Genomic DNA, 55,414 nt, shown 5'->3' on the forward strand with positions numbered 1-55,414 from the left:
TCGGTGGCGTGTGCGTGACCGGAGTCGGGCACCATCACGACGTAGAGATCGTCGTGCGGCCCGGGCGGGTAGCCACACCGTTCGCAGGAGACGGCGGTCTCCGGAGTAGTGGGCGGATCGGGGTGGAGATGGCAGGCATCATCAAAGCTCGACACCGGAGGCTGCTCCTAGCCGCAGACGGAGTAAGGTCGCTGCCGCCGGGGTCTGGAGCGGAAGGATCGACCGTGATCACGAATATGCCCGTGGGAACCCGCTGGGGTTCCAGATCATTCCCGCCGGGCTTCCGGTCACTGCTGGCCGATCTTGTTCAAGGCTACATAGCATAGGTGCGCAGCGGCAACACGCGTCCGCGTGCTGGGCCGCGCCACCCGACTCGGGTTCGCTATCCGGGATGGACGGATCCGCAGCGAGATCCTGGACGTGGGCGACACCAGCGACAGGCCGTGATGCTCGTTCACGAGCCGGCTGCGTACGCTCGCTCAGCCTGCCACGCGCTGCAGGCGCGCCGAGACGTGTGGCTGCATCTCCTGGCCGGACATCGCGCGTTCCTCGACGTAGGCGAGGTCGCCGCTGCCGACGATGCCGTAGAGCCGCTTGGCGGCCGAGACGTCCTTCGCGCTGACCGTGCGAACCACCGCGTCGGTCTCCAGCTCCCAGGATGTCTGGTTGCGGGGCGCGCCGTAGAACACCTCGACGATGCCGGTCATGTGGGCCAGTAACAGCTCGATGGAGTCGTCCGGCCGCGGGCGCCACCAGCCGACCTCGCGGGCCGCGGGACGGATCACCGCGCCGTCGGCGTCCAGCAGCCAGGAACGCGCCTCGTGGTAGAGGAACGGCCGCCCGTCGTGCGCGATGGTGATCTGCTGGGCGAACCGCACCGGACCGTCGATGGTCGGGTAGTCCACCTCGCCCTCGCCGCGCCACACGCCGACCAGCGGGAGCAGCGCGAGGCAGGCGTCGTTGAGGTCAGCGCCCTCCCGCAGGTTCGCGGTGTCGCCGGGGACCGGCAACTCGTCGAACTCGGGGATGTTGCGCCCGCGGGTGTACTCGGCGCGGGCCGCCGCCGCTTCGACGGCCTCGTTACCGCTGCCGGGGGTCGGCGGGGTGGTGCTTTCCGTCATCTTCTCAGCGATTGTCCGAGTACAGCCGGTAGACGACGTAGCCGGAGAACCACGTCGTCAACACCATTACGAGCAGCATCAGTGCGGTGAAGAAGATTTCCACGCCGACCAGGATAGCTGGCGCGGCCCGCCGACGACGTGAGGGTGGCCCCCGACGTTGCGGAGGCCACCCTCACGGATGGTGCTGTGGGCCTGCCGGTGTCAGCTCACGGCGACCGGGACCTCGTACAGGCCCGGCTCACCGGTGCGGATCGAGGCCTCGCCGCTGCCGCTGGCGTGCAGCGCGCGGACCGTCCACTCGCCCGACGCCGCGTAGAACCGGAAGTCCCCGTCCGCGGAGGCCTGGACCTCACCGACGAAGTCACCGTCGCCGTTGAGCAGCCGCACGTAGGCCCCGCCGAGCGGGCCGTCGTTTCCTGTGATCTTGCCGGCGAGCACGACCTGCCCCTGGGTGTCGGTGTCCGCTGGGGTGGCCGTCTGGGCCGGCGCGCCGCAACCGTCGCTCATGCTCACTTCTCTCCCAACTCGATCGGCACGCCGACCAGCGAGCCGTACTCGGTCCACGATCCGTCGTAGTTCTTCACATCCTGCAGCCCCATCAGCTCACGCAGCGCGAACCAGGTGTGGCTGGAGCGCTCGCCGATGCGGCAGTAGGCGATGGTGGGCTTGGAGGTGTCGATGCCGGCTTCGGCGTACAGCTCGGCGAGCTCCTCGGCCGTCTTGAACGTGCCGTCCTCGTTGGCGGTCTTGGCCCACGGCACGTTCGCCGCCGAAGGGATGTGCCCGCTGCGCTGCGAGGACTCCTGCGGAAGGTGCGCGGGCGCGTTCAACTTGCCGGTGAACTCGTCGGGCGAGCGGACGTCGATGAGGTTCTTGGTGTTGATCGCGTCGACGACCTCGTCCCGGAACGCCCGGATGGACAGGTCCTGCTCGGAGGCGACGTAGTCCGTCTTCTCCCGCGTGGGGACCTCGGTGGTGAGCTCGCGGCCGTCCAGCTCCCACTTCTTGCGGCCGCCGTCGAGCAGCTTGACCGAGTCGTGGCCGTAGAGCTTGAAGTACCAGTACGCGTAGGCCGCGAACCAGTTGTTGTTCCCCCCGTAGAGGATGACCAGGTCATCATTGCTGATGCCCTTCTCGGACAGCAGCTTCTCGAAACCTGCCTTGTCGACGAAGTCGCGCCGGACAGGGTCCTGCAGCTCGTTCTTCCAGTCGATACGCACCGCGCCAGGGATGTGCCCGCCGTCGTAGGCGGTGGTGTCCTCGTCGACCTCGACGAAGACCACGCCCGGTGTGCTGAGGTTCTCCTCGGCCCACGCGGTGGTGACCAGAACGTCTTCACGGCTCATGTCAGCGGTACTCTCTTTCTCCTTCTCGTGTGCCTACTTGTCGTATCGTGCGCGGTGAGCTCACGCCGCGTTCTCCCCGGACCGCGCCACGAACCGGCGGACGAGCGGGTACATCTCGCAGCCGAGGCAGTAGCCGAACGCGGCATTGAGGAACGCGGCGAGCAGGGCCAGGCCCGTGGCGACGATGCCCAACGCGGTGAGCCCGGTGGCGTAGCCGATGGTGCCCACAACAGCGAACGCGAACCCGACCCCCTGTGCGAACCGCGGTGGCGCGGGGTCCTCCCGGTCGGCCGGCGGCCCGAGGCGGGGTGCGACCACCGCCCGGTACAGCGTCGAGTAGGGAGAGTAGCGCAGCCCGGCGAAAGCGCCTGCGGCGAACACCACGGCTTGCGCGGCCAGTAGCGGCCACCAACCGGTGATCAGGACGACCGCGAGGACCACGGTGGTGATCCCAGCTGCGAATCGCGGACCACGTGGGTCGATGTGTTGGGTGGGTGACATGACCCTCTCCCGGCAGTGGACGGACGGGTGTGCTCGTGCGGCGAACTACACGAGCACCAGACACAGGCTGCTGCGCACGCGACAGAAGTCGATCGCGCGCCGCTGTGTCAGCATTCGTCGCTGTGGGTGCATGGTCACGACACCGAGCCTACCGGCTCCGTCCTGACTCCGGGAGCGGTGTCCACACCGTGGACACCCCGGGCAGGCTGCGTGGGCACCGTCACGTCCTAGGTGGCAGGGGACAGGTGCGGCCGGAGAGCGTGCACCAGCGCGCCGGTGTCCGGGACACCGGTGACACGCAGCACCTCGGTGCCGGTGGAGTCGTAGGCGACCGTCGTCGGGGTGCGCAGCACGCCGAGGGCGGACCCGACGCCGGGCTGCTCGGTGATGTCGATCGCGGCGTGGTGCAGGTCCGGCGAGCGCTCGGCCACCGCGGACAGCCGCGCATGTGCCTGACGGCACGGGGCGCACGCGGCCGAGGAAAGCTGGACGAGCGTGATCCTGCTCTCCGGGTCGATGGCTCGCACGACAGGGGCGGGTAGGTCCGCGGCTGCCGACGACCGGGCAGAACCCGGCCGGGTTAACCGGATCGAGCCATCGCGGGCGCGCAGCACGAGGCCGATCGCGATACCGACCGCGAAGATCACCAGCGTGATCACTAGTCCGGTCATCGCCGCGAGGCCTTCCATGCTGACGGGTTACGGGGACGAACGGCTCGGGCACCGCTCCCGTGCCACACACGGTACCCCGTCCGCGAGCCAGGAGCCCGCTGCTGCTGCGCGGCGTCCCGGACGGTTGCTCGTCTCAGGCGCCCTGGCCGAACCGGACGTCGCTGGCCTCCCCCTGGACGACCAGTGCCCCGCGCCGCACGGCGACCCCGGACGGGGTGACGCCGAACGGCAGGTTTCCCGGGTCGATCGTGGTCTCGAACTGCGGCAGGAAGGCGTTTCGCACCTCGTCGGGCACCTCCACGGTGCCGCTGTCCGTGCCGAACTCGAGTCGCCTGGGGCCGACGCGCACGGATTCCCCCGTGAGCTCGATCAGGCCGTAGGCCACGACCTCCACGTTCCGCTCGCCCGCGATATCGGTGGTCGCGGCGAGGCGGACACCGGCGGTGGAGCCGTACGCATCCGAGCCGCTGCCGGCGTCGTCCGCGGTCTCCCCCTCGCCTGTCAGCTCGTCGGTCGCGTCGTCGATACGCAGCTCGGGCAGCTTGAGAGCACGGCCGACATCGTCCTGGGTGATCGTCACCGTGCCTTCGAGCTCGCTGATGACGATCGCGTCGGTGTCGCCGCGCAGCACGTCGGGCAGGGGAGCGTGCACGTCCCGCAGCTCGGCGGCGAGGTCCAGCTCGCGCAGGACGTCCGTGACGGGCACGCCCTCCGCGTCGATGGAGATCCGCTGGTAGGTGCCACCGACCGCCTGGGGCGTGAAGGGGAACCCGTGGATCGTCACGTCCGGGTCCTCGGACAGCTCGAACTGCTCCCTTGCCTCCTGTGCGAGCCGGTCCTCGGCGACGGCCGCGAGAGCGAGATCCGCGCCGACGAGCAGTGCGGCGAGGACGATGACAACGACGACGGCCTTCTTCATCACGAGTCCCCGGAGCTGCTCGGTTGTCTGGTACCGGCGCGCGTGCCGCGCGGTTGTTGCGCCCGCCATTCAATCATCGACCACGTCCGGGCATGCCCGGAGACACGAGTCCTGCGAGGCGCCGCACAGGTATCGCACGGCGTTGTGAGCGTGTGACATGGGCTGCATCGCCGATGTGCCCAGCGAGATCAGCGGTTATGCTCGTCCGGCAACGGCCGTGGTGCCGTGTGCGTAGAACGCCATGAGAACAAGGCGGTGTGTCCATGGGTATGGACCTGTTGGTGTTGACGTCGGAGAAGGAAGCGACGACGCTTCTCCCCTCACTCGAGTTGCTGCCGCATGACGTGCGCGTGCGGCCACCCGAGGTCACGGCGCTGCTGGACGCCGGACGGCGAGATGTCACGCTCGTCGACGCGCGTAGCGACCTCGCCTCGGCGAAGAGCCTGTGCCGGCTGCTCAAGGGCGCGAACGAGGACGCGGCTTCCCCGGTCATGGTGATCACCAACGAGGGTGGCCTGGTGGCCGTCAACGCCGAATGGCGTATCGACGACATCGTGTTGCCCGCCGCGGGGCCCGCCGAGCTCGATGCCAGGCTCCGGCTGGCGAGCACCCGGCAGTCCGCGGGCCCGCAGGCCGAGTCGGAACTGCGCGTCGGTGACCTGGTCATCGACGAGAACACGTACACGGCGCGGCTGCGCAAGCGCACCCTGGAGCTCACCTACAAGGAGTTCGAGCTACTCAAGTACCTCGCGCAGCACGCGGGGCGTGTGTTCACCCGCTCGCAGCTGTTGCAGGAAGTGTGGGGGTACGACTTCTTCGGTGGCACCCGCACCGTCGATGTGCACGTGCGGCGGCTGCGCGCCAAGCTCGGCCCCGAGCACGAGCAGATGATCGGCACCGTGCGCAATGTCGGCTACAAGTTCGACAGCCACCTCAAGTCGGCGGCGAGCAGGCAGCCGGAGCAGGTGGACGATGCCGAGCAGGTGGAGGCACCCGGCCCGGTGCCTGCGACGCGCACCGGATGGTCGCGCGCCGAGTAGGGCGACCGGCTCGTGTGCGGCGTCGGTGAGGGCGCGGACGCTCCGGCACGGACCAGTAGGCTGGCACGATGCCGCATGTCGTGTGGGTCGATGAGCTGAACGCCGAACATCAGCCGGAGGTTCGCGAGCTGCTGCGCGCGGTGCGCGCCAGCGACGGGCGCCCGGATCCCGGACCGGGCGGGGGCCTTCCGGAGGACCTGTCCACGGGGCCGTACGCCCTGGCGTACCGGGATGCCGAGCTGGTCGGATTCGCACAGCTGGACCAGCGGGGTGACGCGTTCGGCCGGGAGGTCGCCGAACTGTTCGTGCACCCCGAACATCGGGGGCGAGGCCACGGTGGCTCGCTGGCCGCCGCGGTGACGGAACGGGCGAGCCGGACGCTGCGCTACTGGTCGCACGGCGATCACCCGGCGGCCGCCCGCATCGCCCGCCGTGCCGGTCTGCGCAGGGTGCGCGAGCTTCTGCGCATGCGTGCCGACCTCACATCGTGCACGCTCGACGAGCCGCGGTTGCCCGCGGATGTACGGGTGCGCACCTTCGTGCCCGGGCAGGATGAGCGCGCGGTGATCGACGTCAACGCGCGCGCGTTCGCCTGGCACCCGGAGCAAGGCGCGCTGACCGTCGGCGAGCTGCGTGAGACCGAGCAGCAGGACTGGTTCGACCCCGAGGGGTTCTTCCTCGCCGAGGAGCCGGAGGGGTCGGCCGGTGGGCTGCTCGGCTTCCACTGGACGAAGGTGCACCCCCCGGACCCGGACGGGCGTGACGTCGAGGTGGGGGAGGTGTACGTGGTCGGCGTGGACCCTCGCGCGCACGGTCGCGGGCTCGGTACGGCGCTGACCCTGGCAGGGCTGCGTTACCTCGACCGGCGAGGGCTGCGTGAGGTGATCCTGTACGTGGAGGGGGACAACCCCGCGGCGATCACCGTGTACAACCGTCTCGGCTTCGGCACCGAGAGCACCGACGTGCAGTACGAGCTCGCACGTTGAGCGACGAGCCGTCACCGGGAGTGCACCGCACCACTCACGGTTGGGGTGTTGTACCGCTCACAATCGAGGTGTGTTCACCGTCCGTTTACCTCGATGGGGTGAGCCGTCTACCCCGGATGCTTAACGTGGGCGGCATCGTGGCCATGAAGGACCATGCACGAACCGCGCCTGTGGATCGGCTGTATGGAATGGCCCCCGGACATACGAGCCCGACATGGCCGCGGTCAACGCGGACGCACTTGGAGGAGTACCTGTGCTGAGCACGCGCAGTATGCGGACAGCCGGCCTGGTCGCGAGCGTCGCCCTGCTCGCAGCGGCCTGCGGCAGTGACGAGAACGTCGGCCAGACCGGCGTGGACGCCCCCGAGATCGACTGCAAGGGCGCGGAGACCCTGGCCGCCAGCGGTTCCAGCGCGCAGGCCAACGCCATGACCCGGTTCATCAACGTCTACCAGGCGGCGTGCGAGAACCACACGGTGAACTACAACTCGAGCGGTTCCGGAGCGGGCGTGAGCGACTTCCTCGCCGCGCAGACGGAGTTCGGTGGCTCGGACTCGCCGCTGGACGCCGAGGCCGGAGAGGTCGCCGACGCCAGGGAGCGCTGCGGCGGCAACGACCCGTGGCACCTGCCAGCGGTCTTCGGTCCTATCGCGATCTCCTACAACCTCGAGGGTGTCCAGGACGGCATCGCGCTGGACGGGCCCACTCTCGGCAAGATCTTCAGCGGGGAGGTCACCAGCTGGGACGACCCGGCGATCGCGGAGCTCAACGAGGGCGTGGAGCTTCCGGACCAGGACATCACGGTCATCTTCCGCAGCGACGAGTCTGGCACGACGGACAACTTCCAGCAGTACTTGCAGACCGCCGCGGGTGACGACTGGGGCCAGGGCGCCGGCAAGACCTTCAACGGCGGCGTCGGCGAGGGCGCCAAGGGCAACGAGGGCACCGCCTCGGCCGTGGCGAGCACCCCGGGAGCGGTCAGCTACAACGAGTGGTCCTTCGCGCAACAGCGGGACCTGCAGATGGCAAGCGTCATCAACTCCGGTGGTGGCGAGCCGGTCGAGCTGACGGTGGAGAGCGCGGGCGCCGCGATCGATGCCGCCGAGTTCGCGGGTGACGGCAACGACCTCAGGCTCGACCTCGACTCGATCTACGGGACGGAGACGGAGGGGGCCTACCCCCTCGTGCTGGCGACCTACGAGATCGTCTGCTCCACCTACCCCGACACCGAGGTGGCCGAGGCGGTCAAGACCTTCTTGAGTGTGGCGGTGACCGATGGCCAGCAGAATCTCGAGGAACACGGCTACATCCCGCTGCCGTCGAAGTTCGAGGAGCGGATGACAACCGCGGTCGAAGCCATCTCCTGACCGCGCTATCATCCGATCGCCACGCATGAGTGACGTCCCGACGACCGGGTCACGTCCCGGCCACCGGAGTGCTCCGGAGGCCGGGACGTGACCGACGAGAATGAGGTCATGACGAACACCTCGGCAGACTCACGGAAGGGCCAAGGGGGCGACCCCGGCGCCGAACCACCGGCGTCGTCGTGGCTCGGGCAGGGAGAGGCGGCCAAGCACCGCAGGGCCGACGCGCTCTTCCGGTGGCTCGCCACCGGATCCGGTATCGCGGTGGTGTCGGCCGTCTCGCTGATCGGGGTGTTCCTCCTCGTGCAGGCCTGGCCCTCGCTGCAGGCCAACAACGCGAACTTCCTGTTCAGCAGCGAGTTCGACACCCGGGACGCGGAGAACCTGCGATTCGGTATCCGCGACCTGCTAGTCGTGACGGTGATGTCGTCGGCATTCGCTCTGGTGATCGCGATGCCGCTGGCACTCGGCATCGCCCTGTTCCTGACCCAGTACGCCCCGCCCGCCGTGCGTCGCCCGTTCGGCTACATCATCGACACCTTGGCCGCCGTGCCGTCGATCGTGTACGGCCTGTGGGGCATCTTCGTGCTCGGGCCGTTCCTGGTCCCGGTGGCGTTGTGGATGAACCGGAACCTCGGCTGGATCCCGATCTTCGCGACCGGCAACGTCTCGATCAAGGGTGGCGGGACGATCTTCACGGCCGGGATCGTGCTCGCGGTGATGATCCTGCCGATCATCACCTCGGTGACCAGGGAAGTGTTCCGGCAGACCCCGGTCAAGCACATCGAGGGCGCTCTCGCCCTCGGGGCGACCAGGTGGGAGATGATCAGGACGACCGTGCTCCCGTTCGGCCGCAGCGGCTACATCGCAGGCTCCATGCTCGGGCTCGGCAGGGCACTCGGCGAGACCGTGGCCGTACTGGTCGTGCTGCGCATCGCCTCGTCGCCGGCTACGTTCAGCATCTTCGACGGCGGGTACACGTTCGCATCGCTCATCGCGTCCGCCGCGCACGAGTTCGTCCACCCCTTGCCGACCGGCGCGTACATCGCAGCCGGGCTCGTGCTGTTCATCCTCACGTTCGTGGTGAACGCGATCGCACGGACAATCGCCAACGGAAAGATGCAGCGGCTGTGACCATGACCACGGATACCCTGCAAAGCGCCGAGCGCGCCTCGCCGTTCCAGCACCTCAGCGGCGTGCGCAAGGCCAAGAACTACCTGGCGAGCGTGCTGGTCACCTGCTCGTTCCTCATCGCGCTGATCCCGCTCGGCTGGCTGCTGGTCACGGTCGTCACCAAGGGCTACCGAGCCCTGGTCTCGGAGCGGTGGTTCACGCACTCGCTCAGCGGCGTGATGCCCGAGCAGTTCGCGGGCGGCATTTACCACGCGCTCTACGGGAGCATCGCCCAGGGCGTGATGTGCGCGATCATCGCGATCCCGCTCGGCGTCTTCACCGGCATCTACCTCGCGGAGTACGGGCGGGGCTGGCTGGCCAGGTCGGTGACGTTCATGGTGGACATCCTCTCGGGTGTGCCGTCCATCGTGGCCGCGCTGTTCATCTTCGCGTTGTGGATCAGCGTCTTCGGCTTCCCGAAGAGCGCCTTCGCGGTCTCGCTGGCACTCGTCCTGCTGATGCTTCCGATCGTGATCCGGTCGACGGAGGAGATGCTCCGGCTCGTTCCCGACCAGCTCAGGGAAGCCAGCTACGCGCTCGGCGTTCCCCAGTGGAAGACGATCGTCAAGGTCGTGCTCCCCACGGCGTACTCCGGGATGGTGACCGGCATGATGCTCGCGATGGCGCGCGTTCTCGGGGAGACGGCGCCTGTCCTGGTGCTGGTCGGGTACAGCCGATCGATCAACTACAACGTGTTCGACGGCAATATGGCCTCGCTGCCACTGACGATCATGAATGAGTTGCTCAACCCGGAGCCCGCAGGCGTCGCCAGGATGTGGGGAGCGGCGCTGACATTGATCCTGCTCGTGATGATTTTCAACCTGATGGCGGCCGTGCTCTCACGGTTCTCCGCCGTGAAGTCCAGTTGAGGCGGTAACAGACGATGGCGAAGCGAATCGACGTCAAGGACGTCAACATCTACTACGGCAAGTTCCGTGCCGTGGACGATGTGACGCTGCACGTGCCACCGAAGCAGGTAACGGCCTTCATCGGTCCGTCGGGGTGTGGCAAGTCCACTATGCTGCGCACGCTCAACCGGATGCACGAGGTCGTACCGGGGGCCCGCGTGGAGGGCCAGGTACTGCTGGACGGCGAGAACATCTACGCCTCGTCGGTCGACCCGGTGCAGGTGCGTCGGACCGTCGGCATGGTCTTCCAGAGCCCGAACCCGTTCCCCACGATGTCGATCAGAGACAACGTGGTCGCCGGGCTGAAGCTCGCGGGAACGCGGAACAAGAAGCAGCTCGACGAGATCGCGGAGCAGGCGCTGCGGGGCGCGAACCTGTGGAACGAGGTCAAGGACCGGCTGAGCAAGCCTGGTGGGGGGCTGTCGGGTGGGCAGCAGCAGCGCCTGTGCATCGCGCGTGCGATCGCGGTGCAGCCGGACGTGCTGTTGATGGACGAGCCGTGCTCGGCGCTGGACCCGATCTCCACACTGGCGATCGAGGACCTGATCAGCGAGTTGAAGAAGGACTACACGATCGTCATCGTCACGCACAACATGCAGCAGGCAGCCCGGGTCTCGGACGAGACAGGGTTCTTCAACGTGCCCGGCGTCGGCGAGCCCGGCAGGCTCGTCGAGTTCAACGACACCGAGAAGATCTTCTCCAACCCCGACGAGCAAGCCACGGAAGACTACATATCCGGCCGCTTCGGCTGATCCCCGCGCCCAGCGCCGGGTCGGTGCCCTGCTACAGGTCCTCGTCGCTGTTGTAGCCGGGCATCTTGCCGGTGACGACGAAGATCATCCGGTTGGCGACCGATACGGCGTGGTCGGCGTAGCGCTCGTAGAAGCGGCCGAGCAGCGTGGTGTCCACGGCGGCGGCGACCCCGTGCGGCCAGTTCTTGTCCATGATGACGGTGAACAGGTGGCGGTGGATGTTGTCGACCTCGTCGTCGGCGGACTCCAGAGCGCGAGCGGCGTCCACGTCGGTCGTCTTGATGATCTCCTCGGTCTGGCGGGCCAGCCGCACCGCGACCTTGCCCATCTCCGCGAAGTACGGGGTCACCTCGGGGGGCAACACCGGGTCGGGGTGCCGGCGGCGGGCGGTGCGCGCGACGTGCAGCGCCAGGTCCCCCATGCGTTCGAGGCTCTCGGCGGCGTGGATCACCGCGAGTACCTTACGCAGCTCGGTCGCCACCGGAGCCTGCAGGGCAAGCAGCGAGTACGCCTGCTCCTCGCACTGCGCGCGAGTGTCGTCGACGTGCTCGTCGTCACTGATGACCTGTTCAGCGAGCTGCAGGTCGGTCTCCAGCAGTGACTTGGTCGCCAGCTCCATCGCATTCGCGACCATCCCGGACATGCTGGCCAGTTTGTCTGCGAGCCGGTCCAGCTCGACGTGGTAAGCCTCGCGCATGGTGACCATTTTACGGCTCTACCCGGCACACTGCCGTGCCGCCGGGTAAACAACGAGGGAATTTCTCGTCGAGGGCGCGGGAGCGCGTGGTGACGGGCACGGCGCGACGGGCCGGGTGACGGTCCGGCGGCCGCCCTCACCGGTCCCCGTGCACGGCGCCGTGCCGGTCGCCGAGCAGCGCGGGGACGGCGAAACGTTCGATCATGCGGCGTTCCTCGGCCTCGTCCCGGCCCGGGTTGCTGAGCAGCGAGATGATGATACGCAGCAACCAGTTGGCCCTGTCCTGGTTGTCCCGGTCCGTGGGGTCGCCGAAGAAGGCGGCGCACAGGGACTGGATCACCGGGGAGGACCCGGCTAGCTCGCCGGTGACGCCGCTGTCCGGGTGGGTGAACCAGGCTGCCAGCGCCGGCGTGTCGCGCACCTCCCGCAGCGCGCCACGGATCGCCTCGGCCAGGCGAAAGGCGGGGTCGGCGATCGCACCGACCTGCTCGGCGATGCGGTGCGCGAGCCGCCGTGTCTGCCGGTGCATGAAGGCGACGCGCACCTCGTGCTTGCCGTCGAAGTAGCGGTACAGCGTGGCCCGGGAGCAGCCTGCGGCCGTGGCGATGTGGCTCATCTCGGTGGCAGCCACCCCGCGCTCGGCGAAGACCCGCTCGGCGGCGTCCAGGATCCGTTCGGCCGCCAGCTCGGTGCGTTCGGTGCGCAGCCACGGTGTGCTCATGCCGTGCCCCCGAGGTAGCAGGGCAGGCTCTGGTAACGCCGCACGTAGTGGCCGCCGGCGAACACCCCGCGGGTGGCGTCGACCTCGAAGCGGGGGTGCCTGGTGAGCAGCTCCTCCAGCGCGACGCGGGCCTGCAGGCGGGCGGCGGACGCGCCGATGCAATGGTGCGGTCCGACGCTGAACGAGAGGATGTGCCGCGGCCTGCGGGTGATGTCCAGGCTCTCGGCGTCCGGGCCGTACTGGCGCGGGTCCCGGTTGGCCGAGGCATACAGCAGCAGCACCTTGCGGCCCGCGGGGACGGTTGTGCCGTGCAGCTCGACGTCCCGTGTCGTGGTGCGCGCCAGGCCTTGCACCGGGCTGGTCAGCCGCAGCAGCTCGTCGATGGCGTCCGGGATGAGCGCCGGGTCCTCGGCGAGGGTGTCACGCTGTTCCGGATGGTCGGTCAGTAGCTCGGCCCCGGGGCCGAGCAGGCCGGTCGTGGTGTCGTTCCCGCCCGCGACCATGGTGAACGCGAACCCGAGGATGCGGATCAGGCCGTGCTCCTCGTCGTCGCCGAAGACGCGGATCAGGTCGGAGATGGTGTCGTCGGCTGGTTCGGCGCGGCGGCGCCGGACGAGGTGCTGGAAGTAGTCGAACAGCTCGCCGACCGAATCGCGGGCGGTGAGCGGCCCGCCGTGGGCGTTGGCCGCCACGATGTCGTCGGTCCAGCGGTCGAACTTCGCCCGGTCGGCCGGTGGAACCCCGAGGTAGTGCGCGACGACGAAGCTCGGCATCGGCTTGAACAGCTCGGCGACGATGTCCACCTCGTCGCGCCCGGCGAGCCGCTCCAACCGCTCGATGACGAACGAACGCACCGCGGGCTCGATCGACTCCACCCGGCGCGGCGTGAACCCCTTGCTGATCAGCCTACGGAACGCGGTGTGCTCGGGCGGGTCGAGGAACACCATGGGTGTGGCGGCGTCCAGCCCGGCCGCTTCCTGGTCGCCGTAGGTGAAGGTCAGCCCCTGCGCCGAGGAGAACGTGGCGGTGTCCCGCGCGGCGGCGGACACGTCGGCGTAGCGGGACAGCACCCAGAAGTCACCCCGCTCGACGTGATGGACCGGGTCGTGTTCGCGCAGGTACGCGTACATCCCGAACGGGTCCCGCCACGGCTCACCCGATCGCGCCGCGAACCCGTGAAACGTAGCTGCTTCCATGTCTTGAGAGTGAGACATAAATGGTCTCATGTCAAACATCGGACTTCAGGCGCACTGCGCGGGCGCGCGAGCGTGGCGAGGGTGCTGGACCGGCGTGCTCGCCGCGGTTCGCGTCCGGACCCCGAGCTCAGGAGTCGGTACCGGGGAGCGGCTCGTTGCGTATCAGCGCCCCGAAGAGCTCACTGGCTTCGCCTTCGAGGAGGACCTCGTTGCCGCGTGCGTTCGAGAATCCCGTGGTGGGCACGGTGATGAAGTCGATCGATTCGACCCCGGTCGACTTCAGCGAGTGGACGAGCGTGAGCATGTCGTCCATCGCGACGTTGTCCCCGAACGTGGCGTTGGTGAACGCGGTGACGAAACGCTTCATCCTGCGCGGGTCGAGGACGACGTCCCTGGACACCGCCGAGTTCAGCAGCGCGGAGATGAACTGCTGCTGGCGCTGCATGCGCCCGTAGTCGGACGTCGGGTCGCCGTGTACGTGCCTGGCACGGACGAAGTCGAGCGCTCGTGTTCCGGAGAGGACGTGCGTGCCCGGCTCGTCGATGACGACCCCGAGCACATCGTCGATGATGGGCTCCTCCACCGTGACCGGGACCCCGCCCACGGCGTCGACCATACCGGTGAACCCGCGGAAGTCGACGCCGACGAAATGGTTCACCCGCAGTCCGGAGATGCCTTGGATGACCTTGGTGACGCAGCGCGGTCCGCCCATGGAGTACGCTTCCGCGAGCTTGACCTGCTCGGCCTCGTGCACGGTCTCGGCGGAGTACTCCCGCGTCTTGTCGTCCCACTGCTCGCAGCCGTCCAGGTCGATCTCGAGGTCACGGGGGAAGGAGACGAAAACCGCGCGGTCCTCGCCCGCGGGGACGTGCGCGAGCATGATGGTGTCCGCACGCGACCCGGCGATGTCCTCCTCGGTTCCGTGCCCGGCCTCCGCGTCGAGCCCTTCGCGGGTGTCCGAGCCGATGATCAGGTAATTCGAGTCCCCCTGCTGGGCGGCTGCGTCCTGGATCGCCGGGGAGTCGGGGTCGAGGGCGGAGACCTCGTCGAACCGGTCGTCGTAGTAGGCGATACCTCCCCACGCGCCCCCGACGGCGAGCACGACGATCATCGCGAGGATGAACACCGCCGCCCGCGTGGCGAGCAGCGTCCGGTTGCGCGTGCGCCTGCGCTTCTCCTGCAGGCGGGTGAGTACCGGCCGGTCCGGCGTCTCCGTGGCAGCCTCGCCTGCTTCGTCGTCCTCGTGCGGATCCGGGTCGTCACCGCCGCTGTGGCCGGGGTCGGGCTCCACGGCCGTAGCGGCCCGCTGGTCGGCGGCCCGCGCGCGTTCCGGGGGCATGCGGGCAGTGACGGTCGGCAGTACGTCGGTGACCTCGACGACGTCGAGCCCCGGTACCTCGCCGTCCGGCCCGTGCTCGTCGCTGTTCCCGGAATCGGTGTCGACGACCGACCTCACCAGCGCCGGAGCCAGCACGTGGCGTGTCACGCTGCTGGAGTCCTGCGCGGACAGGTGCGCGGGCGACTCCTCGTGCGAGATGTTCAGCGGCCCGAGCAGCGACCCCGCGTGACCGTGCTGCGCGGGCCGTTGCGGTGCCCTGCCGCGTGGTGCGGGCGGCCGGGACGCGGGTCCGCCGCGTTGCCGGGCCTGCGGGCCCTGCGGGGGCGGGGCATGGTGCGGGACGGCGTTTCGCTGGGGAGGCGATCTTCGGGGTGGGGGCGGGGGTGGTTCGGCCGGTGCTTGCGGGCGCCGTGCTGCCGGGGGTGGTTGCGGAGTGGTACGTGGTTCCCATCCCTGGGGCGGTTGCGGGCCCGTGGGTGGTCGGGGCCCGCCGGGAGGTCCCTGCGGGGCCGCGGGCGGCCCGTGCCGGCTGCGCTGTGTATCCCCGGCAGGTGCCTGCGGTGGCCGTGCCTGCGGGGGTGGAGGTTGCGCGGCCTGTGGAGGTTGCGTGGCCTGCGGAGGTTGCGGGGCCTGTGGAGGTTGCGGGGTAGCCGGTGGTGGGAAGTCGGGCCGCTTGCCGGTGAGCCGGTGAATGAGGTCGGCGGCGTTGACGCCGTCGCTGGTGTCCTGCGCGCGGCGACGGCCACCCCCGTCGTCGCGCGCGGGCGGGGGAGGGGAGGGCGGCGTGTTCCCGGCAGGCCGGGGTGGTTGCTGGTTCGGGTGTCGCGCGCCGGGCGGCTGGGGGCCGGTGCCCGACGTTCGCGGGTCGTCTGGCACTCAGCCTCCCTTCGCCGTATGCGTCCACGACGCGGTGCACGTCGTAGTTACGTCGCGCATGGATCGCGGTAAATAGTACTGCTGTTGAACCTTGGTGACGACACTATCGGGTGTATTCGCACACTGCGAGTTACTCAGCGTCCGGTCGGCCCGTTCGTTGGCCGGGCTGGTGGTCGCGGCCTGGCCGGGTCAGCAGGGGGCGCATTCGCCCCGGGAAACCCGCGCCGCGCCGTCAGCGGCAGTCGTCGTCGAGACCCGCGAGCCGGATCGCCCCGTCCTTACGGTAAGCCACCGTGTTACGCCCGGACCGTTTGGCCGCGTACAGCAGGTCGTCGGCGCGACGGAGCTGGCGTTCGGCGTCGTTGGTCTCCGGGCGGACGGTGCCCACGCCGCTGCGAATCGCGTGGTGCACCAGGCCCGCGCTGACGGTCACGTGCAGGCCGTCGGCGAGCGTGGGCCACGGGTGGTCGGCCACGCGTGCGCGCGTGCGCTCCAGAGTGGTCACAGCCTGGCGTGCGCTGATGTTCGGTAGTACGAGTACGAACTCCTCACCTCCGTAGCGGGCGCAGAAACCCCCGTCGGGTAACTCGGCCTGCAGCAGGGACACCACTCGCTGCAGCACCCTGTCCCCGAGCGCGTGCCCGTAGGTGTCGTTGACGTCCTTGAAATGGTCGAGGTCGATCAGTGCGATCGCGACCCCGCGTTCGATGTCGACCTGGTCGGCGAGCAGGTCGACGAGCTGCCTGTGCAGGTAGCGCCGGTTGTAGGTCGCGGTCAGCTCGTCCCGCATGCTCGCGTCGAGCGCTTGCTCATGCGCTTTGCGCAACTCGGCGACCTCACGCTGGTGCTGCTCGGGAAGCCGGAGTGCGCCGCAGTCGTGGTCACGTGCCAGCCGCAACGCGGTCTGCAGGTGCGCGTAGGCCCCCTCCCAGTTCTGCTGCGCCGCGAGCAGGTTGGCGATCGACTCGTGGAGCTCGACGAGATCGACGGGGTAAGCGGGCAGCGAGGGTCGAGCTCCGAATCCCTGTAGGTCGTTGTCGACCGCGTAGTCCACCTGCCGCGGGGGAGTCGCACGGCCGCGCGCGGCGTACTCGCGCCCCGCTTCGGTGGCTGCCTGCACCTCACCCGTCCCGATCGCGCTCAGTCGATGTGGCACCGTACCTGCCTCTCTCACGTGAACGTTCTCGTCCAGCAGGAGGCGCAGCTTGAGGTATTAGGACGCCCAACGACCCAATATCACCCGAAAGGCGGGCAACCTTTCGCAGGTCAGGTGAATATGATTACCGTAAGTGCACAACCATTCGCACATGCATTCGGATGCGCGGCGCCCCTTCACGACCTCGCGTGGGGTCGCCGAGGAGAACCAGCGGGCCCGTCGAGCACGCGCACCCCTGGCTCGAGCCGGGCTCAACCACCCGAGTGCATGACCTCCGCGGCGGTGGGCACGCACCGGTCGTCCGGGTCGTCCAGCCAACCGTGCGGCAGCACCACCCTGGAGGCCGTGCCCTGCCGCCCGCGCGGCCCTTCGGCCTCGGAGGGGAACGGGACGTCGGCGTCCAGCTTGCCGAGCAGGTCGTCCAGCTCGGCGAGCGAGGACACCCTGGCGAGCGACTGGCGCAGCTCACCCCCGACGGGGAAACCGCGGAAGTACCAGGCCATGTGCTTGCGCAGGTCGCGCATGCCCTTGTCCTCACCGTCGTGCTCGGCGAGCAGCTCGGCGTGCCTGCGAAGCACGCGCGCGACCTCACCGAGCGTGGGCCCCTCCGGTACGGGCCTGCCCGCGAACACCGCCTCGAGCTCGCCGAACAGCCACGGCCGGCCGAGGCATCCCCTGCCGACGACCACTCCGTCGCATCCGGTTTCGGACATCATGCGCGGGGCGTCGGAGGCGGCGAAGATGTCGCCGTTGCCGAGTACCGGAACGGTGGTCACCGCTTCCTTCAGCGCCGCGATCGCCGACCAGTCGGCCTGGCCCGAGTAACGCTGGGCCGCGGTGCGGGCGTGCAGTGCCACCGCGGAGGCACCCTCGGCCTCGGCGATCCGCCCCGCGTCCAGGTGCGTGTGGTGGCCGTCGTCGATGCCGATGCGGAACTTCACCGTCACAGGGATGCCCGCGGGTTCGGCGGCGCGCACAGCTGCGGCGACGACGTCTCCGAACAGCTTGCGCTTGAACGGCAGGGCCGCACCGCCGCCCTTGCGGGTGACCTTGGGTACCGGGCAGCCGAAGTTCATGTCGATGTGGTCGGCGAGGTTCTCCTCGGCCACCATGCGGGCCGCGCGGTACATGGTCTCCGGGTCGACCCCGTAGAGCTGCATCGAGCGTGGGTATTCGGCGCGATCGAAGGTGACCAGGTGCATCGTGCCGGGGTGCCGCTCGACGAGTGCCCGGTTGGTGATCATCTCGCAGACGTACAGGCCTGCCCCGTACTCGCGGCACAGCCTGCGGAAGGCGACGTTGGTGATGCCGGCCATCGGGGCGAGCACCACCGGCGGATCGACCTGGTACGGGCCGATCCGCAGGGTCGTTGGGGGAGCCGACGGAGCCACCATGCTCCTATTGTCTCCGGTCTCCGCGCAGGCGGTCGCGGTGGCCCGCGCAGCGGGGTGCCGGCAAGTACGGTCCGGGACATGGCCCTTGGAGTGTGCCTGCTGTTCGACCGCGCGACCGAACGCGCCCTTCGGGGGCTGTGGGACAGGTTGGAGGCACGTGGGATACCGACGCTGCGCTCGCACACACACGGCCTGCACGTGCCGCACATGTCCTACGTCGTGTTGCTGCGCTGGGACCTGGACGCGGTGCGCGCGGCGGTGCACGGTCTCGGTGACGGTGGCCCGTTCGAGGTCACGTTCGACGCGCTCGGCACCTTCCGCCGTGGGCGGGCCTGCCTGGTTCCGGCGGTACCTCCCGACCTGGTGACGCGCCAGCAGGCGGTGGTCGAGGCGGCACGCGCTACGGGGGCCCTGGTGCACATGCACTACGAGCGCGGCCGGTGGTTGCCGCACGCCTCGCTCGCGCCACGTGCGCAGGCCGGCTGGCTGCCCACCGTGGCAACGGCGGTCTACGAGGTTCTCCCGCTCACCGCGCGGGTCGAGCGCGCCGCCCTGATCGACAGCTCGACCGGCCGGGTGTGGCCGCTGAGCACGGTGCCGTGACCGGACCCGGGGCCCGTGCCGATCGAGCCGTGGCCGGTGAGCTTAGCCTTGGTCCGTGCCGGATCACGACGAGGACGAGACCGAGAAGCAGCGCCTCGCGCGCAACGTCAACGAACTGCTCGGCGAGCTGCGCGTCGCCCAGACCGGCGTGCAGATCCTGTTCGGGTTCTTGCTCGCCGTGGCGTTCACCCCGCTGTTCCGCAAGGCCAGTGGCTTCGAGCAGGGGCTGCACCTGGCGGCCGTGCTGCTGGCCGTGCTCGCCACGGCGATGCTGAGCGCCCCGGCGGCCTGGCACCGTGTGCTGTTCCGCTCCGGCCGCCGGCACGAGATCCTGCGGTACGGCAACCGCCTCGTACTGGTCGGCCTGGTATGCATCGCGCTCGCGGTCACAGCGACGATCGCGCTCATGGTCAAAGTGATCTTCGGCCTCGTCCCGATGATCGTGATCGCGACCCTTGTCGCGCTGGTGTTCGCCACAGCCTGGTTCTTCGCCCCGCTGCGGTTGCGTTGACTGCCGGCAGGGGCGAGCCGGTCAGCCGGGGTCTTCCAGCCGGAAGCCGACTTTCATGCAGACCTGGTAGTGCGCGACCTCGCCGTTCTCGATATGGCCTCGAATCTCGGAGACCTCGAACCAGTCGAGACCGCGGAGTGTCTGGCCCGCGCGCCGGACCCCGCCGCGGATCGCGTCGTCGATGCTCTCACCGGAGCTGCCGACGATCTCGGTGACCCGGTAGGTGTGCTCGGGCATGGGCGCCTCCTCGTACGAGTCACGTGGCTGTAGTGCCGCTGTATGCGTACAGCCGGGCTTCGGACGGCCCGGCCAGTCATTGTCGGGGCTGCGTGGCGCTGGCGCATCCGGAGTGCTCACTCCGCGGAATCGGCGGCGTCGAGCCGGGCGACGACCCGTTCGGAGATGGTGCGCAGGGTATCCAGCTCCGCCTCGGTGAGGTGGTCGAACAGCAGCAGGCGGACGGTCTCGGTGTGCTTCGGCGCGGCCCGCTCGATGACGTCCCGGCCGGTGGCGGTGAGCATGACGTAGGCGCCGCGCGCGTCGGCGCGGTCGGTGAGCTGCGCGAGGACGTCGAAGTCGGCGAGAGAGAGCCCGGAGTCGCGCTGCAGCTGCCTGTTCAGCCGCGCGGCCAACTGCCCGTGCATCGCCAGGAAGCTGCGCCAGGTGCGCTGCTCGCTCTTGGAGAGCCATCGGGTACCGGCCATATGCCGGCAGCCTACCGCAGTTGTTGACATGTCATCTACATCCGCTACCATAAAGTTGATAGTTCAACTACATTGCCCGCTCCCCGTGCGGAGTGGCCGGTTGGACGAAGGAATACGACACTGAGGTCGGCACGCGCCCGGCGCCTGCCGGAAGGATCGAGGTGATGCGATCATGGCGATCGCGACCAGCGGGCTGCACCACGTGACAGCGATCGGTGGTGACCCGCAGCGCAACGTGGACTTCTACCTGCGCACGCTCGGGCTGCGCATGGTCAAGACGACGGTCAACTTCGACGATCCCGGCACGTATCACCTGTACTACGGCGACGAGGCGGGACGACCCGGTAGCTTGCTCACCTTCTTCCCCTGGAAGGGCGTGCCCGGCGGCCGCCACGGCGCCGGCCAGGCCACCACGACGTCGTTCTCCGTGCCGGAGGACTCGATCGGCTGGTGGAAGCAGCACCTGGAGGCGGCCGGTGTGGAGACCAGCAGGGTGCGCACCGCGGACAGCGAGGAGGCGCTGACCTTCCACGACCCGGACGGGCTTGCCATCTCCCTGGTAGCACACCCGCAGGGGGACCCGCGTGAGCCGTGGGACACCCCGGCGGTGCCCGCCGAACGCGCGATCCGCGGGCTGCACTCGGTCACCCTCTCGGTACGCGACGAGGAGTCCACCGCGGGAATGTTCACCGACGGGCTGGGGCTGCGGTTCTCGCACCAGGACGGCAACAGGTTCCGCTTCGAAGCGGGCGAGGGTGGTCCGGGAACCATCGTGGACGTTCTCGTCACGCCGGACGCGCCGCAGGGCCTCGTCGCGGGCGGGACGGTGCATCACGTCGCGTGGCGGGTCCCGGACGATGCGACGCAGCGAGCCTGGCGTGCGGAGCTTGCCGGTAAGGGTGTTCAGGTGACCTCGATCCTGGACAGGCAGTACTTCCACTCGATCTACTTCCGCGAACCGGGAGGCACCCTCCTCGAGCTGGCCACCGAGGACATCGGGTTCACAGCCGACGAGCCACTGCTCGAGCTCGGACGCTCCCTCAAGCTGCCGCCGTGGCTGGAGCCGGACCGCGCGCAGATCGAGGCCGCGTTGCCCGCGCTGAACCTGCCGGACGAGAACAACCCGGAGGTGGCCGAGGCCATCGCCGCACGGGAAGGAGCCGCTGAGCGAGGATGACGACACACCAGCTGTCCCTCGAGCACCGGTTCGTCGACGGTGACCCTGCCGGTCCCGTGCTGTTGCTGCTGCACGGGACGGGGGTGGTCCCGATGACCTGCTCCCGGTGGCCGCGGAGTTGAGCCCGGAGTCGGCCGCGCTCGCCCTACTGCGTCCGGACGCGCTCCGCGAGGTCGCGGCGTTCGCGGCGATGCTGCCGCACCCGGAGCCGCCCGCGCACGACCTCACCGGCACTCGCGTGTTCCTGTCGAACGGCACGCGCGACCCGATGGCGCCGGTGGACTCGACCGACCGCCTGGTGACGCTGCTCCGGGAGCGGTCGGCCGAGGTACGCACGCACCGGCACGAGGGTGGTCACGAGCTCACGCCCGAGGGGCTGCGCGAGGCCAAGGAGTGGCTGGCAGGCTGAGGCGCCCTCGCTCCCTCCCGCTACGCGGTGGCGCCGCTCAGCGAGGTGGGCATGCGCATCCGTCGCCGGTGGTCCGCGATCGCCGAACGGTGGAACGGCCTGCGCCCGCCACCCGGCGACGGGGCGTGAGGTGTGCGTGCCGACGGTGCTGACCGGCCGATGCGTACCGGCCCGCTGTGGCGGGTAGCCGGGTCGTGTCCGAGCAGTAGCCGACGAGGGAGCCGAGTATGCGGGCAGTTGTGTACCAGGGTGCCCATGATGTGCAGGTGGAGCAGGTGCCGGACCCGGAGCTCGAACAGCCGACCGATGCGCTGGTCCGGATCACCTCCACGGCGATCTGCGGATCCGATCTGCACATGTACGAGGGGCGTACGGTCGCCGAACCGGGGATCGTGTTCGGTCACGAGAACATGGGCATCGTCGAGGACACCGGATCCGGCGTGACGAGTGTGCGGCGCGGTGACCGGGTGAGCCTGCCGTTCAACGTGGCCTGCGGATTCTGCCGCAACTGTTTCGCGGGGGACACCGCCTTCTGCCTCACCGTCAACCCGCCCGGCGCGGGCGGCGCGTACGGCTACGTAGGCATGGGGCCGTACCGCGGTGGGCAGGCAGAGTACCTGCGGGTGCCGTTCGCGGACTTCAACTGCTTGACACTGCCGCCGGGAGACGAGCACGAGGACGACTTCGCCATGCTCGCCGACATCTTCCCGACCGGGTACCACGCTACGGAGCTGGCCGATGTCTCCCCCGGTGAGACCGTCGCGGTCTACGGGGCGGGGCCGGTCGGCCTGATGGCCGTGTACTCCGCGATCCTGCGCGGTGCCTCCGAGGTTTACGCCGTGGACAAGGTCGGTGACCGGCTGCGGCTGGCCGAGCAGGTCGGTGCCGTCCCTGTCGACTTCTCCACACAGGACGCTCCTGGCGAGATCGTCGAGCGGACCAAGGGTGGTGTCGACAAGGGCGTCGACGCGGTGGGCTACCAGGCGACGGTCTCCGGTGGACAGGAGCAACCCGCGATCGTGCTCAACGACTTGATCGCCACCGTGCGCCCCACGGGTGCGATCGGCGTTGTGGGCCTGTACCTGCCCGAGGACCCGGGTGCGCCGAGTGAGGAAGCCGCGCGGGGCAGGCTGCTGATCGAGATGGGCCGCTTCTTCGAGAAGGGCCTGCGGATGGGAAGTGGCCAGGCCAACGCCAAGGCCTACAACCGGCAGCTGCGTGACCTGATCGTCGCGGGTCGTGCCCGGCCGAGCTTCGTGGCCTCGCGGCGGATGCCGCTCGCCGAGGCCCCGGAGGCCTATGCCCGCTTCGACCGGCGCGAGGAAGGCTACTCGAAGGTCGTGCTCGAGCCTCAACCGTCGAAGTAGCGCTGCACGACCGGTCCGACCAGGGCGACCAGCTCGTCGAGCGGCGTCGAGGCGAGTGGTTCGAGCTCGAGGACGTAGCGCGCCAGCGCGAGCCCGATCATGTGCGAGACGGCGGCCTCGGCGCGCAGCTCGGCATCCGGCCCCTGCACTGATGGAGTGACGCGGGGCACCATCACGCGGGTGCCGAACTGGCGAAGGAGTGCCGCGGCGGACTCGTGTGCCATCGCGGAGCGCAGCAACGCGAGCATCGGCTCCCTGTGGCTCGGCTCCTCCCATATGCCGAAGAACGTGCGCACCAACCGTTCCCCCCGGTGCTCCCGGGAGACCGTGGCCATCGCGGCGGCCACGTCGTCCGGGTCGAACGGCAGCTCCACCGCCGCGACGAACAGCTGCTCCTTGTTGCCGAAGTAGTGGTGCAGCAGGGCCGCGTTGACACCGGCCCTGGTGGCGATGCCTCGCATGGAGGCGATCTCGTAGCCGCGTTCGGCGAACTCGGTGCGAGCGGCCTCGAGGATCTGGCTGCGTGTGTCGGGACTGCCCGGACGCCTGCCCGAGCGCCCCCGCTGGTGTGGCGCGGTCACGGTGCAGCCATCCTAGCCGCGGCCGGATCCGTCATGGCTGCGCGCCCACAGCACCAGCATCCCCGGAGCGACCAGCGTGGCGGCGAGCAGCGCGAACGCGATCGCCGCGCCACCGAGCACGCCGAGGGACCGGATAGGGGGCAGGTTCGACAACGACAGCACGACCAGCGCCCCGAGGGTGGTCAGCGCCGAGCCCGCGAGCGCGCCGCCGGTGTTGCGCAGCGTCCTCGCGATCGCGTCCCCGGCGCTCGCGCAACGCCGGTCTTCGGTGAACCGGTTCACGACGTGCACCCCGTACGGGACACCGATACCGATCGCGATCGCGGTGAGCGTCGCGGTCAGCGCGTTGAAGCTGATGCCGAGCAGCCACATCGTGCCGAGGGTCCACGAAGCGCCTGCCACGGCGGGGGTCATCGCGATCACCCCGAGTACCGGCCTGCGGTACGCCGCCGTGTAGTACGCGACCAGCAGTCCCAGCACCACGGACAGGGTCAGCGCGATGGCCCGGGCCTGGAACCGGCCGAGGTCGTCGTTCATGCCGTTGACGATGATCGGCTCGCTGGTGACGGTGACGCTCGCCCCTGTATCGGAGACGGGGGCGAACGCGTTCTCGATCTCCGCGCGCAGCCGCTCGGCTCCGGAGTCGCCCGCGGTCGTGCGGATGTGCACGAGTCCGGCGCGGTCGTCCGCGGAGAGGAACTGCCCGACCTGTTGCTCGCCGACGGTTCCGCGGAGCCGCTCGTAGACCGCGGCGAGGTCTCCTTCACCGGTGACGTCCGCACCGGTACGCGCCGCGAGCGAGACAACCGACGTCGCTTGCGGCGTGCCGCCCACGGTGCGTACGCCCGGCACGTCCGCCAGGTTGCCGTGCGCCCGTCGGATGGCCGCCGTGAGCTCGCCGTCGGTGAAGTCGCCGTCGACGACCGCGTAGGTCGTCTCGGTGACGCCGGAGCCGAAGAGCTCCTTCTGGTGCGTCAGTGTCGCTTCGATGTCCGAGCCGGTGGGGACGAAGTCGTCCCTGTCGAACTCGGTATCCAGGTCCGTGGCGGCCAGCAGGGATCCGAGCGTCAGTAGGGTGGCCACCGCGAGCCCGAGCGCCGGTGCCCGGCGCGCCAGCGTGACGGGAGCGCCTGCGAGGCGCCCCAGCCCGATCTCCCGCACCCTTCCGGGCTGCCGGGCTCCACCGTGGTCTCGCAGTACACGGGCTGCGGGGACGAGCAGCGTCATGATCGCGAACGCGCACAGCACGCCGACCGCGACGAAGACCCCGAAGTCGGCGATCATGGGCAGCGGGGCGGTCGCTGTGGTCGCGAACCCGGCCGCGGTGGCCACTGTGGCCAGCATGAGTGCGATGCCGACGGTGCGAAGGGCGCCGCCGGCGGCATCGGCGGGGTTCTCACCAGCGGCGCGCTGCTCGCGGTAGCGGGCCGTGAGGTGGACGGAGTAGTCGATGCCCAGGCCGACCAGCAGTACGGGCACGATGATGGCCAGCTGGGTCAGCGGTCCGGTCCAGCCCAGATGCGCGGGACCGAGCACCGCGGCGATCCCGAACGTCCATACCACGGTGCACAGCAGCCCGGCGAACCCGACGGCCACATCGAACACCGACCGGTACATCAGCGCCAGCACGGCCAGCACCACGAGGAGCGCGATCGCGAACAGCATCGGCGCCTCGGACTGCACGGCGTCCAGCATCCCGGAGTCGAACAGCCCGAGGCTGAAGACCGTGACGCGCATGTCACCCAGCGCGGCAGGCTCGGGGTCCTCGAACGCCGCCTGTACGCGCTCGCCCGCCTCGATGCGTTCGGACTTGGCCAGCTCCTGGTCGATACCGAGCACGAGCACCATGGCGCGAGCGCTGCCATCCTCGAGATCGACATCATCGGAGACCAGGGTCGCCAGCCGCGGGTTCGAGGTGATCAGCTCGGCTGTGGACGCGGCGAGCGTGTCGTCGCCGACCGCGGTCGGATCCACCCCCTGCTCCCGTAGCGCGGCACCGAGGGAGCTCACGTGCGGCCCACCGCGATCACCGTCGCGGACATCGGCGCCGAGTGCGTCGGTGGCGATGTCCGTGGCCTGCGCCGCGGCGCCGAATCCGGCTCCGGTGAGGATGTTCGCGCCGGGGCCGGCGTCCAGGATCACCTGCACGGTGGCCGAGGGATCGACGAAGTCCTCCTGGGCCCGGTCCAGGGCTTGTGCGGCTTCCGCGTCGTCCCGCCCCAGCTGCGTGATGTCGACTTCGAACTCGTTGGTCGATGCCAGTACCGCGAAGCCGAGCGTGGCGACGACGAGCGCCGTGAGCACCGAACGGGGGTGGCGCGTGCCTGCGGCCTCGAGCCGGCTGAGAAGTATCCGCATCGGCGCTCGCTCCCGTCGGCTGGTCGGACGGCCGGGTAGCGATGCTAGTGCCGTGCCACACACAAGTCAACGCATGTTTAATTCTTTCCCGGCGGCGAGTGCCTGTGGGGCGGGATACGATCGGATCGTGGTGGTGAGCCGATGAGCAATACCGAGACCGACCCTGTGGAGCTGGCCTGCCGTACGCGGGTAGCCACGCCGGGCAGAGTGGAGGTACTCAGCGCGCGGTCGGTGCCGTTGGGCGGGCAGCGTGCGATGCGCGTGCGCCGTACGTTGCCGCAGCGTGCTCGTTCGCTGGTCGGCCCGTGGTGTTTCGCCGACCAGTTCGGACCCGATGAGATCGCCGAGACGGGCGGTGTCGACGTACCACCGCACCCGCACACCGGGCTGCAGACCGTCACCTGGCTGTTCGCGGGCGAGATCGAGCATCGGGACAGCTCGGGTGTGCACGCGCTGGTGCGTCCCGGCGAGTTGAACCTGATGACCGGTGGCCGAGGTATCTGCCATTCGGAGGTGGCTACGCGGGGCGGCCCCATCCTGCACGGGGTGCAGCTGTGGGTGGCCCTGCCCGACGAGCACCGCGACGCCCCACGGGACTTCCAGCATCATGTCCCCGAGCCGGTCCGGCTCGACGGCGCCACGGTGCGGGTGTTCCTCGGCGAGCTGGCCGGAGTCACCTCACCCGCGCGTGCCTTCTCCCCGCTACTGGGTGCGGAGCTGGTACTGGCCCCGTCGGCCGTGCTGACGCTGGATGTCGACGCCGCGTTCGAACACGGGGTCCTCGCCAGCACGGGTGGTGTCACCGTCGCGGGCACGGAGCTCGATGCCGGAGACCTCGGATATCTCGGCACCGGCACGCGTTCGGTCACGGTCGCCAACCGGTCCACGGAGCCGGCCCGGGCCATCCTGCTCGGCGGGGAGCCGTTCGGTGCGGAGATCGTCATGTGGTGGAACTTCGTAGGCCGCAGTCACGAGGAGATCGTCGGTTTCGCCGGGGAGTGGGAGCAGGAGTCCGAGCGGTTCGGCCGTGTGGAGGGGTACTCGGGCAGTACCCCGCGGCTGCCGGTGCCCCCGCTGCCCGGCACCCGGCTCAAGCCGCGCGGCAATCCGGGTTGAATGACGCTTTCAGTCCGCCTCGTGGGCTGAAAGCGTCATTCAACCACCCGTATGGAGCGAAAGCGTCATTCAGCGCGCCGGTTGTGCCGGGGTGACCGGCGCACCACCTCGAGGGGGAGTACCACCGCGACGGCGACCACGACGTGCATGACGGTGAGCGCGATGGCGGTGCCGGTGCCGGCTTCGGCCGCGAAGATGCCCGCGATCGTCGCCAGCGCGAGTGCCGCACCGATGACCTGAGCGGTCCGGAGTACCCAGGTCCACCAGCTGGCGAGGAGGACAGCAAGCGCCGTCCCGACGGCCAGCGGCACCGTGGAGAAGAGCAGGATCATCCCCGCTGTCACCTCGTCCGAGCCGGACTCGCCCGCGACGAGGAACGTGGCTCCCGCCAGCTGCCCGATGAGGTACAGCGCCAGGTTGACCAGTCCGGACAGTACGACGCCGACGGCGATCGCCTGCCACGGGTTGATCCGGTGAGCGAGGCGGGTGGGTGTGGATTCCGTGCTCTGCTGTGCTGCGTATGTCTGTGTCATGACGCCAAGCGTCCAACTTCGAGTAAGGTAGAAGTCAATACGTTGTGTGTCCCGTCTCAACCGCGTCGGCTCGGTGTCCGCCCGCCGTGCCGGTAGCGGCTCGTGTGGCGGGCTCGGACCGCTGCGTGCCGCGCATCCCGTTCGTCCGCGCGCCGACGCCGGGCATACGCTGGCACCAGCTGTGTGGCCGCGGGAGGCGATGCCGCGTGCCGCTACCCCGACAGGAAAGAGGCGCCATGACGGTCGAGTCCACCGAGTTGGCCAACCGGCTGCTCGACGCGCAGGTGGAGTTCATTCTCGGCGAGCTGACCGGCGACCGCCTGGCGGAGGTCGTTGCCAGAGACGTGGACGACCTGCTCGGTGTCGCGGCGACGACCACGCTCGCCGACCTAGTGGACCGGGAACGGGTGAAGGCCACCGCGAACACGATCCTGGACAAGCCGGCGGGCAGCGCCGTCATCGACCCCATGGTCACCGGCATCGCCGACGCGGTCTACCGGCATGCCGCCAACGACGAGCACCAGCTCGGCGAGGTCGTCGAGCGGGAACACGTGGAAGCGCTGGTGACCAAGGTTCTCGGGATGCGTTCCCTGCACGAGGAGATCCTGCGACGGCTCGGTGACAGTCCGGTGGTGGCCACCGTGGCGTCCTGGTTCGTCACCAAGCTGGTGGCCGATGTGATGCAGCAGAACCGCGAGCTCGCCGAGCGGGTGCCTGGCGTGGCCTCACTGCTGTCGGTCGGCGAGCGCGCGACCAGCAAGGTGCGCGGTGCGACCTCGCGCCACCTCGATCAGTTGCTCGGCGATATGGCGGGCAAGGGGACCCAGCTCGCGCTGCGCCGGGTGAGTGGCGCGATCCGGCACACCGTCGACGAGGCGCCGTTGCACGAGGCGGCGATGGAGGTGTGGGACCTGCACGCCGAGGACACGGTCAGCGGGTTGCGCGACTATCTCAGCCGCGAGGACCTCCTCGAGCTGGCCGGGATCGGCAGCGAGATCTGGGCGATCCTGCGCGACACCGAGTACTTCCGCACCATGATCGCGGCCGGAGTCGACGTCTTCTTCGACACCTACGGTGGTTACACCGTTACCGCGCTCCTCGGCGAGCTCGGCCTGAGCAGGGACGATCTGGTGACCGAGGTGCAGCGTTACGCCCCTGCCGTTGTCGGTGCGCTGAACGCGGACGGGCAGCTGGCCGAGCTGGTCCGGCGCAGGCTGGAGCCGTTCTTCCACTCCGAGGCCGTGCTCGGAATGCTGGCGGGCACGCGTTGAGCGAGCGGTACGGCGGCCGAGGTCGTTCCGGGGGCTCGGGCGTGTGTGGTGGAGCGTGGAACGGAGGAACGCATGAGTATGTCCGCAGCAGGCACCGGCGCGCGCGGTGACGGTACGGCACCAGGCAGTGTCGGCGTGCTCGGTGGCGGCCGCATGGGGGCCGGCATCGCGCAGGTGTTCGCCGCGCGAGGCGCGCGGGTCGCCGTGCTGGAGAGCGGAACCGGCGAGGTGGAGGCGGCCCGAGAGCGGGTGCGAACCGGGCTCGCCCGTGCCGCCGAGCGCGGCATGCTCGACGAAGAGCCGGAGGACGTGCTGGCCAGGGTCCGGTTCGTTACGTCCGTGACCGAGCTGGCCGGGGACAGCGAGCTGGTCGTGGAGGCGGTCCCCGAACGTGCCGACCTGAAGGTGCGGCTGCTCGCCGATGCCGAGCGGTCGGTACCGGCAGGGACGGTTCTTGCCAGCAACACCAGCTCACTGTCCATCGCCGAGCTGTCCACGGCGCTGGAAGATCCCTCGCGCTTTCTCGGGATGCACTTCTTCAACCCGGTACCGGTGTCCGAACTGGTCGAGCTGGTCGTCGCGCCGCACACCTCGGATGCGACACGGGACCGGGCGCGGGCCTGGGTACGCGCGTTGGGCAAGACGGAGGTGGTGATACGCGACTCGCCGGGGTTCGCGACCAGCAGGCTGGGGGTGACGCTCGGGCTCGAGGCTGTCCGCATGCTCGAGGAAGGGGTCGCCGACGCTCAGTCCATCGACACGGCGATGGAGCTGGGGTACCGGCATCCGATGGGGCCGCTGCGTTCCACCGACCTGGTCGGCCTCGATGTCCGGTTGGCGGTGGCCGAGTACCTCAGCGGCACGCTCGGTGACCGGTTCACCCCGCCCCGGCTGTTGCGGGACAAGGTCGACCGTGGCGAGCTGGGGCGCAAGTCCGGGCAGGGTTTCTATCCCTGGTCATGACGAGGGTCGTGCTGGTGGCCGCCCCGCAGGGCCCGGTGCTCGCCGGTGCGTCCGGCCCCTCGTTCCGGCCGCGCGGAGCACATCGGATAGTCGCTGGTGCGCGGGGGTAGCTGCGCACCGGCTTCGGGCGTGGCACGGGACAGCGTACCGCCGGGAGGCGGCTGCACCGCGAGTACGGGACGAGCGCCGTGTGGCCGGTCGAGCGAATCGTCCTTTTCATCGGACCGTTCGAGGTCCATCATGGGTGTATCGGCGTCGTCGCAGGTGGACGATCCGAGATGACGAGGAGGTTCGTGATGGAAGTCGTTGTCCTCATCGGTCGCATACTGTTCGCGATTCTGTTCGTCGGTTCCGGGGTCAATCACCTCATGCAGGTCAACGGTATGACCGGTTACGCTCAGTCCCGAGGAGTGCCGCTGCCGAAGGTGGCTGTGGTGGTCTCCGGCATTGTGATCATCATCGGTGGCCTGTCGGTGCTGCTCGGCATCTGGGCCGACCTGGGTGCCCTGCTGCTGCTCATCCATGTGGTGCTCTCGGCAGCGCTCATGCACACGTTCTGGACGGAGACGGACGAGCAGGCACGTCAGGGCGAGATGACCCATTTCATGAAGAACGTCGGATTGGCGGGTGCGGCGCTGATGCTGTTCGCATTCTTCGCCTACGTCGACGATCTCGGCCTGACCATAACGGGACCGCTGTTCTCCCTCAGCTAGGGATACGCTGAATGACGCTTTCAGTCCACGAGATGGATTGAAAGCGTCATTCAGCGCATGAGGCGGGAGCGGCGTCGCGCGGCGAGGGTCGTGAGTAGGACGACGGCGGCGAGCACGGCGAGCAGCGGTAGCGCGCCGATGGAATCCACAATAGATGCGAACGCCTGCTGCACGGCGGTTACCGAGCCGACGATGGGGTCGCTCACCTCGCCACCGAAGTGGAACAACCGGATCTCGTAGACGCCGTAGTACACGACGTAGCCGCCCGCGAGCACGAGCAAGGCGCCCGCGGTGCGGTGAATGGCACCCAGCGCTCCCCGGACCCGCGCGACCACCTGCGTGCCCGCGACCGCGACGGCGACGGCGAGGACCCCGACCACCAGCGCCATACCCGCCCCGTAGGCGAGGAACGCGAGTATGCCGTCGGCTACCGAGCCGGCACGGAACGTCTGCCCGGTCACCGCGAGGAACGGCCCGACGGTGCAGGACAGTGAGGCGACGGCATACGCGATGCCGTACCCGAGCATCGAGCGAAGCTGCCCGGTGGGCTTTCCCACGGTGGGTTTGGGCAGCAGCAGGGTCAGGTCCCGCCCGGTGAGCAGCCAGACACCGATGGCGACCAGCGCCGCGCCCACGACCACGGTCACGGCAGGGAGGTACCGCTGCACCTGCCCCGCGAGCGGGGAGATGACCAGGCCGAAGCTCCCGAAGACGAGCAGGAAACCGAACGCCATGGCCGAGGTCGCCGCCAGTGCCCGGTAGACCGCCCGCGTCCTGCTGGGCCGCTCGCCGTCACCGAGCACGACCAGCGCGAGGTAGGCGGGCAACATCGCGAAACCGCACGGGTTGAACGCCGCGACCAGCCCGGCCGCCAGCGCGAAGGCGAGGATCCCGCTGTCCATGATCGCGATACTCAGGACCCGGCCAGGTCACTGAGCCGTTGATCAAGCTCGTCCTCGCCGACCGTGCCACGGACCACGTCGACCTCACCGGAAGCGTCGACGAACGCGTACGCGGGCTGGCGTGTCACGCCGAACGCTGTCCACACCTCGCGGTCCGCGTCGTTGATGTGCTCGAACGTACCGAGCTCGTAGTCGGTCACGAAGTCCCGCATGGCCGAGACGTCGTCGTCGGCCGCGACGCCGACGAAGTCGACCTGCTCACCGTGCGTGGCGTGCGCCTCGGCCAGGGCAGGAGCCTCCGACTGGCAGATCGTGCACCACGGTGTCCAGAACCAGAACATCGCCGCCCCGCCTGCGAAGTCCTCGCCGCGGATGTCCTCGCCGCGGATGTCCTCGCCGTTCACCGTCTGCGCGGAGAACCGCAATGGCTCGGCGGGCGCGCCCTCCTGCGGCCCGTCCTGCTGTTGAGTACCGTCCCCGGTTCCGGTATCGGCGCCCGTGCGATCGTCCTCGGTCGAGGTCCCGCAGGAAGCGAGGACGAGCAGCCCCGCGGTGAGGAGCCCCGCCGCGCCTGCGCGATGTCGCACCTGTACCTCCCGTGATCGCGTGTGTGCACAATCCGGTTCCTGGCCCGCGCCGTTCGCCGGTCCGACAGGCCGGGACTCCCCCATTCAACCGCATAGCCGCGAGATCAGCACAGCAGTGTCGGCAGGCTGACACAACGTGGTCGCCGCGCCCCTCGCAGGAGCTTGTGGGGTCCGGTCGGCGCGGGCAGGGATCTGATCAACGGGTTCGCGACGCGTGCTCGCCGCGGGTATCTCGTATCGTGGGGCGGCGGACCGGCGCCGCGCCACGAGCCCGGTCCGGTGGGCGCGGCAGGCGTGCGATGGAAGGGGTGCGGCCATGTCACTCGCCGTGGGGCGCGGACCGTTCGGCGAGCGCCCGGCGGGCGCGTCCAACCTGCCCGGCCTGCCTGCGACAGTCCTGTACCTGGAGGACCGGCCACGGCGGGTCAGGGCCGTGCTGGGTGGGGAGACGGTCGCTGACACCGACAGGGTGAAGCTGTTGCACGAGACCGGGACCCCGGCGGTGTACTACTTCCCGGCAGGCGATGTGCGCACCGAGCTACTGCGACCGTCCGGCACACGCACGGTCAGCGAGGTGAAGGGCACCGCGGTGTACTACTCGGTGGCCGCGGGCGGGAAGGTCGCTGCCGACGCGTGCTGCGCCTACCCGGACCCGCCCCCGGAAGCGCCGCCGCTGTCCGGGTACCTGGCGTTTACCTGGGAAGCGATGGATGCCTGGTTCGAGGAGGACGAGCGGGTCCACCTGGAGCCGCGCGACCCGTACCACCGCGTCGATGTGCTGGCCGGCTCCCGCCGCGTGTGCGTCGAGGTGGCGGGCCGCGTCCTTGCCGACAGCGGGCGCCCGCTGGTCGTCTACGAGACCGGGGCGCGCCCGCGCTACTACCTACCGGCCGACGACGTCGATGCCGGCGTGCTGGTGGCCGGCCCGACCACGAGCCGTTGCCAGTACAAGGGCCTCGCCACCTACTGGACCGTCGAGTCGGCCGAAGGCCGGGTCCATGACCTCGCGTGGACCTATGCCGAGCCGAACGCCGAGGCCGCGCGCCTGGCCGGGCACATCTGTTTCCGCCAGGAACGCGCGGAGGTCACGGTGACCGTGGACGGCCGCACCGCGTGAGTACCCGCAGGGCCCGCACCGCGCTCGATCGGGCTATTGCTCGCAGTAGCGCTTCAGCCCGGTGAGTCCCTCCTCGATCGCGGGCCCGAGGGTCTCGGCGAGCGAGTCGGGCGTGATCTCGGTGCTGTAGAGGACGAGCGCTTCCTCACCGTCCTCCAGGACGTCGACGGTCCCCAGGTGGGACTCGACGGGGAGGCCGCCGGTGATGCGGTACTGGAAGCGCCTGAGCTGCGGGTCGTTGGTGACGATCTCTTCCTCGATCGGCGTGCCGTCGGCCAGCTCGCAGTGACGGCTGTCGCCCGAGGCCGATGAGGTCGCGATCGCGGGAAACCACGCCGATATGTTCCCGGCGTCACTGACGACGTCCCAGACCTCCTGGGCAGGCCGGTCGATCGTGGTCTGTGTGCGCAGCGTTGTCATTCCGTTCCTTCCGTAACGCTCGGGGTCTTCCGGTTCACAGGTCGGGCTCGCCTGCCGCCCGGATCACGTCCGGCGTGCGCCGAGGCGTGCGAGCAAGCCGCGTACGGGGCCTCGCTCCGCCGCGGGCTCACGCGTGCCGTCGATGGTGACCTGCCCGCCGAAAGCGACGTGGTTCTTGATCCGGAGGGCGAGTGGTGACGGGTGGGGGTAACGCCACGCGAGGTCCGGCCCGATGTCGTCGCCGAGGATGATGTTGTGGTACCTCGCCACGCCCTTCCAGGGGCACAGGGTCTTCGATGGACTGTCCCCGAAGTACTCGCTGTACACGGAGTCCGGCGGGAAGTAATGGTTGCCTTCGAGACGGATCGTGCGGGGCGTCTCAGCGAGCACGACACCGTTCCACACCGCGCGCATCATCGCACTCACCTCTCTCCGGACGGTACAACCAGTGCAACCACCGGGCGCGCCGCACGGCGGCAGGACTGTCATCGCGCTGACACCTATCGGCTGAATGACGCTTTCAGTCCACCCGAAGGACTGAGGGCGTCATTCAGCGTCGACCGGCCGGCCAGGTGAGCAGTGGAGCGTTGATCACGACGTCGGTCCGTTCGGCGGACAGCTCGCCCGCCTCGATCGCGTCCTCGACCTCGCCCGCCGAGGTGAGTAACCGTGGCCCGGCGCTCGTGCCGTCCTCGTTCCACGTCAGCAGCACCAGGCGCCGCAGCGGGGTGTAGCCGTCGTCCCCGGGGGCGGTGTCGAACACATCGGGCTGGAACTCCAGCGGGCCGCGAGGTCCGTCGGGCCGCACGCCGTTGGTGAACACGTAGACCGGGCCGAGCGCGGACTCCGGGGCCTCGGCCAGCTCGGGCACGGTGGTCACCGGCGAGCCCATCATGTCGGTCAGCAGCTCGGAGATCTCCGGGTCGGAGGACTCCGGGTGCGCGAAGAGGACCCGCTCCCCCTCGTAGTAAGCCGCCACGGGCGGGAAGCGCGGCGCCTCCCCTGCCATACCGTCCATACCCGCTCCGCCGTCGCTGGTCGACATATCTTCCTGACCGAGCCCGTAGACCCACCAGGTGCCGAACCCGAGTACGGCCACCGCGATGATCACCGCGACCCCGATCCATCCCTTTGTCATGTGTTCGAGCCCTGTCCTGTGCCGGTATCCCTTCCGGCGAGCACGGTAGAACCTTGACCTCGCTGGAACGTCAAACTCGGCTCCCGCGGCGAACGGCGGGAATGGACAGGGCATCACGCGATGCGCGCCGGCGGCCGGGCGGCGCGTTCGTTTCGAACGGCCGCCGTGCCGTGCGAAACTCGGATCATGGTGTATGAACCGGACCGGCACGGAACGGCGTCCACGAGGCGGCAACCGTGAGCTCGTCCCACCCGATCGAGGACTACGCGCTCATCGGCGACACCGAGACGGCAGCGCTGGTGTGCCGGTCCGGCAGCATCGACTGGCTGTGCCTGCCGCAGTTCGACGCGCGGGCCTGTTTCGCCGCCCTGCTCGGTGACGCGACCAACGGCCGGTGGCTGCTGGCACCCGCCGCGGAGGTCACCGCCGTGCGGCGCCGTTACCGGCCGGGCACGCTGGTGCTCGAGACCGAGTTCGACACGGCCGAGGGAACCGTACGGGTGGTCGACGCGATGCCGCCCCGCCCGGCCGACGGGCGGGCGCGCCACGATGTGGTGCGCCTTGTGGAAGGCGTGGCCGGGCGCGTCGCCGTGACCATGGAGCTGGTCATCCGCTTCGACTACGGCTCGCTCGTGCCCTGGGTGACCCGCCGGGACGGGCGGCTCCGGGCCGTGGCCGGTCCGGACGCGATCACCCTGGCCTCGCCGGTCGAGGTGCACGGGCGCGACCTGAGGACGGTGTGCGACTTCACGGTCGAACCCGGCGAGCAGGTGCCCTTCGAGCTGGTGTGGCATCGTTCCCACGAACCTGCCCCGCCGCAGGGGGACGTGCCGGGGGCCGTGGAAGCCACCACGCAGTGGTGGCAGCAGTGGTCGGGGCACAGCATCTACCAGGGTGACTACGCCGAGGCCGTGCAGCGCTCGTTGATCACCCTGAAGGCGCTGACGTACCGGCCCACCGGCGCGATCGTGGCCGCTCCCACGACGTCGCTGCCCGAGCAGCCCGGTGGGGAGCGTAACTGGGACTACCGCTACGCGTGGCTGCGCGACGCCACCTTCGCCCTGCAGGCGCTGATGCAGGGCGGTTACCGGGAGGAGTCCGTGGCGTGGCGGGACTGGCTGCTCCGCGCGGTGGCGGGCGACCCCAAGCGGCTGCAGATCATGTACGGCATAGCCGGGGAGCACCGGCTGCCCGAGCTGACCCTGGACTGGCTGTCCGGGTACGCGGACTCCAGGCCGGTGCGTATCGGTAACGCCGCATCCACCCAGCGCCAGCACGACGTGTACGGCGAGGTCATGGACGCCCTGCACTACGCGCGTGAGGTCGGTATCGATCCGGAACCGGAGGCATGGTCCCTGCAGCGCGCGCTGTTGAGCGATCTCGAGTCCCGGTGGAACGAGCCGGACGAGGGTATCTGGGAGATCCGCGGTACACCCCAGCACTTCACCCACTCCAAGGTCATGGCGTGGGTGGCATTCGACCGCGCGGTCACTGCCGTCGAGCGGCACGGGCTCGACGGGCCCGTGGAACACTGGCGCGAGCTCCGGTCCGCCATCCACGCCGAGGTCTGCGCCAAGGGGTACAACGCCGAACGCAACACGTTCACCCAGGTCTACGGGGGCACGGATGTCGACGCGAGCCTGCTGCTGATCCCCATCGTGGGTTTCCTGCCCGCAGACGACCCCCGGGTGGCAGGCACCGTGGACGCGGTCATCGCCGATCTCTCGGTCGACGAAACGTGCGTGCTGCGCTACCCGGAACATTCCGGTGTGGACGGCCTACCCGAGGGTGAGGGCGCCTTCCTGCTGTGCTCCTTCTGGCTGGTCGACGCGCTGGTGCTGCTCGGAAGGTACGAGGAGGCGAGGGCACGATTCGAGCGCCTGCTCGCGGTGCGCAACGACGTCGGGCTGCTGGCGGAGGAGTACGCGCCACCCTTCGGTCAGCTGGGCAACTTCCCGCAGGCGTTCAGCCACATCGGACTGATCAGCTCAGCCTGCAACCTCGCGCGTGAGCGGGGACCGGCCAGCGAGCGCGCGGGCAGGCACGCCTGACGGATTCGCGGCCCCTCAACCCGGTGTGCTGATGAAGGCGTCGAGCGGTTCGAGGTGCCACGGGTCCTCCGTGGCGCAATCGTGCGGCAGCCACTTGCGGGCGTCGCGCGCACCCATCTCGATGAGCTCGGTGAGGAACTCGGAGTCGAAGAAAAGGTAGCTCAGCAGCTCACCACGCCCGGCGCCGCCCGGTCCCAGCAGCCGGTTGAGCAGCAGGAAGTCGGGGTTGCGCAGGCCCTTGAGCCCGCCGTACCTGGACCGGAAGATCTCGACGGCGAGCTCGCCGATCGCGTTGCGCGGGGGTCCGATGAAGATGTACGGGACCTGCCGGTAGGCGGGCTTGCCCCGTGTCCGCCGGTACCTGTGCGCACCGGGAGCCTCTCCGGTGAAGAAGGTGTTGACGTTGCCGAGCATGCGCATGTCCTCGATCAGCGGGTCGACGAGGTCGCCTTGCAGCAGGTTGACGGCTCCGTCGCCCAGGCTCGGCGGGCCGCTGTCGTGGCGGCCGGGATCGTCGACGGGCGTGGTTACCGAGGAGGTCCCCAGTACGACAACCCGGTCGGCGCCGAGGTCGAGGGCGGGTTTCAGCGGGGTGTTGAGCCTGGTACTGCCGTCGATGTACCAGCCGCGTGCCTGGTCCGGGTGGTCGATGTGTACCGACGGGAACAGCATCGGGATCGCGGCGGACGCGCGGATGTGTTCGAGACCGACCTGGCAGCGCACGTAGTCCAGCACGTGCGAACGGTGATCCGGTAACGGCGCGTTCGCGTCGCAGAAGACCACGCTGCGGCCGGTCCAGACGGCGGTTCCGATCACCGCGAGGATGGTGTCGTCGCTGTTGTCGAGGTTGGACCGCAAGATGTCCCAGTCGAGCCATTCGCGCAGGTTCGCCGCGAGCGGGCTCGGGTCGAGCAGGCTGGTCATCCGGAGGGCGGGAAGGGACAGGAGCTCACCGACGGATCGCGCGGCCAGCCGGGGGATCTGCTGGAAGATCAGCGGCCGGATGACGTGACCGATGTCGAGCTGGCGCCAGTGCTCCAGCAGGCCCGCGACAGCGGCCTCGGCGCCCAGGTGCGCGGTCGCGGCCAGGTACGTAGCGTTGATCGCGCCGACGCTGCTGCCGACCAGGAGGCGAGGTCGCTGCCCGCGGCGTTCGAGTTCGGGAAGCAGCACAGACAGCGCTCCGGCCTCGTACGCGCCACGCGCGCCACCACCCGCCAGGACCAGCCCCACACGCTCGTCGCTCATGACGCATCCACGATCCGGCCGGCCGGCCACGTGATGGGGGCACGGTACTCCCGGTGCGTTCCCGCTGCGCGCGGCCGAGCCGGCACCGTCACGAGTCTGTTCAGCACAGCGGCCTCCTAACCGGCCTCCCGGCTCCGTGCCGGGGGAACACGTGCGTGACCGGGTTGTCCGGCGCGATTGTCAGGATGGCGACAGTGACATCACCACATCGGAGGTTCCTGGCCGCGCCGACCCTTGCACGCTAGCGCTGGCCGCTCGATCGTGGCCATAGCATGTGTGCCGGTAGCCCGGCTTGTTCCCCGGCACGGGTGAAGGAGGGATCGATGCGTTCCGGCCGCGTCCCGGCCGTGCTCACTGCCGTGCTCATCGCCGTCGCCGCGTGCGGTGCGAACGGCGACGACAGCGATGGGCCCGGCCCGGCCGACAGCACCGTTGCCGGCTCGGAGGAAACCGCGGGAAGCGAGCAGCGTTACCCCGACGTCATCGATGTGGCGGTCGAGCGGAACGGGGGTTCGTTCTCGTTCGAGGTCACGATCAGTTCCCCGTACGACACCGCGGAGCGCTACGCGGACGGCTGGCGGGTCAAGGACGAGGACGGGAACGTCTACGGCGAGCACACGCTGATGCACGACCATGCCGGGGAGCAGCCGTTCACCCGCACCCAGGACGGCGTGGAGATACCCGCCGACGTCCGGGAGGTGATCGTGGAGGGGCGGGACAAGCGGTACGGCTACGGAGGTGAGACCGAGACCGTCGTCGTCCGGTGACGTCCGCGCCGGTTCCCGCGGTGCACGAGGGCGATCCGCGCCCGCTTGCCGTACGACCGTTGCCTCGCCTTGACCTTCCAGTCGAGTGGAAGGATTACCGTAACCCTGTTCCCCTGCCGAGCCGGGCGGGGACGGCACGGCAGGCAGCGACGGCAGGAGGTGCGGCGATGGCTACGGACGGGGACGGGACGGCCTCGCTGCGGATGAAGATCGGGGGGATGTCCTGCTCGTTCTGCACGAGCACGATCCGTACCGCATACGAGCGCATCGACGGGGTGCGGGAGGTGGGGGTGTCGCTGGCCCATGAGGAGGGGCTGGTGAAGTACGACCCCGCCAAGGTCAGCGAGGACCACCTCAAGCGGACGCTGCACGACATCGGTTACACCTACCGGGACCCGGACAAGGTCGCCGGCTTCGAGGAGGAGGAAGCCGAGCTGGCCCAGGCCCGTAACCGGCTGATCGCGGCCGGGACGTTCACGGGCATCACCCTGGTGTTGATGTTGCTGGGGATGGAGCCGTTCGCCACGGTGCTGGCACATCCGATGCTGCCGTGGGTGATGCTGGCGCTTGCCGCGGAGACCATGTTCGTCACCGGCTGGTTCATCAAGAAGATGGCGTTCGCCTCGCTGCGGCGGCGGATCTTCAACCAGCACGTGTTGCTGGAGTTCGCGGCCTTCGCGGGACTGGTCGGTGGGTTGCTCGGCGTGTTCGTGAACCCGGAGTTCCCCGCGGGCCACTTCTTCGCGGTGGCCACCTTCGTCACCACGTACCACATCCTGTCGGACTACGTGTCCAAGGTGGTGCGGACGCGCTCCTCGCAGGCGATCCGCAAGCTGCTTGACCTGCAGCCCAACGACGCCCGGGTCATCCGCGACGGGTTCGAGCAGGATGTGCCGGTGGACGAGGTCGCCATCGGCGAGCTGGTGCGGGTGCGCCCCGGGGAGTCGATCCCGGTGGACGGTGCGGTTACCGAGGGAGCCTCGGCGGTGGACCAGTCGCTGGTCACCGGCGAGCCCATCCCCGAGGAGAAGGTGGCAGGCGACGAGGTGATCGGCGGCTCGGTGAACCGGACCGGCACCCTCGTGCTGCGCGTCTCGCGGGTCGGTCAGGAGTCGTTCCTTGCCCGGGTCGCGCGTTCCATCGAGGAGGCCCGCGCCCTGCGGCCAGGGGTCCTGCAGCTGATGGACGTGATCCTCAAGCACTTCGTGCGCGTGGTGCTCACAGCCGCCGCACTGGCGTTCGGCTTGTGGGTGGTCGGCCCGATCTTCTGGGCAGGCGGTCCCGACTGGTTCCGCGCGGTGTTCGCCACACTCGCGGTGCTGGTGATGGGCTACCCGTGCGCGCTGGGCATGGCCACACCGCTGGCGATGATCCGTGGCGGGGGCATGGCTGCCGAGCGCGGCATCCTCATGCGCTCCGGCGAGGCCTTCCAGATCATGAGCCGGCTGCGCACCGTCGTGCTGGACAAGACAGGCACGATCACGCGCGGCGAGCCGGGCGTGGAGACCGTGGTCGCCGTCGGTGACTACCGCGATGCGGATGTGCTGGGCTGGGCAGCCACGGTGGAGGCGGCCAGCGAGCATCCGCTGGCCCGCGCGATCGAGGACGCGGCCGAGGCCCGCGAACTGCCGCTCGGTGATGCCGGGGAGTTCGGCGCCCACCCCGGGCGCGGCGTCGAAGCGACGGTCGACGGGGCGCGCATCTTGGTGGGCAAGCCGGCCTTTCTGGCCGAGCAGGGCATCGACGTCGCTGCTGCCGACGAGTACCGCGAACGGCTGGAAAGCGGCGGCCGGACCGTGGTCGCCGTCGCCAGGGACGGGGTCCTGGTCGGGCTGGTCGGTGTCGCCGACACCGTCAAGGCCGACGCCGCCGAGGCCGTGTCCGGCATGCGCGAGCTCGGGCTGACTCCGGTGATGATCACGGGTGACAACGAGCGCACCGCACGTGCTGTGGCCGAGCAGGTGGGGATCGAGCGGGTGTTCGCGCAGGTGCTGCCCGAGGAGAAGGCCAACCGGGTACGCGAGCTGCAACAGCAGGGCCGGCGCGTGGCGATGGTCGGCGACGGCATCAACGACGCCCCCGCGCTGACCCAGGCCGATATCGGTTTCGCGATCGGCGCGGGCACCGATATCGCGATCGAGTCCGCCGACATCGTCGTCATGGGTGATCGGCTGGGTTCGGTGACCGATGCTCACCGGATCGGGGTGAACTCCTACGCCAAGACCAAACAGAACCTGGCGCTGGCCTTCGCGTTCAACGGCATCGGCATCCCGGTGGCCATCACGGGCCTGCTGCATCCGATCTGGGCCATGGTCGCGATGGTGGCCAGCGTGACCGCGGTGCTGACCAACTCCTTCGCGGGCAGCGCCCTGCGCCGCGTTACCGGCGCGGCGCGGGACTCGGAACGCGATGGCAGGTGGGATGCGGGCACACTGGAAACGGCGTGAGCCGTGCGGGCGGGAGGTACGATGTTGATCGGGCAGTTGGCCGAGCGTGCCGGGGTGAACCCGAAGACGATCCGGTACTACGAGGAGATCGGCATCCTGGCCGCTCCGGAACGCACGCATGCCGGGTACCGGGTGTACGACGAGTCCAACGTCGAACTCGTCACGTTCGTCAAGGCTGCCCAGCGACTGGGGCTGCGGCTGGACGAGATCAAGGAGATCCTGGCCTTCCGCGAGCGCGGCGAGCAGCCCTGCGCGTACGTGCGGGACGTCCTGCGGCGCGAGGTCGGCGAGATCGACGACCGGATCGCCGAGCTCCAGCGGCTACGGGACGAGCTGAGCGCGCTGGACCGGCTCGCCGATGCCGAACCCGGACCGGGCGACGGCGACTCCGGCCCGTGCCCGTTGATCGGGCACGCACGCGAGAGCCCGCGCACGGCACGCACCCCCTGAGGGAGCGAGTGTCCGTGTCGGGCACATATCCGGTGGGTACCCGGGGGCGATGGAGCCGCTGCGCGTAGCGGCGGCTCGCTCGAGAAGGAGGTACCGCGATGTCCGTCACCGATGAGCTGCTGACCAACAACGCGCAGTACGCGCGAGACTTCTCCGGGCCCCTCCCGTTGCCGCCGTCCAGGAACGTCGCGGTTGTCGCGTGCATGGACGCGCGTCTCAACGTGTACGGGATGCTCGGACTGCGCGAGGGCGAGGCGCACGTCATCCGGAACGCCGGCGGCGTCGTCACCGACGACGTGATCCGTTCGCTGGTGATCAGTCAGCGACTGCTGGGTACCGAGGAGATCATCCTGATTCACCACACCGACTGCGGGATGCTGACGTTCAGCGACGATGAGTTCCGCCAATCGATACAGCAGGAGGTGGGGATCAAGCCGCCCTGGGCCGCCGAGGCCTTCGCCGACCTGGAAGGCGACGTGCGGCAGTCGATCGCCCGCATCGCCAACAGCCCGTTCGTCCCGAAAGCCGATGGCGTGCGCGGGTTCGTCTTCGACGTCAGCAGCGGGGAGCTGAACGAGGTCTAGCGCTCCGGCGACGGCGGTGACCCAGGTAGCGAGATCGAGCGTTCCGGCCTCGCGCTCGGGGGATGTCGTTGCCCGAAGGAAATCGAGGAAACTCACCAGGCCGGATTCGACCTCATGGCATGCGGCGGCCCGGCGGGGAAGGTAGTCTCGCCTCCGGAACCGCGCATGTGGTCACAACCGCGGTTCGGGTGGGGTCCCTCGCCCCTGGGAGGCGCATCCGGCCTGGTGGCCGGCACGGTCTTCAAAACCGATGAACGGCAGGCACTGTCGTTGGCGGGTTCGATTCCCGTTCGCCTCCGCTCAGCCGTCGCGGGGATGATCCCGCGGTTACAGCCAGGAGCACGGTCATGGATGATCCGCGGCGGCGCATTCCGAGAACGGATGCGCTCCTCGCCGAGCCCCGGTTCGTGAAGGCCGGGCACGACCTCGGGCACGAGCTCGTCAAGTCCGTGATCGTGACGGCGCAGTCCCGCGCCCGCGCCGGGGAGATCAGCCCCGAGGAGGTCGCCGAGGAGGCACTCGCGGCGTTACCCGCGACCGCGGGGTCGCTGCGGCCCGTGCTGAACGCTACCGGCGTCGTCGTACACACCAACCTGGGCCGCGCCCCGCTCTCCTCGGCAGCCAGGGACGCGGTGCTGGCCGCGAGCGGGAACACCGACGTCGAGTTCGACCTGGCCACCGGGCAGCGGGCGCGGCGCGGGCGGGGCGCGCTCGCCGCGTTGGCCGAGAAGGTGCCCGACGCAGGCGGGGTGCACGTGGTCAACAACAACGCCGCCGCGTTGCTGCTGTGCGCGCTCGCCCTCGCCCCTGGCAGGGAGATCGTGATCAGCAGGGGAGAGCTCGTCGAGATCGGCGACGGGTTCCGTATCCCCGAACTGCTGGCCAGCACCGGCGCGGTGCTGCGCGAGGTGGGCACCACCAACCGCACCACGTCGCGCGACTATGCCGAGGCGATCGGTGCCGATACCGGCTTCGTGCTCAAGGTACACCCGTCCAACTTCCGCGTCACCGGGTTCACCGCCGAGGCGAGCGTCGCCGAGCTCGCCCGGTTGGATGTACCGGTCGTGGCCGACATCGGTTCGGGGCTGCTCCATCCTCACTCCTCGTTGCCCGAGGAACCCGATGCCACGAGCATGCTGCGTGCCGGTGCCGATCTCGTCGTCGCCAGTGGCGACAAGCTGCTCGGCGGGCCACAGGCGGGGCTGGTACTCGGCGATCGCTCGCTGGTCGAGCACCTGCGCAGGCATCCAGCCGCCCGAGGGCTGCGGGTGGACAAGCTGACCCTGGCCGCGCTGGAGGCGACACTGCGCGGGCCGGCACCACCGGTGCGCGCAGCCCTCGACGCCGAGTACGCGGGCGTGCGTGCCCGCGCCGAGCACCTCGCCGGTAGTCTGGCCGCCCGCGGCGTCGATGCCACCACTGTGGACTCCTCCGCGGCGATCGGTGGTGGGGGAGCGCCCGGCGCCGTGCTGGAAAGCGCCTCGGTGAGCCTGCCGTCCGGCTACGCCGAGCGGTTGCGTGCGGCCGATCCTCCCGTGGTCGGCAGGGTCGAGGACGGCCGTTGCCTTCTCGACCTGCGCACGATCGATCCGGGTGACGACGAGTGCCTGCGGGAGGTGGTGTCGCGGTGTACGTCGTAGCCACCGCGGGACATGTCGACCACGGCAAGTCGACCCTGGTCAGGGAGCTGACCGGGATGGAGCCGGACCGCCTCGCCGAGGAACGGCGCCGCGCGCTCACCGTCGATCTCGGTTTCGTGTGGACGGAGCTCGACGGTCGGGTGCTCGCGTTCGTGGACGTTCCCGGTCACGAGAGGTTCGTGGCGAACATGCTCACCGGTGTCGGGCCGGTGACCGCGGTACTCTTCGTGGTCTCCGCTGAGGAGGGCTGGCAGGCGCAGTCGACCGAGCACCTGGCGGCGCTGGACGCGTTCGGTGTCCGGCACGGCCTGCTCGTGGTCACCAAGTCCGACCGCGCCGAGGCGGAACCCGTGCTGCGCGACGCGCGGGAACGGATCGCGCGCACCTCGCTCGGACACGTCCCGGCGCTGGCGGTCAGCGCGCACAGCGGCGCCGGGCTCGACCGGCTACGCGAGGAGCTCGTCGGCATGGTCGGCAGGTTGCCGCCCGCGGATCGCGAGGCCGATGTGCGGTTGTGGGTCGACCGGTCGTTCACGGTGCGCGGCGCGGGCACGGTCATCACGGGCACGCTCGGCGCGGGTACGCTGCGCGTCGGGGATGAGCTGGCGCTGACGGGAAGCGAGCAGCGCGCGGCGGTCCGCGGGCTGCAGTCGCTCGGAAGGGACCGTGCCGAGGTCGCTGCCGTGGCCCGGGTCGCCGTGAACCTGCGCGGTGTCGGCCGCGAGCACATCCAGCGCGGCCATGCGCTGCTCACCCCCGGCGCGTGGCGGCATACCACCGAGGTCGACGCCCGCGTACGCGACGAGGCCGCGGCCGACCTGCACCGGGACCTGGTGCTGCACATCGGTGCCGCGGCCGTACCGTGCCGCGTACGCGCGCTGGGAACGGACACGGTGCGGCTCGCGCTGGCCGCGGAGGTTCCGCTGGCCGCGGGCGACACGGGACTGCTGCGCGACCCCGGCGAACACCGCATCCCGGCCGGAGTGGAGGTACTCGACGCGCACCCGCCGCGGCTGCGCGGTCGCGGGGCGGCAGCGGCGCGGGCGGCCGTGCTCGATGCCGGCGAGGAGGCCCGTGCCTACGTGCGCCGTCACGGGGCCGTACCAGTGCGTGAGCTGGAAATTCTCGGCTGGCAGCTGCCGGGATCCAGGGTCGGCGACTGGGCCGTGGACGACGACCTGCTCGCCGGGCTGCCGGCACGCGTGAGTGAACGGGTCACCGAGTGGGCCTCGGCCAACCCCCTGGCCGCGGGTATGCCGATCGAATCGCTGCGCAAGGCGCTCGGCGTGCCGGGCGAGGTATTGTCCGCCGTGCTGCCGGAGACCGGCCTCGACGTGCAGGACGGGCGCGTGCGCAGGCCCGGCGCGGTCGGGTCCCTGCCAGAGGCTGTCGAGCGGGCGGTACGTGACCTGGAGAGCAGCCTCGCCGAGCAGCCCTTCCGGGCCCCGGAAGCCGGCGACCTCGCCGCGCTCGGGCTCGGCGCCCGTGAACTGGCGGCCGCGGAGCGAGCGGGCAGGCTGGTGCGGATCGCCGACGGTGTGGTGCTCACCCCGGACGCCCTGCATCGGGCTGCGCGCGAACTCACCGCGCTGGATCCGCCGTTCACGGTGAGCGAGGTGCGCCGCGCGCTCGGCACCACCCGCCGCGTGGCCGTGCCACTGCTGGAGCGACTCGACGGCGAGGGCGTCACCGAACGGTTACCGGACAACACGCGGAGGCTGGCGGGTTTCCCGCGGAGGTGAGAGCGGCGGCACGGCTGCCGGGCTCACGGCCGCGGGCCACTCACGAGCCGCCGGTATCCCCGCGTGCCCACAACTCCTTGGCGTTGTCGAACTCCTGGACGGCGCGTGGGCCGTTACGCAGTAACCGTTCCTGGAAGTGCCTGTGGTCGACAGGGCGGAACTCGAGCTGCTCCGTCACGTACGGTGCCCGTCCGGTCCCTCGGGGGACCTGGGCGTACGCGTCGAGATAACGGTCCAGGAAGGACTCGACGTTCGACGCGTTCGTCCAGTTGGCCTTGTAGACGACGCGCCCGCCGCGACCGATGACCCATGTCATGTTGGGCATGCTGCCGTAGGCGCGGTGCACGGTACCGGAGATATCGTCCACAAGGATGTTCCTGCGGATCCCACCCTCGTCCCGGAGTAGCCGGGCGTGCTCGAGCTTGCGCTCGAACGTGTCGTGGTGCGGTACGCGCTCACCAGGGTGCGCCTCGCGCGTGTAGACGAACACCCACTCGACCTCGGTGCGGCGGCCGGCCGCTTTGTCAAGCAGAGGACCCTCTGCGAAACAGTACGGTCAAGTGAACGAGCCGAACTCCATGACGAGCGGTCTCGCGCGCCACAGCTCGGAAAGCTCGACCCGCGCGCCGTCCTCCAGCCGCAACAGCGTGTAGTCCTTCGCCTGCTCGCCCGCGCCCATGGCGTCCCGGAAGGCTGCCTCCGCGTGTCGCTCGCCGCCTTCGGCGATGTGCTGGTCGAAATTCGGGTAGTTGTACGGACCCGGCCCATCCGGGACGGCCTGCTCGTTCATCGTGTGCGCTCCCACCTCGCCGTCGTCGGGTGCAGGTAAGCCGTTACCACCGGCCGGACATCTCGCCGGTTCAGGCGACCTCTGTGGTGTACTCGGTGCTGATGGTGATCGCATCGCGGATGCTGCGCGCTACCGGGCACTTGTCCGCGTGGAAACCGTGCACGCGCTCGACGACCGAAGTGTCCACATCGGAATCGACGATCAACCGGTAGCGGGCGTGTATCCGTTTGATCACCAGTACCTTTCCGTCCAGCTCGATCTCGCCTTCCGCATCGACCCGGAGACGACCGCCTCCGGCGGGGATCCCGCGCGCTTCGAGCGCGCCCCCGAAAGTACCGACCAGTCAACCGGCGGCGGCCGCCACAACGTAGTCCAGTGTGGTCGCATGCGGTGTGTTCTGTTCCGGTGAAACGCCGTAGTGCTCGGCTACCTCACCGTGCACGCCGAACGCCACCGGATCCGCCTCGCCAGGGACACTTGCCCAGCGTAACGGTCCCTGGTCCCTGTCGACACTGACCTTCGACCGGTAAGCGACCTCTCCCATGCTCTGACACCCTCCTTCTCGCACGTTCCCCGGCGCAGGCCGGTCCACTGGTAACCGTGACCGTGTTCACCATAGGCGCCACATGCGGGCCGTGTCTCCTCATGACGTACCGCCTCCGACCTTCCTGGCGGTGCGGCCGCCGTGCTCGCCGAAGAACTGGGCCGCTGCCTGCTGCACGGCCATCGACCAGGTGGGGTAGGCGTGCACGGTCTGGGCGAGCCTGCCGGTGAACATCCCCGCCGTCATCGCAAGCGCGGGCTCGCCGATCAGCTCACCGGCCCGCTCGGCGACGATGCTGGCGCCGAGGAGCTTCCCTCCACCGAGGTCGCCGAGCAGGCGCCGGGGTCCGGTGATGAGCTTGATGAAGCCGGTGGTGGCCTCCGCGGCGATCGCCCGGTCCACCTCGCTCATCGGAAGGTAGGCCACGCGGGCCTTGGGGTCGTTCACCTCGTGCTCGAGCAGGCCGACCGTGGCGATCTCGGGGTCGGTGAAGATCACGCGCGGTATCGCGGCCGAGCTGAACGCGGGCCTGCGGGTGCGGCGCAGGGCCGCACCCGCGGCGACACGACCCATGGCGTAGGCCGCGTGGGTGTTGTCGAACAGCCCGGTCACATCGCCTGCGGCGAAGACACCGGCCGCGGAGGTCTCCTGGTGCCTGTCCACGATGACGGCCCCTGCCCGGTCCGTGCTCACTCCCGCTGCTTCCAGCTCGAGCGTGCCGGTGACCGGAGCACGACCGGTGGCGACCAGCAGCCGGTGTGTGTCGATCCGCGCTGTCGCGGAGCGGAGCGTGATCCGGTGACCGTCCCCGCGGATCGACTCGACGCGGGTTCCGGTGTGCACGGTGACGCCTTCCGAGGTGAGGAGGTCCGCGACGAGCGCGGAGGCCTCCGGGTCGCCGTCCGGGAGCAGCCTGCCCGCCTCCTCGACGAGGGACACCTCGACGCCGAACCGGGCGAAGGCTTGCGCCAGTTCGCAGCCGACGGCGCCGCCGCCGAGAACGGCGAGTGACGAGGGCCGCTCGTCCAGCTCGAAGACGGTGTCCGTCGTCAGCGCAGGCGTGCCGTCCAGGCCCTCGATGGGCGGTACCAGCGGGGCCGCCCCGGTCGCGATGACGATTCGCGGTGCGCGCAGCACGTGCCCGTCCACCTCGATCCGGTCACGAGCGACGAACCGGGCGCGCCCGCGCAGCACCTCGATACCGTTTTCCCGGAGTGCTGCCTCGTCCTCGGTGGCGGCGACCCGGGTCACCGCGTCGCGCACGCGAGCCATCGCCTTGCCGAACGGGAGCCCGTCCGCGGCTGCCTCGATCAGGGTCTTGGACGGCACGCATCCGGTGAAGGTGCAGTCCCCGCCGGGTGCGCCTTCGGTGACCAGCAGTGTGGTCGCGCCGTCCGCGACGGCCCTGCTCGCGGTGGCCAGGCCGGCGGCGCCGCCGCCGAGGACGATCAGGTCGTAGCCTGCCGGGACCGCTACCGCCACGGTGGCCACCAGCGTGATCGGTGCTCCTGCCGTGGTTGCTCGGGGAGGATGCCGGGCGCGTACGTCCGTACGGCCTCGAGGACCTCCCTGCTTCCGGGGTTCACCATCGCGTGACCACCGACGAACACGGTGGGGACCGTCTCGTTGCCGCCTGCGACGGCGCGGACGGTCGCCGCGGCGTCGCGGTCGTCCCAGATGTCGATCTCACGCAACGGTACCCGTTTACGCGCGAGCTGCTTGCGCAGCAACGCGCTGAACGGGCACCCCGGGCGCGTGTAGAACTCCACGGCCGTCCTGTCCGGCTCCGCCGCGGAGCCGTCCGGGCCTTCTGTACTCATGTGTACGTCCCTAACCAGGTCGCCGACCCGTAGCGAGCGCAGCCGGTGTGCTCTGCCGTCGTCCGTACCGGCTCCACCTTTCCCGCTCGGCTACTGCCGTCCAGTCCAGCATGACCGTCGATCACACCTCGGGAACAGTGTCAGCTGAGGAACAGTATCGGTGATCACCCGGCACTCGAGCGGCGTGTCCCGGGCAGCACGCGGGTAGTCTCGGGCAATGGACAGAGCGTTGCCGGACACGGTCATGGAGTGGGCGAACGGGGGACGGCTGGTCGACACCGCGCCCGGGCGGGTCTTCGTGCACCGATCCGACGGTTCGGCGCCGTACCTCGTGTTCCTGCACGGGTACCCCACCTGCGGGTACGACTTCCGGCAGGTGATCGATCGCCTGCCGCACCGGGCCACACTCGCGCCGGACTTCCTCGGTTTCGGCCTGTCGGACAAGCCGCGCCCGCACCGGTACGGCATCCTCGAGCACGCCGACGTGGTGGAGGAGGTCCTCGCGGCGCACGGCTCCGACGAGGCCGACATCGTCGCGCACGACATGGGTACGTCCGTGGCGACCGAGCTGATGGCGCGCGAACTCGCTGGCACCCTCTCGTTCCGGTTGCGGCGGGTGGTCCTGTCCAACGGCGGCGTCATCATCGAGCGGGCCAGCCTCCGGCTGATCCAGCGGGCCCTGCTGAGCCCGTTGGGGCCGCTGGTCTCCCGGCTGTCCAACCGGCGCATGTTCGCTCAGCAGCTCGGGCGGCTGTTCTCCGCGCACCACCCCCTCGACCGGCGGGAAGCCGCGGCGCAGTGGGCGCTGGTCAGCAACGCGGGCGGCCACCGCATCGCACACCTGCTGTGCCGTTACGTGCGCGAACGCTCGTACTACGCGCGGCGCTGGCACGGCGCGATCGGCTCGTGGGAGGGGACGCTCGGCTTCCTGTGGGGGCTGCGGGACCCCGTCGCGACCGGGCACGTCCTCAACGGGCTGCGCGAGCTGCGCCCGTCGGCTCCCGTGGTCGAGCTGGCCGAGCTCGGTCACTACCCCCAGCTGGAAGACCCTGAGGCATTCACCGAGGCGATGCTGCGCTTGCTGGACGACCGTTCGTCGTGATCGCCCATAGCATCGCGGTACTCCACATCGCCGGGCCGGATCGCCGTGCGCGGGAACGTGTCGTGACCGAGGACGCGCAGCCCGGATTCCGGGATCGCACACCCTCTTCGAGGAGCAGGGGGTTGTAGCGAGGTCTGCCTGGACTGAGCTGTATCAGATGCGGAAGTGTTTATCAGGCAATGTGTTATGTGTCACACTTCTGGGTGTATGTCGGGCGGTGCTGTCCGGGCCGCCCGGGTTGGAGAACGGAGGCCACTGATGACGGTCCGAACCCGGTATCGCTACCCGGCCCTGCTCAGTGCCCCGCTCCTGCTGGCGGCCGGCCTCAGCGGGCTGACGGCATCGGCCCAGGAGGCCGACACGATCACGCACACCGACAACATCCAGCTGGACGACAGGTCCCCGTTCGCCTACGGCACCGACCTCGCCTTCAACGGTGACCTGGTCGCGGCCGGGGCGGGCGCGTGGGAGGAGGACGCCCGCTCGGACAGCGGGGTGCGCATCTTCGAACGGAACAGCGATGGCAGCCTCGACGAGCTGTCCTTCCTGAACTGCTCGGCCTGGCATGCCGACGTCGACTGGGTGCAGGGGCGCTACATCGTGCAGTCCAGCGACAACGAGGCGGACAACTCGACGTGCGAACCGGGCAGGAACTCCGCGGGAATCCGCGTCATCGACGCCGAGAACCCGCGCCGCCCCTCCTCGGTCGGGTTCGCCGAGACGATTCACGGCTCGCACAACCTCACCGCTGTCGGCGACACCGGGCTGGTCTACAACTCCTCCTACAACCTGGGTGACCCCACCGACGTCGACGGGCTGTCCATCATCGACGTTGCGGCGGACCCGGAGGATCCCCCTGTCCGCTTCCTCGAGTTCCCGGACGCGGACAGCAGCTCCGCGCATCCGGAGATGACGAACAACAGCGGCACGATGCCCACCTCGCCCGGCTGCCACGACATCGGCCTCGACCTCGACCACGACAGGGCCTTCTGTGCCGGGATCACCGAGACCATGATCTGGGACATCTCCGACCCGCGTAACCCGGCGATCGAGACGATCATCCACAATCCCGACGTCTCGATCCACCACGGCGCGCAGGCCAACCAGGACGGCGACGTGCTGCTGGTGCAGGACGAGTGGCTCGGCGCGGCGGGAGCCAACTCGGGGTGCCTGGCGCCGCACCAGCCGTCCGGAACCATCTGGTTCTACGACATCAGCGACCCGGACAACCCGCAGCCGCGGTCCTACTGGTCGGCGCCCGAGCCCGACCCGACCGCCGACTTCTGCACGACACACTTCTTCGGCACCTTCGAGATGCCCATCGACGGCGAGCAGCACGACATGGTGGTCACCTCCTACTACCAGCACGGGGTGTGGGTCGCCGACTTCACCGACCCGGCTTCGGTCGAGACACACGCGTTCTACGAGCCGGACGGTGCGAACTTCTGGAGTGCCTACCCCTACAAGGGGCGCCTCTATGCGAACAGTTTCTCCCCGGCGACGTTGACCGGCTCCGATCCGGCGTCGGCCGACAAGGGCGGTATCTGGACGTTCCGGCTGGACGGCTACGGCGAGGACGTCGGCGAGCATCCCGGACGGCCCGCGCACGCGGGACCGTAGGAGGCGACACCGTCCCGCCCGGTCGCCCGGGGTCACGCGGGCCGGTGGGCCACGACCCTGCGCAGCGGCAGGGGGAGACGGTGCCCGGGGCGGGCCCGTCCCGCCAGCCTGCGCTTGGCATCGGCGATGCGCCGCTCGTCGTGACCGGGCAGGTAGAGGCCGTCGATCAGTAGCTCCACACTCTCCGGTGTGGACAACTCGAGGGTGAACACCCGTCGCTGCTCAGAGCCGACCGCGAACCCGTGCTCGCGCAGGATCGTCCCCAGGCCGTCGCGCGCCTCCGGAGTGGGCCACGGCTGGCTGCGGATACCGAGCGCGCGCATGAGCCCTGTCCAGCGGAGCCATCCGGTCGGGTGTGGAGCCAGCCGGGACGGGACGAGGGCGACGAGCGTGCCCCCGGGTCGCAGCACACGGTGGACCTCGGCCAGCACGGGCTCGATCGGTGCGAACAGCGGGAAGCACAGCGCGGCGCAGACCGCGTCGACGGAGCCGGTGCCCAGCGGCAGCGCGTCGGCTCGGGCGCGGAGTACGGGCCCGCGGCCCGCACGGGCGGCAGCGGACAGCTCCCCCGCGGAGCTGTCCACTCCCAGCCAGCGAGCGTGCGGGAGCACGTCACGGGTGGGTGCCGAACCGCACGCCAGGTCCAGTACCGGGCCGGACGTGCCGTGCAGGGGCTCGACCAGCCAGCCGTACGGTGAATGGTCGGCGCGGGCAAGCAGGCGTTCGGTGACCGCGGGGCGTTCCTCGTGGAATGCCGCGAGGTAGCGCTGCCACTCCAAGGTGTCCGGTACCCGTCGCGCGGTGACCCTCCTGCCCGCCAGGTAGCCGATACTGGCGACAAGGTAGGGAACCGCGTAGTTGACCCCCACCTTCAGCCATGTGTCGCCGGTCGCCGTGCCAGAGGCGATCACCGAGCCCTGGTTCACTGCCGACAGGATGGTGCCGACCACGGCGGCGATCGGGAGCGCCTGGCGCGCGGTGCGGCCGCGCAGGACCAGCCGCACGGCCTCGGATGGTGTGGACCACGGGTTGTCCGGAAGGGGTGGCCTCGCGGTGCGTTCGCACCGTTCCGGCCCGGAGTCACGTGCCACTGCCGCGGACGGGCCGCCCGCGCCGCCGGACAGCACCACGTCGGCGTGCCGCTCGTGGCTGCCCCGGTGGGGTGCGACGGCGGCGGCCGGTATGGAGGGACGTGCGATGGACGGCATGGTCAGCTCCCCTCCGGTTTCCCACGACAAGTCGAGTAGTCGATATGCGTCTTCCTACTGGTTACCGGCTACGGTGATCCGCTGTAATGGGTTCTGTTCGCGAGCTGACAGAGCGACCGCGGTTTGTGCGAACGGCGCCGTAACCACCGGCAGCTACCCTTGGGCTTCGCCTCGAGTCGGCGCCGTGGCCGCGGCCGGGGCCTGTACAGTCCCGCCGAGCGGTGCGGGCGGTCACCGGTCGCGAGCGCCAGGCATTGTCACTGCGCTGACACAACGACACCGCGGGAGAGTCCAACACCCCACACTGAGCGTCGTCGGTGGCCGAAGCGGCCACCGTTTCGTCGTGTGTCGGCTGACACCGACGTAGCTCGAACGGGCGATGCCACATTCCGCGGGGATTCCCGTACGTGGCACTGAGTTTGGAGGTTTCCTATATGTCGACACAGCTACAGGCCGGACCGACCGTGGGTGCCAAGGCGGGGTACGGCGCCGTCGCCGGTCTCGTCGGCGGAGCGGTATTCGGCATGCTGATGGCCATGATGGACATGCTTCCCATGGTGGGCATGCTCGTCGGTGTGGAGAACGCCGGAGTCGGCTTCCTCGTGCACCTGGCCAACTCCGCCGTGATCGGGGTGATCTTCGGCCTGCTCGCCGGTGGTTTCGCCGACCGCATCGCGCCGATACTCGGGGCGGGTCTCGTCTACGGGATGATCTGGTGGGTGATCGGCGCCCTGATCGCGATGCCGCTGTGGCTGAGCGTCACCGCCGACCCCGAGATGAGCAACATGGTCTTCGTGGTGGAGTCCGACCAGTGGATGAGCTTGATGGGCCACATGATCTTCGGCCTCGTCGCCGCGCTCGTGCTGTTCGGCTTCAGCAGGCGTATCGTTCGCGGGTAGTGCGCCATATCCCGCTGGGCTGTCGATTGTGGATATATCCCTTCTGAGAGTTACATCCCGGGACGTGTCGCGCGCGGTCAGGAATACCGCGCGTGAGTGCCCTGTTCCTCCGGGTGCCTCTGATATCGAGACGAACGCAGGGAGGACGCTGTGCCTCGAGTGCAGGTTCACGGGTTGGAGAGCGCTCCGGAGTCCAGTCGCGACAGTCTCAAGGCACTCCACGAGAAGTTCGGCGGTGTGCTCAACATCTTCGGCGAGATGGCCAACTCCCCGGCGGTGCTGAACGCCTTCACCGCGGCGGAAGGCACGATCGCCGACTACAGCTCGTTGAGCCCGGCGACGCGTGAGGCCGTCCACCTCACGGTCGCCGCGGTGAACGAGTGTGACTACTGCCAGGCCGCGTACACCCTGGCCGCGAAGTCCCAGGGATTCGACGAGGAGCAGACGAAGGCGATCCGCCGGGGTGAGGTCGGGTTCGACCCGGCGCTCGACGCTCTGTTGCGAGTCGCCCGCGAGGCGGCCGAGCACAAGGGATTCGTCGCCGACGCCACGTGGCAGCGGGCTGTGGACGCCGGTTGGTCCGAGCAGCAGCTCCTGGACACCTTCGCGGACACCGTCCGCACCATCATGACGAACTACTTCAACCACTTCGTCGGTACCGAGTCCGACTTGCCTGCAGCTCCTGACCTGGAAAGCTGAGGGTAGTAACGCGCATGCCGGGTAGCGGATCCAGCTGGATCCGCTACCCGGAAGGGAGCGCGTGCCACGGACGATCCCCAGGAAAGGAGGCATGCCATGAACGAGGCCGGCGACGCGGAGTACGACGTGATCGTGCTCGGGGGCGGTGCGGTGGGGGAGAACGCCGCCGCACGTCCCGTCGGGCACGGGCTCTCGGCCGCGGTGGTCGAGGAGCACCTGCTCGGCGGTGAGTGCTCCTACTACGCGTGCATGCCGAGCAAGGCCCTGCTACGGCCGGGGGAGGTGCTCGACGCCGTCCGGCGCGTTCCCGGCGCCAGGGAGGCGGTCACCGGCGAGATCGACACCGCGGAGGCGTTGCGACGCCGGGACAAGCTGACGTCCGGCTGGGACGACTCGGGCCAGGAGGACTGGGTGCGCGGCGAGGGCATCGCGCTCTACCGGGGTCACGGGCGGCTGGTCGGAGAGCGCGAGATCGAGGTCACCGACGAGAGTGGGGGCACGAGCAGGCTCCGTGCCACGCGGGCCGTCGTGCTGGCCACGGGAAGCCGTGCCGCCGTGCCCCCGATCGACGGGTTGCGCGAGACCCGTACCTGGGACAGCAGGGACATCACCACGGCCAAGGAGGTCCCGGAACGGCTGGTGATCCTCGGTGGCGGCGTGGTCGGCGTGGAGATGGCCCAAGCCTGGCGCTCGCTGGGCTCGCGGGAGGTCACGTTGATCGAGATGGCGGACCGGCTGCTGGGGCCCGAGGAACCGTTCGTCGGTGCCGAGCTGGCCGACGCCCTGCGGGAGAGCGGTGTGGACGTGCGGACGGGCACCCAGGCCACCGGCGTGCGCCGCCCCGCGGACGACGCGCCGGTCACGGTCACCACCAGCGACGGTGCCGAGGTGACCGCGGACGAGCTCGTGGTCGCTGTCGGCCGCGCCCCGATCACCGAGGACATCGGTTTGGAGACCGTCGGGCTGGAGCCGGGTAAGTACGTGCTCACCGACGATCAGCTGCGCGTGCTGGGGGTCGACGGGGACTGGTTGTACGCGGTCGGGGACTGCAACGGCCGCAACCTGCTGACGCACATGGGCAAGTACCAGGCACGGGTCGCCGGGGATGTCATCGCGGGCAAGTCCGCCGTGGCCCACTCCGACCACAACGCCACGCCGCGCGTGGTGTTCACGA

At 69.7% G+C, this 55,414-nt stretch carries 58 protein-coding genes, 1 tRNA gene and 1 pseudogene (2 of these 60 running past the window's edge); 29 read left to right on the top strand and 31 right to left on the bottom strand.

The features are described 5' to 3' along the window. The 7 genes from H0B56_RS02470 to H0B56_RS02500 all read right to left on the bottom strand — a co-directional run. A protein-coding gene (locus H0B56_RS02470) for a hypothetical protein (RefSeq protein ID WP_180891272.1) crosses the window boundary here: on the bottom strand, positions 1-155 show its start. It extends 283 nt beyond the left edge of the window; 155 of the gene's 438 nt are visible here — the first part of the coding sequence; its start codon is at positions 153-155; its stop codon lies beyond the left edge, outside the window. A gap of 324 nt (positions 156-479) precedes the next feature. After that, positions 480-1,121, bottom strand: a complete 642-nt coding sequence (locus tag H0B56_RS02475) for a heme-binding beta-barrel domain-containing protein (protein WP_180891273.1) — start codon at positions 1,119-1,121, stop codon at positions 480-482. 201 nt (positions 1,122-1,322) lie between these two features. Beyond that, entirely contained in the window at positions 1,323-1,628 is a 306-nt protein-coding gene (locus tag H0B56_RS02480) for a DUF1416 domain-containing protein (RefSeq protein ID WP_180891274.1), read from the bottom strand. A 2-nt stretch (positions 1,629-1,630) separates the two neighbouring features. Continuing rightward, positions 1,631-2,467, bottom strand: a complete 837-nt coding sequence (locus tag H0B56_RS02485; RefSeq protein WP_180891275.1) for a sulfurtransferase — start codon at positions 2,465-2,467, stop codon at positions 1,631-1,633. A gap of 60 nt (positions 2,468-2,527) precedes the next feature. After that, positions 2,528-2,968 (bottom strand): DUF4395 domain-containing protein, encoded by a 441-nt coding sequence (locus H0B56_RS02490; RefSeq protein ID WP_180891276.1) that lies wholly within the window; start codon positions 2,966-2,968, stop codon positions 2,528-2,530. A 227-nt stretch (positions 2,969-3,195) separates the two neighbouring features. Then, the gene (locus H0B56_RS02495) at positions 3,196-3,639 is read right to left on the bottom strand and encodes a thioredoxin family protein (RefSeq protein WP_180891277.1); all 444 of its coding nucleotides are present in this window, start codon (positions 3,637-3,639) and stop codon (positions 3,196-3,198) included. 133 nt (positions 3,640-3,772) lie between these two features. Beyond that, on the bottom strand, positions 3,773-4,627 hold the full coding sequence (locus tag H0B56_RS02500; protein WP_246360781.1) for an LmeA family phospholipid-binding protein: 855 nt from the start codon (positions 4,625-4,627) through the stop codon (positions 3,773-3,775). 194 nt (positions 4,628-4,821) lie between these two features. Here H0B56_RS02500 and H0B56_RS02505 point away from each other — a divergent pair, with 194 nt between their 5' ends. The 6 genes from H0B56_RS02505 to pstB all read left to right on the top strand — a co-directional run bounded on the left by H0B56_RS02505 (position 4,822) and on the right by pstB (position 10,780). Next, positions 4,822-5,598 carry a response regulator transcription factor gene (locus tag H0B56_RS02505; RefSeq protein WP_180891278.1) on the top strand — a complete coding sequence of 259 codons (777 nt, stop codon included), beginning with the start codon at positions 4,822-4,824 and terminating at the stop codon, positions 5,596-5,598. Between the two features lie 68 nt (positions 5,599-5,666). Beyond that, positions 5,667-6,584: a mycothiol synthase gene (gene mshD, locus H0B56_RS02510; protein WP_180891279.1), complete on the top strand. Its 918-nt coding sequence runs from the start codon at positions 5,667-5,669 to the stop codon at positions 6,582-6,584. A 253-nt stretch (positions 6,585-6,837) separates the two neighbouring features. Continuing rightward, positions 6,838-7,950 (top strand): phosphate ABC transporter substrate-binding protein PstS, encoded by a 1,113-nt coding sequence (gene pstS / locus H0B56_RS02515; RefSeq protein WP_343063721.1) that lies wholly within the window; start codon positions 6,838-6,840, stop codon positions 7,948-7,950. Between the two features lie 87 nt (positions 7,951-8,037). Further along, the gene (pstC, locus tag H0B56_RS02520) at positions 8,038-9,081 is read left to right on the top strand and encodes a phosphate ABC transporter permease subunit PstC (RefSeq protein ID WP_343063722.1); all 1,044 of its coding nucleotides are present in this window, start codon (positions 8,038-8,040) and stop codon (positions 9,079-9,081) included. A 2-nt stretch (positions 9,082-9,083) separates the two neighbouring features. Continuing rightward, positions 9,084-9,989 carry a phosphate ABC transporter permease PstA gene (pstA, locus tag H0B56_RS02525; RefSeq protein WP_180891280.1) on the top strand — a complete coding sequence of 302 codons (906 nt, stop codon included), beginning with the start codon at positions 9,084-9,086 and terminating at the stop codon, positions 9,987-9,989. 14 nt (positions 9,990-10,003) lie between these two features. After that, a complete protein-coding gene (gene pstB, locus H0B56_RS02530) occupies positions 10,004-10,780 on the top strand; it encodes a phosphate ABC transporter ATP-binding protein PstB (RefSeq protein ID WP_180891281.1) in 777 nt (258 codons plus the stop codon). Positions 10,781-10,811: 31 nt separating this feature from the next. Here pstB and phoU read toward each other — a convergent pair whose 3' ends face one another. The 6 genes from phoU to dusB all read right to left on the bottom strand — a co-directional run bounded on the left by phoU (position 10,812) and on the right by dusB (position 18,159). Further along, positions 10,812-11,477 (bottom strand): phosphate signaling complex protein PhoU, encoded by a 666-nt coding sequence (gene phoU / locus H0B56_RS02535; protein WP_180891282.1) that lies wholly within the window; start codon positions 11,475-11,477, stop codon positions 10,812-10,814. 136 nt (positions 11,478-11,613) lie between these two features. Further along, a complete protein-coding gene (locus tag H0B56_RS02540) occupies positions 11,614-12,198 on the bottom strand; it encodes a TetR/AcrR family transcriptional regulator (RefSeq protein WP_180891283.1) in 585 nt (194 codons plus the stop codon). Further along, a complete protein-coding gene (locus H0B56_RS02545) occupies positions 12,195-13,394 on the bottom strand; it encodes a cytochrome P450 (protein WP_219632099.1) in 1,200 nt (399 codons plus the stop codon). Before H0B56_RS02545 ends, H0B56_RS02540 begins: the two co-directional genes overlap by 4 nt. A 127-nt stretch (positions 13,395-13,521) precedes the next feature. Further along, positions 13,522-15,609, bottom strand: coding sequence for an LCP family glycopolymer transferase (locus H0B56_RS23385; protein WP_180891285.1), 2,088 nt, complete (start codon positions 15,607-15,609; stop codon positions 13,522-13,524). A 232-nt stretch (positions 15,610-15,841) separates the two neighbouring features. Continuing rightward, on the bottom strand, positions 15,842-16,765 hold the full coding sequence (locus H0B56_RS02555) for a GGDEF domain-containing protein (protein ID WP_343063723.1): 924 nt from the start codon (positions 16,763-16,765) through the stop codon (positions 15,842-15,844). A gap of 251 nt (positions 16,766-17,016) precedes the next feature. After that, the gene (gene dusB, locus H0B56_RS02560) at positions 17,017-18,159 is read right to left on the bottom strand and encodes a tRNA dihydrouridine synthase DusB (RefSeq protein WP_180891286.1); all 1,143 of its coding nucleotides are present in this window, start codon (positions 18,157-18,159) and stop codon (positions 17,017-17,019) included. Between the two features lie 78 nt (positions 18,160-18,237). Between dusB and H0B56_RS02565 the strand changes: the two genes are divergently transcribed. Then, entirely contained in the window at positions 18,238-18,762 is a 525-nt protein-coding gene (locus tag H0B56_RS02565; protein ID WP_180891287.1) for a 2'-5' RNA ligase family protein, read from the top strand. Between the two features lie 55 nt (positions 18,763-18,817). Beyond that, the gene (locus tag H0B56_RS02570) at positions 18,818-19,273 is read left to right on the top strand and encodes a DUF6328 family protein (RefSeq protein ID WP_180891288.1); all 456 of its coding nucleotides are present in this window, start codon (positions 18,818-18,820) and stop codon (positions 19,271-19,273) included. Between the two features lie 21 nt (positions 19,274-19,294). On the opposite strand, the gene H0B56_RS02575 is transcribed toward H0B56_RS02570, so the two are convergent. Together H0B56_RS02575 and H0B56_RS02580 are read right to left on the bottom strand one after the other, a co-directional pair. Next, positions 19,295-19,510, bottom strand: coding sequence for a dodecin (locus H0B56_RS02575; protein WP_180891289.1), 216 nt, complete (start codon positions 19,508-19,510; stop codon positions 19,295-19,297). A gap of 116 nt (positions 19,511-19,626) precedes the next feature. Then, complete coding sequence (locus H0B56_RS02580) at positions 19,627-19,977, bottom strand: MarR family transcriptional regulator (RefSeq protein WP_180891290.1); 351 nt, start codon at positions 19,975-19,977, stop codon at positions 19,627-19,629. 172 nt (positions 19,978-20,149) lie between these two features. Here H0B56_RS02580 and H0B56_RS02585 point away from each other — a divergent pair, with 172 nt between their 5' ends. From H0B56_RS02585 to H0B56_RS02595, 3 genes and pseudogenes are all read left to right on the top strand, one after another. After that, entirely contained in the window at positions 20,150-21,154 is a 1,005-nt protein-coding gene (locus tag H0B56_RS02585) for a ring-cleaving dioxygenase (RefSeq protein WP_180891291.1), read from the top strand. Beyond that, a pseudogene (locus H0B56_RS02590) lies at positions 21,151-21,563 on the top strand (alpha/beta hydrolase). Before H0B56_RS02585 ends, H0B56_RS02590 begins: the two are co-directional and overlap by 4 nt. Before the next feature lie 227 nt (positions 21,564-21,790). Next, complete coding sequence (locus H0B56_RS02595) at positions 21,791-22,930, top strand: glutathione-independent formaldehyde dehydrogenase (RefSeq protein WP_180891292.1); 1,140 nt, start codon at positions 21,791-21,793, stop codon at positions 22,928-22,930. Here the strand turns inward: H0B56_RS02595 and H0B56_RS23390 are convergent. Both H0B56_RS23390 and H0B56_RS02605 read right to left on the bottom strand, forming a co-directional pair. Further along, positions 22,915-23,511 carry a TetR/AcrR family transcriptional regulator gene (locus H0B56_RS23390; RefSeq protein WP_180891293.1) on the bottom strand — a complete coding sequence of 199 codons (597 nt, stop codon included), beginning with the start codon at positions 23,509-23,511 and terminating at the stop codon, positions 22,915-22,917. The genes H0B56_RS02595 and H0B56_RS23390 overlap by 16 nt on opposite strands. A 12-nt stretch (positions 23,512-23,523) precedes the next feature. Further along, on the bottom strand, positions 23,524-25,869 hold the full coding sequence (locus H0B56_RS02605) for an efflux RND transporter permease subunit (RefSeq protein WP_180891294.1): 2,346 nt from the start codon (positions 25,867-25,869) through the stop codon (positions 23,524-23,526). A 141-nt stretch (positions 25,870-26,010) separates the two neighbouring features. On the opposite strand from H0B56_RS02605, the gene H0B56_RS02610 reads away from it, so the two are divergent. Continuing rightward, a complete protein-coding gene (locus H0B56_RS02610; RefSeq protein ID WP_180891295.1) occupies positions 26,011-26,985 on the top strand; it encodes a pirin family protein in 975 nt (324 codons plus the stop codon). A 65-nt stretch (positions 26,986-27,050) separates the two neighbouring features. Here the strand turns inward: H0B56_RS02610 and H0B56_RS02615 are convergent, their stop codons facing one another. Further along, positions 27,051-27,518 carry a DUF6069 family protein gene (locus H0B56_RS02615; protein WP_180891296.1) on the bottom strand — a complete coding sequence of 156 codons (468 nt, stop codon included), beginning with the start codon at positions 27,516-27,518 and terminating at the stop codon, positions 27,051-27,053. Between the two features lie 236 nt (positions 27,519-27,754). Here H0B56_RS02615 and H0B56_RS02620 point away from each other — a divergent pair, with 236 nt between their 5' ends. The 3 genes from H0B56_RS02620 (at position 27,755) to H0B56_RS02630 (ending at position 30,465) form a co-directional block, all read left to right on the top strand. Continuing rightward, the gene (locus tag H0B56_RS02620) at positions 27,755-28,789 is read left to right on the top strand and encodes a hypothetical protein (RefSeq protein ID WP_180891297.1); all 1,035 of its coding nucleotides are present in this window, start codon (positions 27,755-27,757) and stop codon (positions 28,787-28,789) included. Positions 28,790-28,867: 78 nt separating this feature from the next. Further along, a complete protein-coding gene (locus tag H0B56_RS02625) occupies positions 28,868-29,752 on the top strand; it encodes a 3-hydroxyacyl-CoA dehydrogenase family protein (RefSeq protein WP_180891665.1) in 885 nt (294 codons plus the stop codon). Positions 29,753-29,940: 188 nt separating this feature from the next. Beyond that, positions 29,941-30,465 (top strand): DoxX family protein, encoded by a 525-nt coding sequence (locus tag H0B56_RS02630; protein WP_343063724.1) that lies wholly within the window; start codon positions 29,941-29,943, stop codon positions 30,463-30,465. 50 nt (positions 30,466-30,515) lie between these two features. Here H0B56_RS02630 and H0B56_RS02635 read toward each other — a convergent pair whose 3' ends face one another. Next, a complete protein-coding gene (locus H0B56_RS02635; RefSeq protein ID WP_219632101.1) occupies positions 30,516-31,367 on the bottom strand; it encodes a cytochrome c biogenesis CcdA family protein in 852 nt (283 codons plus the stop codon). A gap of 11 nt (positions 31,368-31,378) precedes the next feature. After that, entirely contained in the window at positions 31,379-31,954 is a 576-nt protein-coding gene (locus tag H0B56_RS02640) for a redoxin domain-containing protein (protein ID WP_180891298.1), read from the bottom strand. Between the two features lie 316 nt (positions 31,955-32,270). Here H0B56_RS02640 and H0B56_RS02645 point away from each other — a divergent pair, with 316 nt between their 5' ends. Beyond that, a complete protein-coding gene (locus tag H0B56_RS02645; RefSeq protein ID WP_180891299.1) occupies positions 32,271-33,071 on the top strand; it encodes a DUF427 domain-containing protein in 801 nt (266 codons plus the stop codon). Between the two features lie 33 nt (positions 33,072-33,104). Here the strand turns inward: H0B56_RS02645 and H0B56_RS02650 are convergent, their stop codons facing one another. From H0B56_RS02650 to H0B56_RS02660, 3 genes are all read right to left on the bottom strand, one after another. Continuing rightward, a complete protein-coding gene (locus tag H0B56_RS02650) occupies positions 33,105-33,491 on the bottom strand; it encodes an SRPBCC family protein (protein WP_180891300.1) in 387 nt (128 codons plus the stop codon). A 63-nt stretch (positions 33,492-33,554) separates the two neighbouring features. Beyond that, on the bottom strand, positions 33,555-33,908 hold the full coding sequence (locus tag H0B56_RS02655; protein ID WP_180891301.1) for a DUF427 domain-containing protein: 354 nt from the start codon (positions 33,906-33,908) through the stop codon (positions 33,555-33,557). A 133-nt stretch (positions 33,909-34,041) separates the two neighbouring features. After that, positions 34,042-34,629 carry a DUF7482 domain-containing protein gene (locus tag H0B56_RS02660; protein WP_180891302.1) on the bottom strand — a complete coding sequence of 196 codons (588 nt, stop codon included), beginning with the start codon at positions 34,627-34,629 and terminating at the stop codon, positions 34,042-34,044. 236 nt (positions 34,630-34,865) lie between these two features. Between H0B56_RS02660 and H0B56_RS02665 the strand changes: the two genes are divergently transcribed. Then, a complete protein-coding gene (locus H0B56_RS02665) occupies positions 34,866-36,680 on the top strand; it encodes a glycoside hydrolase family 15 protein (protein WP_180891303.1) in 1,815 nt (604 codons plus the stop codon). Positions 36,681-36,695: 15 nt separating this feature from the next. On the opposite strand, the gene H0B56_RS02670 is transcribed toward H0B56_RS02665, so the two are convergent. After that, positions 36,696-37,928 carry a patatin-like phospholipase family protein gene (locus H0B56_RS02670; RefSeq protein ID WP_180891304.1) on the bottom strand — a complete coding sequence of 411 codons (1,233 nt, stop codon included), beginning with the start codon at positions 37,926-37,928 and terminating at the stop codon, positions 36,696-36,698. Positions 37,929-38,251: 323 nt separating this feature from the next. On the opposite strand from H0B56_RS02670, the gene H0B56_RS02675 reads away from it, so the two are divergent. The 7 genes from H0B56_RS02675 to selB all read left to right on the top strand — a co-directional run bounded on the left by H0B56_RS02675 (position 38,252) and on the right by selB (position 45,558). Then, positions 38,252-38,695: a hypothetical protein gene (locus H0B56_RS02675; RefSeq protein WP_180891305.1), complete on the top strand. Its 444-nt coding sequence runs from the start codon at positions 38,252-38,254 to the stop codon at positions 38,693-38,695. Between the two features lie 167 nt (positions 38,696-38,862). Next, positions 38,863-41,142, top strand: a complete 2,280-nt coding sequence (locus H0B56_RS02680) for a heavy metal translocating P-type ATPase (RefSeq protein WP_180891306.1) — start codon at positions 38,863-38,865, stop codon at positions 41,140-41,142. Positions 41,143-41,163: 21 nt separating this feature from the next. After that, on the top strand, positions 41,164-41,592 hold the full coding sequence (locus H0B56_RS02685) for a heavy metal-responsive transcriptional regulator (RefSeq protein ID WP_180891307.1): 429 nt from the start codon (positions 41,164-41,166) through the stop codon (positions 41,590-41,592). A 98-nt stretch (positions 41,593-41,690) separates the two neighbouring features. Next, on the top strand, positions 41,691-42,176 hold the full coding sequence (locus H0B56_RS02690) for a beta-class carbonic anhydrase (protein WP_180891308.1): 486 nt from the start codon (positions 41,691-41,693) through the stop codon (positions 42,174-42,176). 207 nt (positions 42,177-42,383) lie between these two features. Then, positions 42,384-42,476: transfer RNA gene (locus H0B56_RS02695), tRNA-Sec, on the top strand. A gap of 47 nt (positions 42,477-42,523) precedes the next feature. Beyond that, positions 42,524-43,816, top strand: a complete 1,293-nt coding sequence (gene selA, locus H0B56_RS02700; RefSeq protein WP_180891309.1) for an L-seryl-tRNA(Sec) selenium transferase — start codon at positions 42,524-42,526, stop codon at positions 43,814-43,816. After that, positions 43,804-45,558: a selenocysteine-specific translation elongation factor gene (selB, locus tag H0B56_RS02705; RefSeq protein ID WP_180891310.1), complete on the top strand. Its 1,755-nt coding sequence runs from the start codon at positions 43,804-43,806 to the stop codon at positions 45,556-45,558. The genes selA and selB overlap by 13 nt, the downstream gene beginning before the upstream one ends. Before the next feature lie 40 nt (positions 45,559-45,598). On the opposite strand, the gene H0B56_RS23725 is transcribed toward selB, so the two are convergent. The 6 genes from H0B56_RS23725 to H0B56_RS02735 form a co-directional block, all read right to left on the bottom strand. Then, on the bottom strand, positions 45,599-46,048 hold the full coding sequence (locus H0B56_RS23725) for a thioredoxin domain-containing protein (protein ID WP_180891311.1): 450 nt from the start codon (positions 46,046-46,048) through the stop codon (positions 45,599-45,601). A gap of 66 nt (positions 46,049-46,114) precedes the next feature. Further along, complete coding sequence (locus H0B56_RS23730; protein ID WP_180891312.1) at positions 46,115-46,348, bottom strand: hypothetical protein; 234 nt, start codon at positions 46,346-46,348, stop codon at positions 46,115-46,117. Positions 46,349-46,418: 70 nt separating this feature from the next. Next, a complete protein-coding gene (locus H0B56_RS02720; protein WP_180891668.1) occupies positions 46,419-46,691 on the bottom strand; it encodes an OsmC family protein in 273 nt (90 codons plus the stop codon). Beyond that, complete coding sequence (locus H0B56_RS02725; protein WP_180891313.1) at positions 46,692-46,892, bottom strand: hypothetical protein; 201 nt, start codon at positions 46,890-46,892, stop codon at positions 46,692-46,694. A 99-nt stretch (positions 46,893-46,991) separates the two neighbouring features. After that, positions 46,992-48,374 (bottom strand): FAD-dependent oxidoreductase, encoded by a 1,383-nt coding sequence (locus tag H0B56_RS02730; RefSeq protein WP_180891314.1) that lies wholly within the window; start codon positions 48,372-48,374, stop codon positions 46,992-46,994. Then, positions 48,365-48,712 (bottom strand): glutaredoxin family protein, encoded by a 348-nt coding sequence (locus H0B56_RS02735; RefSeq protein ID WP_180891315.1) that lies wholly within the window; start codon positions 48,710-48,712, stop codon positions 48,365-48,367. The genes H0B56_RS02730 and H0B56_RS02735 overlap by 10 nt, the downstream gene beginning before the upstream one ends. A 217-nt stretch (positions 48,713-48,929) precedes the next feature. Between H0B56_RS02735 and H0B56_RS02740 the strand changes: the two genes are divergently transcribed. Both H0B56_RS02740 and H0B56_RS02745 read left to right on the top strand, forming a co-directional pair. Continuing rightward, complete coding sequence (locus H0B56_RS02740) at positions 48,930-49,814, top strand: alpha/beta fold hydrolase (protein ID WP_180891316.1); 885 nt, start codon at positions 48,930-48,932, stop codon at positions 49,812-49,814. Between the two features lie 258 nt (positions 49,815-50,072). After that, complete coding sequence (locus H0B56_RS02745) at positions 50,073-51,434, top strand: LVIVD repeat-containing protein (RefSeq protein WP_180891317.1); 1,362 nt, start codon at positions 50,073-50,075, stop codon at positions 51,432-51,434. A 32-nt stretch (positions 51,435-51,466) separates the two neighbouring features. Here the strand turns inward: H0B56_RS02745 and nrtS are convergent, their stop codons facing one another. Continuing rightward, positions 51,467-52,642, bottom strand: coding sequence for a nitrate/nitrite transporter NrtS (gene nrtS / locus H0B56_RS02750; protein WP_180891318.1), 1,176 nt, complete (start codon positions 52,640-52,642; stop codon positions 51,467-51,469). A gap of 434 nt (positions 52,643-53,076) precedes the next feature. Here nrtS and H0B56_RS02755 point away from each other — a divergent pair, with 434 nt between their 5' ends. From H0B56_RS02755 to H0B56_RS02765, 3 genes are all read left to right on the top strand, one after another. Continuing rightward, positions 53,077-53,541, top strand: a complete 465-nt coding sequence (locus H0B56_RS02755) for a hypothetical protein (protein WP_180891319.1) — start codon at positions 53,077-53,079, stop codon at positions 53,539-53,541. 150 nt (positions 53,542-53,691) lie between these two features. Next, entirely contained in the window at positions 53,692-54,240 is a 549-nt protein-coding gene (locus H0B56_RS02760; protein WP_180891320.1) for a carboxymuconolactone decarboxylase family protein, read from the top strand. A gap of 96 nt (positions 54,241-54,336) precedes the next feature. Continuing rightward, positions 54,337-55,414: the 5' portion of a dihydrolipoyl dehydrogenase family protein gene (locus H0B56_RS02765; RefSeq protein WP_180891321.1), read on the top strand. It continues 329 nt past the right edge of the window; the window shows 1,078 of its 1,407 coding nt (coding positions 1-1,078); its start codon is at positions 54,337-54,339; its stop codon lies beyond the right edge, outside the window.

It is taken from the genome of Haloechinothrix aidingensis (assembly GCF_013450155.1).
GTDB classification, from domain to species: domain Bacteria; phylum Actinomycetota; class Actinomycetes; order Mycobacteriales; family Pseudonocardiaceae; genus Haloechinothrix; species Haloechinothrix aidingensis.

Bases quoted from the DNA above. Each gene is read 5' to 3' on its own strand.
- H0B56_RS02475 (WP_180891273.1), bottom strand. From the start codon at position 1,121: ATGACGGAAAGCACCACCCCGCCGACCCCCGGCAGCGGTAACGAGGCC.
- H0B56_RS02480 (WP_180891274.1), bottom strand. From the start codon at position 1,628: ATGAGCGACGGTTGCGGCGCGCCGGCCCAGACGGCCACCCCAGCGGAC.
- H0B56_RS02485 (WP_180891275.1), bottom strand. From the start codon at position 2,467: ATGAGCCGTGAAGACGTTCTGGTCACCACCGCGTGGGCCGAGGAGAAC.
- H0B56_RS02490 (WP_180891276.1), bottom strand. From the start codon at position 2,968: ATGTCACCCACCCAACACATCGACCCACGTGGTCCGCGATTCGCAGCT.
- H0B56_RS02495 (WP_180891277.1), bottom strand. From the start codon at position 3,639: ATGACCGGACTAGTGATCACGCTGGTGATCTTCGCGGTCGGTATCGCG.
- H0B56_RS02500 (WP_246360781.1), bottom strand. From the start codon at position 4,627: ATGGCGGGCGCAACAACCGCGCGGCACGCGCGCCGGTACCAGACAACC.
- H0B56_RS02505 (WP_180891278.1), top strand. From the start codon at position 4,822: ATGGGTATGGACCTGTTGGTGTTGACGTCGGAGAAGGAAGCGACGACG.
- mshD (WP_180891279.1), top strand. From the start codon at position 5,667: ATGCCGCATGTCGTGTGGGTCGATGAGCTGAACGCCGAACATCAGCCG.
- pstA (WP_180891280.1), top strand. From the start codon at position 9,084: ATGACCACGGATACCCTGCAAAGCGCCGAGCGCGCCTCGCCGTTCCAG.
- pstB (WP_180891281.1), top strand. From the start codon at position 10,004: ATGGCGAAGCGAATCGACGTCAAGGACGTCAACATCTACTACGGCAAG.
- phoU (WP_180891282.1), bottom strand. From the start codon at position 11,477: ATGCGCGAGGCTTACCACGTCGAGCTGGACCGGCTCGCAGACAAACTG.
- H0B56_RS02540 (WP_180891283.1), bottom strand. From the start codon at position 12,198: ATGAGCACACCGTGGCTGCGCACCGAACGCACCGAGCTGGCGGCCGAA.
- H0B56_RS02545 (WP_219632099.1), bottom strand. From the start codon at position 13,394: ATGGAAGCAGCTACGTTTCACGGGTTCGCGGCGCGATCGGGTGAGCCG.
- dusB (WP_180891286.1), bottom strand. From the start codon at position 18,159: ATGGTGGCTCCGTCGGCTCCCCCAACGACCCTGCGGATCGGCCCGTAC.
- H0B56_RS02565 (WP_180891287.1), top strand. From the start codon at position 18,238: ATGGCCCTTGGAGTGTGCCTGCTGTTCGACCGCGCGACCGAACGCGCC.
- H0B56_RS02575 (WP_180891289.1), bottom strand. From the start codon at position 19,510: ATGCCCGAGCACACCTACCGGGTCACCGAGATCGTCGGCAGCTCCGGT.
- H0B56_RS02580 (WP_180891290.1), bottom strand. From the start codon at position 19,977: ATGGCCGGTACCCGATGGCTCTCCAAGAGCGAGCAGCGCACCTGGCGC.
- H0B56_RS02585 (WP_180891291.1), top strand. From the start codon at position 20,150: ATGGCGATCGCGACCAGCGGGCTGCACCACGTGACAGCGATCGGTGGT.
- H0B56_RS02595 (WP_180891292.1), top strand. From the start codon at position 21,791: ATGCGGGCAGTTGTGTACCAGGGTGCCCATGATGTGCAGGTGGAGCAG.
- H0B56_RS02605 (WP_180891294.1), bottom strand. From the start codon at position 25,869: ATGCGGATACTTCTCAGCCGGCTCGAGGCCGCAGGCACGCGCCACCCC.
- H0B56_RS02610 (WP_180891295.1), top strand. From the start codon at position 26,011: ATGAGCAATACCGAGACCGACCCTGTGGAGCTGGCCTGCCGTACGCGG.
- H0B56_RS02615 (WP_180891296.1), bottom strand. From the start codon at position 27,518: ATGACACAGACATACGCAGCACAGCAGAGCACGGAATCCACACCCACC.
- H0B56_RS02620 (WP_180891297.1), top strand. From the start codon at position 27,755: ATGACGGTCGAGTCCACCGAGTTGGCCAACCGGCTGCTCGACGCGCAG.
- H0B56_RS02625 (WP_180891665.1), top strand. From the start codon at position 28,868: ATGTCCGCAGCAGGCACCGGCGCGCGCGGTGACGGTACGGCACCAGGC.
- H0B56_RS02635 (WP_219632101.1), bottom strand. From the start codon at position 31,367: ATGGACAGCGGGATCCTCGCCTTCGCGCTGGCGGCCGGGCTGGTCGCG.
- H0B56_RS02645 (WP_180891299.1), top strand. From the start codon at position 32,271: ATGTCACTCGCCGTGGGGCGCGGACCGTTCGGCGAGCGCCCGGCGGGC.
- H0B56_RS02650 (WP_180891300.1), bottom strand. From the start codon at position 33,491: ATGACAACGCTGCGCACACAGACCACGATCGACCGGCCTGCCCAGGAG.
- H0B56_RS02655 (WP_180891301.1), bottom strand. From the start codon at position 33,908: ATGATGCGCGCGGTGTGGAACGGTGTCGTGCTCGCTGAGACGCCCCGC.
- H0B56_RS02660 (WP_180891302.1), bottom strand. From the start codon at position 34,629: ATGACAAAGGGATGGATCGGGGTCGCGGTGATCATCGCGGTGGCCGTA.
- H0B56_RS02670 (WP_180891304.1), bottom strand. From the start codon at position 37,928: ATGAGCGACGAGCGTGTGGGGCTGGTCCTGGCGGGTGGTGGCGCGCGT.
- H0B56_RS02675 (WP_180891305.1), top strand. From the start codon at position 38,252: ATGCGTTCCGGCCGCGTCCCGGCCGTGCTCACTGCCGTGCTCATCGCC.
- H0B56_RS02680 (WP_180891306.1), top strand. From the start codon at position 38,863: ATGGCTACGGACGGGGACGGGACGGCCTCGCTGCGGATGAAGATCGGG.
- H0B56_RS02685 (WP_180891307.1), top strand. From the start codon at position 41,164: ATGTTGATCGGGCAGTTGGCCGAGCGTGCCGGGGTGAACCCGAAGACG.
- H0B56_RS02690 (WP_180891308.1), top strand. From the start codon at position 41,691: ATGTCCGTCACCGATGAGCTGCTGACCAACAACGCGCAGTACGCGCGA.
- selA (WP_180891309.1), top strand. From the start codon at position 42,524: ATGGATGATCCGCGGCGGCGCATTCCGAGAACGGATGCGCTCCTCGCC.
- H0B56_RS23730 (WP_180891312.1), bottom strand. From the start codon at position 46,348: ATGAACGAGCAGGCCGTCCCGGATGGGCCGGGTCCGTACAACTACCCG.
- H0B56_RS02725 (WP_180891313.1), bottom strand. From the start codon at position 46,892: ATGGGAGAGGTCGCTTACCGGTCGAAGGTCAGTGTCGACAGGGACCAG.
- H0B56_RS02735 (WP_180891315.1), bottom strand. From the start codon at position 48,712: ATGAGTACAGAAGGCCCGGACGGCTCCGCGGCGGAGCCGGACAGGACG.
- H0B56_RS02740 (WP_180891316.1), top strand. From the start codon at position 48,930: ATGGACAGAGCGTTGCCGGACACGGTCATGGAGTGGGCGAACGGGGGA.
- H0B56_RS02745 (WP_180891317.1), top strand. From the start codon at position 50,073: ATGACGGTCCGAACCCGGTATCGCTACCCGGCCCTGCTCAGTGCCCCG.
- nrtS (WP_180891318.1), bottom strand. From the start codon at position 52,642: ATGCCGTCCATCGCACGTCCCTCCATACCGGCCGCCGCCGTCGCACCC.
- H0B56_RS02755 (WP_180891319.1), top strand. From the start codon at position 53,077: ATGTCGACACAGCTACAGGCCGGACCGACCGTGGGTGCCAAGGCGGGG.